59 protein-coding genes and 1 riboswitch are annotated in these 54,375 nt (G+C 73.0%); of the genes, 28 read left to right on the forward strand and 31 right to left on the reverse strand.

Annotation, left to right across the window (positions count from 1 at the left end; genetic code table 11):
- Window positions 1-1,401: 1,401 nt before the first annotated feature.
- Window positions 1,402-2,139, reverse strand: a complete 738-nt coding sequence (locus AB0K34_RS10515) for an SDR family NAD(P)-dependent oxidoreductase (protein ID WP_301177492.1) — start codon at window positions 2,137-2,139, stop codon at window positions 1,402-1,404.
- Window positions 2,140-2,269: 130 nt separating this feature from the next.
- Here AB0K34_RS10515 and AB0K34_RS10520 point away from each other — a divergent pair, with 130 nt between their 5' ends.
- The 3 genes from AB0K34_RS10520 to bluB all read left to right on the forward strand — a co-directional run bounded on the left by AB0K34_RS10520 (window position 2,270) and on the right by bluB (window position 4,223).
- Window positions 2,270-2,908, forward strand: coding sequence for a TetR family transcriptional regulator (locus tag AB0K34_RS10520; RefSeq protein WP_364547276.1), 639 nt, complete (start codon window positions 2,270-2,272; stop codon window positions 2,906-2,908).
- A complete protein-coding gene (locus tag AB0K34_RS10525; protein ID WP_364547278.1) occupies window positions 2,905-3,351 on the forward strand; it encodes an NUDIX domain-containing protein in 447 nt (148 codons plus the stop codon). Before AB0K34_RS10520 ends, AB0K34_RS10525 begins: the two co-directional genes overlap by 4 nt.
- Window positions 3,352-3,369: 18 nt before the next feature.
- Window positions 3,370-3,565: riboswitch (cobalamin riboswitch) on the forward strand.
- Between the two features lie 31 nt (window positions 3,566-3,596).
- Window positions 3,597-4,223: a 5,6-dimethylbenzimidazole synthase gene (bluB, locus tag AB0K34_RS10530; protein WP_364547280.1), complete on the forward strand. Its 627-nt coding sequence runs from the start codon at window positions 3,597-3,599 to the stop codon at window positions 4,221-4,223.
- Here bluB and AB0K34_RS10535 read toward each other — a convergent pair.
- On the reverse strand, window positions 4,120-5,298 hold the full coding sequence (locus AB0K34_RS10535) for a glycosyltransferase 87 family protein (RefSeq protein WP_364547282.1): 1,179 nt from the start codon (window positions 5,296-5,298) through the stop codon (window positions 4,120-4,122). The two genes, bluB and AB0K34_RS10535, sit on opposite strands and share 104 nt — an antisense overlap.
- 133 nt (window positions 5,299-5,431) lie before the next feature.
- Between AB0K34_RS10535 and AB0K34_RS10540 the strand changes: the two genes are divergently transcribed.
- From AB0K34_RS10540 to AB0K34_RS10555, 4 genes are read left to right on the forward strand one after another with little or no spacing between them, the layout of a single operon-like run.
- On the forward strand, window positions 5,432-6,544 hold the full coding sequence (locus AB0K34_RS10540; RefSeq protein WP_364547284.1) for a sensor histidine kinase: 1,113 nt from the start codon (window positions 5,432-5,434) through the stop codon (window positions 6,542-6,544).
- On the forward strand, window positions 6,541-7,215 hold the full coding sequence (locus tag AB0K34_RS10545; RefSeq protein WP_138638186.1) for a response regulator transcription factor: 675 nt from the start codon (window positions 6,541-6,543) through the stop codon (window positions 7,213-7,215). The genes AB0K34_RS10540 and AB0K34_RS10545 overlap by 4 nt, the downstream gene beginning before the upstream one ends.
- A gap of 38 nt (window positions 7,216-7,253) precedes the next feature.
- The gene (locus tag AB0K34_RS10550) at window positions 7,254-7,637 is read left to right on the forward strand and encodes a BlaI/MecI/CopY family transcriptional regulator (protein WP_089328606.1); all 384 of its coding nucleotides are present in this window, start codon (window positions 7,254-7,256) and stop codon (window positions 7,635-7,637) included.
- Window positions 7,634-8,539, forward strand: a complete 906-nt coding sequence (locus AB0K34_RS10555; protein ID WP_138638185.1) for a M56 family metallopeptidase — start codon at window positions 7,634-7,636, stop codon at window positions 8,537-8,539. The genes AB0K34_RS10550 and AB0K34_RS10555 overlap by 4 nt, the downstream gene beginning before the upstream one ends.
- Here AB0K34_RS10555 and AB0K34_RS10560 read toward each other — a convergent pair.
- Together AB0K34_RS10560 and AB0K34_RS10565 are read right to left on the reverse strand one after the other, a co-directional pair.
- Window positions 8,496-9,986: an MFS transporter gene (locus AB0K34_RS10560; RefSeq protein ID WP_301177487.1), complete on the reverse strand. Its 1,491-nt coding sequence runs from the start codon at window positions 9,984-9,986 to the stop codon at window positions 8,496-8,498. The two genes, AB0K34_RS10555 and AB0K34_RS10560, sit on opposite strands and share 44 nt — an antisense overlap.
- A 47-nt stretch (window positions 9,987-10,033) precedes the next feature.
- On the reverse strand, window positions 10,034-10,522 hold the full coding sequence (locus AB0K34_RS10565) for a MarR family winged helix-turn-helix transcriptional regulator (protein WP_364547289.1): 489 nt from the start codon (window positions 10,520-10,522) through the stop codon (window positions 10,034-10,036).
- Between the two features lie 228 nt (window positions 10,523-10,750).
- Between AB0K34_RS10565 and trpS the strand changes: the two genes are divergently transcribed.
- Complete coding sequence (trpS, locus tag AB0K34_RS10570) at window positions 10,751-11,812, forward strand: tryptophan--tRNA ligase (RefSeq protein ID WP_364547292.1); 1,062 nt, start codon at window positions 10,751-10,753, stop codon at window positions 11,810-11,812.
- On the opposite strand, the gene AB0K34_RS10575 is transcribed toward trpS, so the two are convergent.
- The 4 genes from AB0K34_RS10575 to AB0K34_RS10590 are packed head-to-tail and all read right to left on the reverse strand — an operon-like array spanning window position 11,809 to window position 15,078.
- Window positions 11,809-12,426 (reverse strand): helix-turn-helix domain-containing protein, encoded by a 618-nt coding sequence (locus AB0K34_RS10575; RefSeq protein WP_364547295.1) that lies wholly within the window; start codon window positions 12,424-12,426, stop codon window positions 11,809-11,811. The two genes, trpS and AB0K34_RS10575, sit on opposite strands and share 4 nt — an antisense overlap.
- Window positions 12,426-13,361: a saccharopine dehydrogenase NADP-binding domain-containing protein gene (locus tag AB0K34_RS10580; RefSeq protein WP_240807946.1), complete on the reverse strand. Its 936-nt coding sequence runs from the start codon at window positions 13,359-13,361 to the stop codon at window positions 12,426-12,428. Before AB0K34_RS10580 ends, AB0K34_RS10575 begins: the two co-directional genes overlap by 1 nt.
- A complete protein-coding gene (locus tag AB0K34_RS10585; RefSeq protein ID WP_138638180.1) occupies window positions 13,337-14,149 on the reverse strand; it encodes a class I SAM-dependent methyltransferase in 813 nt (270 codons plus the stop codon). The genes AB0K34_RS10580 and AB0K34_RS10585 overlap by 25 nt, the downstream gene beginning before the upstream one ends.
- Window positions 14,150-14,190: 41 nt before the next feature.
- Window positions 14,191-15,078 carry a LysR family transcriptional regulator gene (locus tag AB0K34_RS10590; protein ID WP_364547300.1) on the reverse strand — a complete coding sequence of 296 codons (888 nt, stop codon included), beginning with the start codon at window positions 15,076-15,078 and terminating at the stop codon, window positions 14,191-14,193.
- Between the two features lie 77 nt (window positions 15,079-15,155).
- On the opposite strand from AB0K34_RS10590, the gene AB0K34_RS10595 reads away from it, so the two are divergent.
- Window positions 15,156-15,857, forward strand: a complete 702-nt coding sequence (locus AB0K34_RS10595) for a hypothetical protein (protein WP_301177755.1) — start codon at window positions 15,156-15,158, stop codon at window positions 15,855-15,857.
- A gap of 115 nt (window positions 15,858-15,972) precedes the next feature.
- Window positions 15,973-17,058, forward strand: a complete 1,086-nt coding sequence (locus AB0K34_RS10600; RefSeq protein WP_301177754.1) for a winged helix DNA-binding domain-containing protein — start codon at window positions 15,973-15,975, stop codon at window positions 17,056-17,058.
- Between the two features lie 10 nt (window positions 17,059-17,068).
- Here the strand turns inward: AB0K34_RS10600 and AB0K34_RS10605 are convergent, their stop codons facing one another.
- Window positions 17,069-17,557: a MarR family transcriptional regulator gene (locus AB0K34_RS10605; protein ID WP_138638177.1), complete on the reverse strand. Its 489-nt coding sequence runs from the start codon at window positions 17,555-17,557 to the stop codon at window positions 17,069-17,071.
- 92 nt (window positions 17,558-17,649) lie between these two features.
- Between AB0K34_RS10605 and AB0K34_RS10610 the strand changes: the two genes are divergently transcribed.
- On the forward strand, window positions 17,650-18,411 hold the full coding sequence (locus tag AB0K34_RS10610; protein WP_138638176.1) for a class III extradiol ring-cleavage dioxygenase: 762 nt from the start codon (window positions 17,650-17,652) through the stop codon (window positions 18,409-18,411).
- 33 nt (window positions 18,412-18,444) lie between these two features.
- Here AB0K34_RS10610 and AB0K34_RS10615 read toward each other — a convergent pair whose 3' ends face one another.
- Window positions 18,445-19,293 (reverse strand): NAD(P)-dependent oxidoreductase, encoded by an 849-nt coding sequence (locus AB0K34_RS10615; protein WP_138638175.1) that lies wholly within the window; start codon window positions 19,291-19,293, stop codon window positions 18,445-18,447.
- A gap of 249 nt (window positions 19,294-19,542) precedes the next feature.
- Between AB0K34_RS10615 and AB0K34_RS10620 the strand changes: the two genes are divergently transcribed.
- Window positions 19,543-20,055 carry an O-acetyl-ADP-ribose deacetylase gene (locus tag AB0K34_RS10620; protein WP_138638174.1) on the forward strand — a complete coding sequence of 171 codons (513 nt, stop codon included), beginning with the start codon at window positions 19,543-19,545 and terminating at the stop codon, window positions 20,053-20,055.
- 17 nt (window positions 20,056-20,072) lie between these two features.
- On the opposite strand, the gene AB0K34_RS10625 is transcribed toward AB0K34_RS10620, so the two are convergent.
- From AB0K34_RS10625 to AB0K34_RS10635, 3 genes are all read right to left on the reverse strand, one after another.
- Window positions 20,073-20,537: a universal stress protein gene (locus AB0K34_RS10625; protein ID WP_138638173.1), complete on the reverse strand. Its 465-nt coding sequence runs from the start codon at window positions 20,535-20,537 to the stop codon at window positions 20,073-20,075.
- A gap of 63 nt (window positions 20,538-20,600) precedes the next feature.
- Window positions 20,601-21,389 (reverse strand): TIGR03084 family metal-binding protein, encoded by a 789-nt coding sequence (locus AB0K34_RS10630; RefSeq protein ID WP_364547305.1) that lies wholly within the window; start codon window positions 21,387-21,389, stop codon window positions 20,601-20,603.
- A gap of 119 nt (window positions 21,390-21,508) precedes the next feature.
- Window positions 21,509-23,110 carry an AMP-binding protein gene (locus AB0K34_RS10635; RefSeq protein ID WP_364547307.1) on the reverse strand — a complete coding sequence of 534 codons (1,602 nt, stop codon included), beginning with the start codon at window positions 23,108-23,110 and terminating at the stop codon, window positions 21,509-21,511.
- Between the two features lie 177 nt (window positions 23,111-23,287).
- Between AB0K34_RS10635 and AB0K34_RS10640 the strand changes: the two genes are divergently transcribed.
- Window positions 23,288-24,286, forward strand: a complete 999-nt coding sequence (locus AB0K34_RS10640) for a class I SAM-dependent methyltransferase (protein ID WP_301177749.1) — start codon at window positions 23,288-23,290, stop codon at window positions 24,284-24,286.
- Window positions 24,287-24,293: 7 nt separating this feature from the next.
- On the opposite strand, the gene AB0K34_RS10645 is transcribed toward AB0K34_RS10640, so the two are convergent.
- Entirely contained in the window at window positions 24,294-25,052 is a 759-nt protein-coding gene (locus tag AB0K34_RS10645; protein WP_138638450.1) for an SDR family NAD(P)-dependent oxidoreductase, read from the reverse strand.
- A 149-nt stretch (window positions 25,053-25,201) separates the two neighbouring features.
- Between AB0K34_RS10645 and mshA the strand changes: the two genes are divergently transcribed.
- The 3 genes from mshA to AB0K34_RS10660 are packed head-to-tail and all read left to right on the forward strand — an operon-like array spanning window position 25,202 to window position 27,925.
- Window positions 25,202-26,521 carry a D-inositol-3-phosphate glycosyltransferase gene (gene mshA / locus AB0K34_RS10650; protein WP_364547310.1) on the forward strand — a complete coding sequence of 440 codons (1,320 nt, stop codon included), beginning with the start codon at window positions 25,202-25,204 and terminating at the stop codon, window positions 26,519-26,521.
- 50 nt (window positions 26,522-26,571) lie between these two features.
- Window positions 26,572-27,063, forward strand: coding sequence for a YbjN domain-containing protein (locus AB0K34_RS10655; protein WP_301177747.1), 492 nt, complete (start codon window positions 26,572-26,574; stop codon window positions 27,061-27,063).
- A 28-nt stretch (window positions 27,064-27,091) separates the two neighbouring features.
- Entirely contained in the window at window positions 27,092-27,925 is an 834-nt protein-coding gene (locus AB0K34_RS10660) for a phosphoglyceromutase (protein ID WP_171069176.1), read from the forward strand.
- Window positions 27,926-27,952: 27 nt separating this feature from the next.
- On the opposite strand, the gene AB0K34_RS10665 is transcribed toward AB0K34_RS10660, so the two are convergent.
- The 6 genes from AB0K34_RS10665 to phoU form a co-directional block, all read right to left on the reverse strand.
- The gene (locus AB0K34_RS10665; RefSeq protein WP_301177746.1) at window positions 27,953-28,405 is read right to left on the reverse strand and encodes a hypothetical protein; all 453 of its coding nucleotides are present in this window, start codon (window positions 28,403-28,405) and stop codon (window positions 27,953-27,955) included.
- Between the two features lie 134 nt (window positions 28,406-28,539).
- Window positions 28,540-28,893 carry a hypothetical protein gene (locus AB0K34_RS10670; RefSeq protein ID WP_301177745.1) on the reverse strand — a complete coding sequence of 118 codons (354 nt, stop codon included), beginning with the start codon at window positions 28,891-28,893 and terminating at the stop codon, window positions 28,540-28,542.
- 179 nt (window positions 28,894-29,072) lie between these two features.
- Window positions 29,073-29,849, reverse strand: coding sequence for a hypothetical protein (locus tag AB0K34_RS10675; protein WP_364547313.1), 777 nt, complete (start codon window positions 29,847-29,849; stop codon window positions 29,073-29,075).
- A complete protein-coding gene (locus AB0K34_RS10680; RefSeq protein ID WP_364547316.1) occupies window positions 29,849-31,195 on the reverse strand; it encodes a serine/threonine-protein kinase in 1,347 nt (448 codons plus the stop codon). The genes AB0K34_RS10675 and AB0K34_RS10680 overlap by 1 nt, the downstream gene beginning before the upstream one ends.
- Window positions 31,182-33,227 carry a serine/threonine-protein kinase gene (locus AB0K34_RS10685; protein WP_301176159.1) on the reverse strand — a complete coding sequence of 682 codons (2,046 nt, stop codon included), beginning with the start codon at window positions 33,225-33,227 and terminating at the stop codon, window positions 31,182-31,184. Before AB0K34_RS10685 ends, AB0K34_RS10680 begins: the two co-directional genes overlap by 14 nt.
- Before the next feature lie 107 nt (window positions 33,228-33,334).
- Window positions 33,335-33,997 (reverse strand): phosphate signaling complex protein PhoU, encoded by a 663-nt coding sequence (gene phoU / locus AB0K34_RS10690; protein ID WP_301176158.1) that lies wholly within the window; start codon window positions 33,995-33,997, stop codon window positions 33,335-33,337.
- Window positions 33,998-34,163: 166 nt separating this feature from the next.
- Here phoU and AB0K34_RS10695 point away from each other — a divergent pair, with 166 nt between their 5' ends.
- Window positions 34,164-35,369, forward strand: a complete 1,206-nt coding sequence (locus AB0K34_RS10695; RefSeq protein WP_138638459.1) for an ATP-binding protein — start codon at window positions 34,164-34,166, stop codon at window positions 35,367-35,369.
- Window positions 35,366-36,046 (forward strand): response regulator transcription factor, encoded by a 681-nt coding sequence (locus AB0K34_RS10700; protein WP_138638460.1) that lies wholly within the window; start codon window positions 35,366-35,368, stop codon window positions 36,044-36,046. Before AB0K34_RS10695 ends, AB0K34_RS10700 begins: the two co-directional genes overlap by 4 nt.
- Before the next feature lie 86 nt (window positions 36,047-36,132).
- Here the strand turns inward: AB0K34_RS10700 and AB0K34_RS10705 are convergent, their stop codons facing one another.
- Both AB0K34_RS10705 and AB0K34_RS10710 read right to left on the reverse strand, forming a co-directional pair.
- Entirely contained in the window at window positions 36,133-37,029 is an 897-nt protein-coding gene (locus AB0K34_RS10705) for a hypothetical protein (RefSeq protein ID WP_364547321.1), read from the reverse strand.
- Window positions 37,030-37,228: 199 nt separating this feature from the next.
- The gene (locus AB0K34_RS10710; RefSeq protein WP_364547324.1) at window positions 37,229-37,999 is read right to left on the reverse strand and encodes a hypothetical protein; all 771 of its coding nucleotides are present in this window, start codon (window positions 37,997-37,999) and stop codon (window positions 37,229-37,231) included.
- Between the two features lie 350 nt (window positions 38,000-38,349).
- Here AB0K34_RS10710 and AB0K34_RS10715 point away from each other — a divergent pair, with 350 nt between their 5' ends.
- Together AB0K34_RS10715 and ispF are read left to right on the forward strand one after the other, a co-directional pair.
- On the forward strand, window positions 38,350-38,832 hold the full coding sequence (locus tag AB0K34_RS10715; RefSeq protein WP_089328581.1) for a CarD family transcriptional regulator: 483 nt from the start codon (window positions 38,350-38,352) through the stop codon (window positions 38,830-38,832).
- Window positions 38,833-38,866: 34 nt separating this feature from the next.
- A complete protein-coding gene (gene ispF, locus AB0K34_RS10720) occupies window positions 38,867-39,340 on the forward strand; it encodes a 2-C-methyl-D-erythritol 2,4-cyclodiphosphate synthase (protein WP_364547328.1) in 474 nt (157 codons plus the stop codon).
- Here the strand turns inward: ispF and fahA are convergent.
- From fahA to AB0K34_RS10735, 3 genes are read right to left on the reverse strand one after another with little or no spacing between them, the layout of a single operon-like run.
- Window positions 39,337-40,554 (reverse strand): fumarylacetoacetase, encoded by a 1,218-nt coding sequence (gene fahA, locus AB0K34_RS10725; RefSeq protein WP_364547331.1) that lies wholly within the window; start codon window positions 40,552-40,554, stop codon window positions 39,337-39,339. The genes ispF and fahA overlap by 4 nt on opposite strands.
- Window positions 40,551-41,333 (reverse strand): hypothetical protein, encoded by a 783-nt coding sequence (locus AB0K34_RS10730; RefSeq protein WP_364547334.1) that lies wholly within the window; start codon window positions 41,331-41,333, stop codon window positions 40,551-40,553. Before AB0K34_RS10730 ends, fahA begins: the two co-directional genes overlap by 4 nt.
- A 29-nt stretch (window positions 41,334-41,362) precedes the next feature.
- Window positions 41,363-42,490, reverse strand: coding sequence for a DUF2637 domain-containing protein (locus AB0K34_RS10735; RefSeq protein WP_364547337.1), 1,128 nt, complete (start codon window positions 42,488-42,490; stop codon window positions 41,363-41,365).
- A 216-nt stretch (window positions 42,491-42,706) separates the two neighbouring features.
- Between AB0K34_RS10735 and AB0K34_RS10740 the strand changes: the two genes are divergently transcribed.
- The 7 genes from AB0K34_RS10740 (at window position 42,707) to AB0K34_RS10770 (ending at window position 49,692) form a co-directional block, all read left to right on the forward strand.
- Window positions 42,707-43,435, forward strand: a complete 729-nt coding sequence (locus AB0K34_RS10740) for a DUF6585 family protein (protein WP_138638619.1) — start codon at window positions 42,707-42,709, stop codon at window positions 43,433-43,435.
- A gap of 130 nt (window positions 43,436-43,565) precedes the next feature.
- Window positions 43,566-43,922: a YciI family protein gene (locus tag AB0K34_RS10745; RefSeq protein WP_205719424.1), complete on the forward strand. Its 357-nt coding sequence runs from the start codon at window positions 43,566-43,568 to the stop codon at window positions 43,920-43,922.
- Window positions 43,919-45,196 (forward strand): sigma-70 family RNA polymerase sigma factor, encoded by a 1,278-nt coding sequence (locus AB0K34_RS10750; protein ID WP_138638621.1) that lies wholly within the window; start codon window positions 43,919-43,921, stop codon window positions 45,194-45,196. The genes AB0K34_RS10745 and AB0K34_RS10750 overlap by 4 nt, the downstream gene beginning before the upstream one ends.
- A complete protein-coding gene (locus AB0K34_RS10755) occupies window positions 45,183-46,049 on the forward strand; it encodes an alpha/beta hydrolase (RefSeq protein WP_240808068.1) in 867 nt (288 codons plus the stop codon). The genes AB0K34_RS10750 and AB0K34_RS10755 overlap by 14 nt, the downstream gene beginning before the upstream one ends.
- A 114-nt stretch (window positions 46,050-46,163) precedes the next feature.
- Window positions 46,164-47,558 (forward strand): cysteine--tRNA ligase, encoded by a 1,395-nt coding sequence (cysS, locus tag AB0K34_RS10760; protein ID WP_364547342.1) that lies wholly within the window; start codon window positions 46,164-46,166, stop codon window positions 47,556-47,558.
- 159 nt (window positions 47,559-47,717) lie between these two features.
- Complete coding sequence (gene rlmB / locus AB0K34_RS10765) at window positions 47,718-48,632, forward strand: 23S rRNA (guanosine(2251)-2'-O)-methyltransferase RlmB (RefSeq protein ID WP_138638624.1); 915 nt, start codon at window positions 47,718-47,720, stop codon at window positions 48,630-48,632.
- Window positions 48,633-48,738: 106 nt separating this feature from the next.
- The gene (locus AB0K34_RS10770; protein WP_364547346.1) at window positions 48,739-49,692 is read left to right on the forward strand and encodes an EamA family transporter; all 954 of its coding nucleotides are present in this window, start codon (window positions 48,739-48,741) and stop codon (window positions 49,690-49,692) included.
- Between the two features lie 2 nt (window positions 49,693-49,694).
- Here AB0K34_RS10770 and AB0K34_RS10775 read toward each other — a convergent pair whose 3' ends face one another.
- Window positions 49,695-50,843: a sigma-70 family RNA polymerase sigma factor gene (locus tag AB0K34_RS10775; RefSeq protein ID WP_364547348.1), complete on the reverse strand. Its 1,149-nt coding sequence runs from the start codon at window positions 50,841-50,843 to the stop codon at window positions 49,695-49,697.
- Entirely contained in the window at window positions 50,840-51,187 is a 348-nt protein-coding gene (locus AB0K34_RS10780) for a YciI family protein (protein WP_205719422.1), read from the reverse strand. The genes AB0K34_RS10775 and AB0K34_RS10780 overlap by 4 nt, the downstream gene beginning before the upstream one ends.
- A 160-nt stretch (window positions 51,188-51,347) precedes the next feature.
- Here AB0K34_RS10780 and AB0K34_RS10785 point away from each other — a divergent pair, with 160 nt between their 5' ends.
- Window positions 51,348-51,713, forward strand: coding sequence for a hypothetical protein (locus AB0K34_RS10785; protein WP_364547351.1), 366 nt, complete (start codon window positions 51,348-51,350; stop codon window positions 51,711-51,713).
- A 21-nt stretch (window positions 51,714-51,734) separates the two neighbouring features.
- Here AB0K34_RS10785 and AB0K34_RS10790 read toward each other — a convergent pair whose 3' ends face one another.
- The 4 genes from AB0K34_RS10790 to AB0K34_RS10805 all read right to left on the reverse strand — a co-directional run bounded on the left by AB0K34_RS10790 (window position 51,735) and on the right by AB0K34_RS10805 (window position 54,074).
- Window positions 51,735-52,403 (reverse strand): metallophosphatase domain-containing protein, encoded by a 669-nt coding sequence (locus AB0K34_RS10790; RefSeq protein ID WP_364547354.1) that lies wholly within the window; start codon window positions 52,401-52,403, stop codon window positions 51,735-51,737.
- 119 nt (window positions 52,404-52,522) lie between these two features.
- Window positions 52,523-52,870 carry a helix-turn-helix transcriptional regulator gene (locus AB0K34_RS10795; RefSeq protein ID WP_364547357.1) on the reverse strand — a complete coding sequence of 116 codons (348 nt, stop codon included), beginning with the start codon at window positions 52,868-52,870 and terminating at the stop codon, window positions 52,523-52,525.
- A gap of 140 nt (window positions 52,871-53,010) precedes the next feature.
- Complete coding sequence (locus AB0K34_RS10800) at window positions 53,011-53,331, reverse strand: SMR family transporter (protein ID WP_364547360.1); 321 nt, start codon at window positions 53,329-53,331, stop codon at window positions 53,011-53,013.
- Window positions 53,331-54,074 carry an SDR family oxidoreductase gene (locus tag AB0K34_RS10805; protein WP_364547363.1) on the reverse strand — a complete coding sequence of 248 codons (744 nt, stop codon included), beginning with the start codon at window positions 54,072-54,074 and terminating at the stop codon, window positions 53,331-53,333. Before AB0K34_RS10805 ends, AB0K34_RS10800 begins: the two co-directional genes overlap by 1 nt.
- Window positions 54,075-54,375 lie beyond the last annotated feature (301 nt).

Here is a 54,375-nt window from a genome sequence, read left to right on the forward strand (position 1 = left end):
GCCCAGTCCTCCACCTTGATCACCCTCCACAGTGACAGCAGAGGGGGTCAGAATTCGGCCGCCGCCTGGGGGTCAGTATTCACCCGCCGTCAACACAAGGCCTCGTGCTTGCGCGGCGTACGCCGCGATGCCCGGCCGCCTCCCCGCGCCCCAGAATCGTCCGCTAGCCGCGCTGGTCAAGGTCAAAGGCAGCGTGACTGCAGGCACACACCCTCACGCCCGCCTGCCGCGTGCGGCACGGACACGGAGCCGTTCCCTCCCGGCCCGCTCGACTGCCGCTCGGACGAAAGACCGCCTGATGGCGGCCCCACATCCACACCCGCACCCCCACCAACACGGGCCCGAAGTTGCCCCACGGCCTTCCGTCCACCGCGCTGGCTTTAGGCACAGCAGCACCCGCACCCGACTGTCCCACCGGCATGGGGCTGGAGTTGTTCCTAGCCTGGTCACTTGCCGTGCTGGGGCCATGCCGCGTGATCGCACGACGGGTGCCATACCCGACCGCCTCAGCCAAGACGGGGCCTGAGGACGCCTCGCCCACTTGTTTGCCGGGGCGGCGGCGATCGGCTGGCCCGGGCCCGAGTGCAATGACGCGAGTGGAACCGTCTCTCTCCCCGCATGGGCGCCCGCCGTGTTTCATTAAGGCCGGGTGACCGCACGCCGCGTCCACAGCCGACCGCCTCAGCAACAGCTCCCTGAAGACGTCGCGCACCAGACGCCGCCGTGGTGGGTTAAGGCCGTGTCCTCGACCGGCCCAAGCCCAGCCGTCGTTCCACTCGCAGGGGCCCAGAGTCGTCCCCTGGCCTGGTCGCCTGTCGTGCTGGGACAAGGCCGCGTGAGCGCCGCCCCGCGCCCGGCTGTATCACCTGCCCGGTCTGGGCCGTCAACGAGCCGGGTTGCCCGCCTGTTGGGGCAGGGCCACATGATGGGCTGGCGCACGCTTTCGTTCTAGTTGCTCGCTGCCTGGCCTCAGGCGTGTGATCGATAGCCTGCGCCGGGCCATCACACCGACACGGGCCTGGCTTCATCCCCCGATCCGGCCGACTGCCCTGGCGGGGTCGGGCCGTGTGAGTTCGCAGGGGCGCGCCCCTGCCTGAGTCACCGAGGGATCCGCCAGGGATTTGTAGACCCTCCACGGCAACGCGTCCGCACGCTCTCGGATCAGTGTCGTAGGCCGGAAGGGAGGCGACCGGCCAGCCGAACCGGCGCGTCCCGTGTCGCCCTCTGGGCTTGTAAAACCGCCAGTCACGGGCAGGTGGAGCGCTTGCGGCTGGGACGGTCGTGCCGTTTGCATGGCCTGGGGCGTCCGCAGCCTGGGCGGCTGCCGCCTTGGTCGACGGGGCGTGTTCGCAGGTGCTTGCCCGTTGCGCGGCGTGGAAGTGTACGAGGGAGGGGGCTTGGCTAGCGGGTTTGGTCGGTTGGGCGGATGAGGATTTCGTTGACCGCTACGTGTTCCGGCTGGGTGAGGGCGTACACAACGGCGTTGGCTATGTCTTCGGGCTGGAGGGTGCGCATGGACGCGGCCATCTGCTGTGCGGCTGCCCGGGTTGCCGGGTCGGAGATGTGGTCGGCCAGTTCGGTCGAGACGAAGCCCGGTTCCACGATCACCACCCGGACGCCTTGGGCGGTCACCTCTTGCCGGAGTGCTTCGGAGAATGCGTTGATGCCGAACTTTGTCGCGGCGTAGACGGCGCCGCCCGCTGATGCGATCCGTCCTGACGTCGAGGAGACCTGGAGGACGGTGCCCTTGCTCTTCAGCAGGTGCGGCAGGGCCGCGTGGACGGCGTACATCGAGCCGAGCAGGTTCGTTTCGACCATGCGGGTCCATTCGGTGGTGTCGGCGCCTGCGATCGGGCCGCTGAGCATTACCCCGGCGTTGTTCACCAGGACGTCCAGGCCGCCGAAGTGTTCAACGGTCGCCGCTACTGCGGCCTGCACTGACTGCTGGTCTGTCACGTCCAGGTTCAGGGGAAGTACCTCGCCTGGTGCCTTGTCCGCGAGGGTCGCCAGGCGGTCGGCTCGGCGGGCGCCGACGGCCAGGTCCGCGCCTGCGGCTGACAGGGCCAGTGCGGTTGCCTCGCCTATGCCTGAGGACGCGCCGGTGACCAGGACGGTCTTTCCGGCGAGCTTGTCGTTCATGACTTTCCCTTCGATGTGCGGTCTGCGCTCCGGCCGGTCCGTAAGCGGACCGGGCGGTCACCTTAGAGAGCTCATAAGCGGACCGATTGGTCACCTTAGGTAGAGTGGTCGCTGTAGGAAGGAGTGGCGCATGGCCAAAAGCGTCCCGTCGCGCAGTGATGCGGTGCGGAACCGTCGGCTGCTGCTGGACGCGGCGGCTCGGACGTTCGCCGAGCGCGGGGTCGAGGTGTCCATCGGCGAGATCGCGGAGTGCGCCGGGGTGGGCAAGGGCACGGTCTTCCGGCACTTCTCCTCCAAGGCCGACCTGCTGGCGGCGATCATGCTCGGCATGCTGGACGAGCTGGAGAGCACCGGGACCGCGCTGCTGGAGGCCGACGATCCGGGGCGGGCGCTGCGGGAGTTCATGGCCGCCGGGGTGGAGATCTTCGTCAGGGACCGGGCGTTCTGCGAGGTCGTCGGCCGGCCGTCCCTGCAGAGCGAGCAGGTGCGGGAGGCGATCCAGCGGCTCCGCGACGTCGCGGAGGAGATCACCGACCGTGCGCGGCGGCAGGGGGCCGTGCGGCCAGATGTCACCGGCACCGATGTGGTCCTGCTGCTGAGCGGCATCCAGCACACGGCGGCGCCGCTGTTGGATCATGAGCCGCAGGCTTGGCGGCGTTATCTCGAGTTGGCTCTTGATGGGCTTTCCGCTGAGTCGCGGCCGGAGTTGCCGTATCCGCCGCCGGGTCGGCTGTCGCTTGAGGGAGCGGAGGGCGGTCCTGGCGGTTGAGCCCGCCCAGGATTCGTGTCGCCGCTTATGTGATCAGGTATGACCCTGGTCCTGAGTTGCTCGTCTTCGATCATGTCGGGATGCCGGAAGCGGGGACTCAGGTGCCAGCGGGTGGTGTCAGGGGTGGTGAAGGCTTGGTGCGGGCGGTTTTGCGGGAGGTTTTTGAGGAGACGGGGCTGAGCGATGTCTCGGTTGTTCGGCGGGTTGCCGTAGAGGAGAAGCCGCATCCGTGTTCTGGGGAGCCTCGCCGGACGTCGTTCTTTCATCTTGTCGCGGGTGCCTCTGTGGCGGACGCCTGGGAGCACGTGGTGGATGGTGACGAGGGCGATGCGGGGTTGACGTTCGCCTGCCGGTTCGTGTCGTTGCCGTTGGCGCGGCCGCTCGCAGATGACCAGGGTGCTTGGCTGGGGCTCGTTGATGCGGCCTTCGTTCGTGAGCTTTGACGGCGGTAGAGTCGCCGGTGGCATGAACTGACGCGGGGTGCCCCTTCGTGGGGAGAATCGGGAAGCCGGTGTGAATCCGGCACGGGCCCGCCGCGGTGACCGGGGAGCTGCCGTCCATGCGCGTTTGCGCGGCCACTGGCCGGAAGGCTGGGAAGGCGGGCGGTCCGGCGTCGATCCGGGAGTCCGAAGACCGGCCCCGCTCCACGCGGCCGCCATGCGGCGGCCCGACGCAGCGGGAGCCTGCCATGGAGCTTTACGACGTCATCCACCGCCGCCGCGATGTGCGCGCCGAGTTCACCGGTGCGCCCATTCCGCGGGACGTCCTCGACCGGGTGCTCGCGGCGGCGCATGCCGCGCCGAGCGTGGGGCTGTCGCAGCCCTGGGATTTCATTCTGGTGAGGGACGTTCGGCTTCGGCGTGCCTTCTATGAGCATGTCCAGGGGGAGAGGGCTGTGTTCGCTCGTGGTTTGCGAGGGGATGCGGCTGAGCGGTTCGGGAAGATCAAGATCGATGGGGTTCTGGAGTCCACTCTTTCGGTTGTGGTCACGTATGACGCTGCTCGGGGTGGGCCTGCGGTTTTGGGGCGGCATGCGATCGCCGATGCTGGGCTGTACTCGGTCTGTCTGGCCATTCAGAACTTGTGGCTGGCCGCTATGGCGGAGGGCTTGGGGGTGGGGTGGGTTTCGTTCTACCGCGAGGCTTACCTGCGTGAGTTGCTCGGCATTCCGGGGGACGTTCGTCCGGTCGCCTGGCTGTGTCTGGGGCCGGTCAGCCGTCTGCAATCCGCTCCGGATCTCGAACGGCACGGGTGGCGGCAGCGGCGGGAGTTGGATGCCGCAGTTCACCTTGACCGGTGGGCGGGGCGGTCCTGAGGCGGATCGCCATGTGGGTCAGGAAGGCCACGCCGGCCAGCAGGTAGCAGTTGGCGATCGGGGTCAGGAAGATGTGGAAGCCGTATTGGAGTGGGTGGCCGTTGTGCGGCGTCCACCAGAGCGGGGAGAGCGCGAAGAGGACGTAGGCGGCCAGGGCGGTTTTCCGGTTGTTGTTCCTGAGGAGCACCGCCAGGGCGGGGACGATCCATACCCAGTGGTGCGCCCAGGAGATGGGGGAGACCAGTAGGCCGGTCGCGCCTGTGACGGCTGTGGCGGTCAGCCAGTCGCCTCTTCTTGCCCAGAGGACGGCGATCGTCAGGCCGATCGCGGCGATCGTCAGCGGGATGGCGGTGTACCAGTCGCCCACTTCGGCCGTGCCGCGCAATATGCGGTTCAGGGTGCCGTAGGGGGATTGGTTGCTGATGTACGGGACGCCCACCCGGGACGTGTCGTAGAAAGTGTCCAGCCAATAGACGCGGGACGCTTCCGGTGCGATGACGTAGGCGAGCAGGGTGCACGTGGCGAAGGTGGCCGTGGCGGTCACGGCGTCCTTCGTGCGCCTCGTCAGCAGGAGCAGGACGACGAAGATGGCCGGGGTCAGTTTGATCGCGGTCGCGATGCCGATGGCGATTCCGGCGGGGCGGCCTTGGGCGGCGCGGTGCATGTCGGCCAGGACGAGGGCCAGCAGGAAGAGGTTGACCTGGCCCAGGAAGAACGAGTGGTAGACCGGTTCCAGAAGGAGGCCGGCCGCTACGACGGCGATGAGGGGGACGTGGCGGCCGGTCAGTTTCATCGTGATTCGGCATGCCCATATGAAGGCGGCCAGTGCGGCGAATTGCCAGATCACGCGGGCCAGGGTGAGCGGCAGCAGGGAGAGGGGGGTGAAGAGGGTGGCGAAGAAGGGGGTGTTGGTGAACCAGTGGTCGGCCAGCTGTTCCGTGTAGAGGCGGGTCCCGTCGGTTATGGCGTCTCCGCCCAGCCAGTAGATGCGGAAATCCAGCGAGTCGTAGGTGATAGAGAATACGGCTATTGCTGTGACTTCGATGGCCAAGAGCAGTGGTATCCAGCGTTTCATGCGGATAACGGTGTCGATCGGCCCGGTTTTCGCGCATCGGGCCGTCGCACACATTTGCGGAACGCCCGTTAGCCCGTGGGATTACGCCCGCGGGCCAATGTGCGGGAGAACGGCCGGCGGTTACGATCGGCGCATGTCAGCCCGAGTGCGCCGTCTCAGCGGCGCGGTTCTCGCCTGGTCGGGAGCCGCGCTCTATCCCGGCGTCCTGTTCCTCGCCCTCTCCACCGGGCGGTTCCTCTCGCGGGAACTGGACATCCTGCTCTGCGTCGGCCTCACCGTGCTCGTCGCCGCGCTGCTGCGGCGCAACCCCCTCCCGGCCCACGCGATCCTGCTCTTCTCCTGGATCCTGGCCCTGTCGGAGACGCCGAACGGCGTCGTCGCGGGTGGGCAGATCCTGCTCACCGATCTCGCGGTCTGCTACATCGCGGCGACACGCCCGCGCTGGGTCTCGGGCTCCGTGGCGGTCGTCACCGGCGTCCTGCAACTCCTGTCCGTCGCCGCGTTCCTGATGGCGGACGAGGTGCTCCTCCTCACCATCGTCCTGGCGATGGTCGTCGTATGGATGACGGGGAACTCGCTGCGGGTGCGGCGCGCGCACGCGGAGGAGATGCGCGAGCGGGAGACCGCGCAGGCCGTCGCCGCCGAGCGGCTCCGGATCGCCCGCGAGCTGCACGACATGGTCGCGCACAGCATCGGGATCATCGCGATCCAGGCGGGCGTGGGCGGACGGGTGATCGAGACGCAGCCTGCGGAGGCCCGCAACGCGCTGGGCGCGATCGAGGCCACCAGCCGCGACACCCTGTCCGGGCTGCGGCGGATGCTGTCCGCGCTGCGCGCCGACGACCCCGCTCCGCTCGGCCCCGCCCCGGGCCTGGCCGACCTCGACCGGCTGGCGGCGGCGACCGCGGACGCCGGGGTCGCGGTCGACATCCGCCGGACGGGGGAGCCGCGGGCGCTTCCGCCGGACGTCGACCTCTCGGCGTACCGGATCGTCCAGGAGGCGGTCACGAACGTCGTCCGGCACGCGGGCACCGACCGCTGCCGGGTGACGATCGACTACCGCGACGGCGAGCTCGCGATCGAGGTGGCGGACGACGGGCGCGGCGGCGTGGTCGGCGCCGGGTACGGCCTGGTCGGGATGCGGGAGCGGGTCGCGCTGCTGCGCGGCGAGTTCGCCGCCGGGCCGTCCCCCGCGGGCGGGTTCCGGGTGGCGGCCCGCATCCCGGCGCCGGCGGCGGCCGCATGACGGTCCGCGTCGTGCTGGCCGACGACCAGCCGCTCATCCGCGCCGGGCTGCGCGTGCTGATCGCCGACACCCCGGACCTGGAGATCGTCGGCGAGGCCGGGACGGGCCGCGAGGCGGTCGACCTGGTCGAGGCCCTTCACCCCGACGTGGTCGTGATGGACATTCGCATGCCCGACATGGACGGCATCGAGGCCACCCGCCGCATCACCGGGGCGCACGTCATCATGCTGACGACGTTCGACGACGACGAGTACGTGTACGGCTCGCTGAAGGCGGGCGCGAGCGGCTTCCTGGTCAAGGACATGGCGCTGGAGGAGATCCTCGCGGCGATCCGCGTCGTGGCGGGCGGGGACGGGCTGATCGCGCCCAGCGTCACCAAGCGGCTGATCGAGGAGTTCGCCGCCCGTCCGGAGCCCGCCGCCGCGCCGCGGCGGGCCGAGCCGCGGGAGGTCGCCGGGATCACCGGCCGCGAGCGCGAGGTGCTGACCCTGGTCGGGCGCGGCCTGTCGAACCAGGAGATCGCCGACGAGCTCTACATCAGCGTCGCCACGGCGAAGGCGCACGTGGCCCGGCTGCTGGCGAAGCTGGCCGCCCGCGACCGGGTGCAGCTGGTCATCATCGCCTACGAGCTGGGCCTCGTGGCGCCCCCTACCGGCGGTAGTACTACCTGACGTGGTGACCTCGGTATCGGTCGGATAACCTTGAAGCCGTGAAGGGTCTGGGAGAGCTTGAACGCACGGTCATGGAGGTCCTGTGGGAGCGGGAGGACGCCGGCCACGAGGCGGCGACCGCCCGTGACGTGAGCCGTGCGCTCGCCGGCGACCGGGACCTCGCCCACACCACGGTCATGACGGTGCTGGACAGGCTCGCCAAGAAGGGCTTCCTGGAGCGCGAGCGCGACGGCCGGGCCTGGCGCTACCACCCGGTGGCGAGCCGGGAGATGTACGTGACCGAGCTGATGCTGGGCGCGCTGAACGAGACCGGTGACCGGGACGCGGCGCTCGCCCACTTCGTCCGGTCCGTGTCGCGGGACGAGATCGACGTGATCCGGGAGACCCTCGCGGGCCTCACGAGTAAGGAACCACCGGCATGACCGGCGCCGCCCTGCTCGCATTGATCTCTCTCGGGACCGTCGGCGGGGCGCACTTCCTGTCCCGCGCCCGGTGGACGTGGCGAGCGCCGCGCATCGGGATCGCGCTCTGGCAGGCCCTCGGGCTGTGCTGGGGCGTCGCCACGATCGGAGCCCTGCTCGGCCTGGCCCTCCTCCCGTACCGCAAGGGCGTCCTCGGCGGGCTGCCCGGCCTCTACGACGACCAGGCGGCACGCCTCGGCGCCGTGCAGGTCGCGGCGCTGCTCGGTGCGATCAGCCTGGCCGGCGTGCTGCTGGTCATGCTGATGTTCGCGGTGGTCCGGGTGTTCCGGGCCCGGCGGCGGCACCGGGCGCTGCTCGCGCTGGTGTCGCGCCGCGACTCGTCCGTGCCCGGCACCCTCGTCCTCGACCATCCGGGCGCCGCCGCGTACTGCGTGCCGGGCGTCCGCTCGCACAAGGTCGTCGTCAGCGCTGGCACGCTGGAGCTGCTCGACCGCGGCGAGCTGGCCGCGGTCCTCGCGCACGAGCGCGCGCACGCGCGCGAGCGGCACGACCTGGTGCTGCTGCCGTTCACGTCGCTGCGCCAGGTGTTCCCGCAGTTCCACCTGGTCGGGCGGTGCCTGGACGCGGTGGAGCTGCTGATCGAGATGGCCGCCGACGACCGGGCCCGGCACCACCATCCGGCGCGCGAGCTGGCGACGGCGCTGCTGCGGTTCGCCGCGGCGCGTCCGGCGGCCGCCCCGTCCGGGACGCTCGGCGTGGCGCACGGCGACATGCCGGTGATGGTGCGGGTGAACCGCCTGCTGGAGCCGGAGCCGGTGTCGCGCCGCATGCGCGTCGCCGCGTCGGTCGCCGTCCCGGTCATCGCCGGCCTTCCGCTGCTGCTTCTCGTCCTGCCTCACTAGTCCGCGCGGGCGTTTCCGGAGCGGCGGCCTGCGGCTTCGGGCGGCGCAGGACGAGGAGGGACACCGCGAGCGCGGCGACCAGGAGCCCGGCGGAGACGCCGAACGCCAGGTGGTAGCCGCCGGTGAGCGCGTGGGCGGCGTCCTCGCCGTCCGCGCGCAGGGTCTCGGTGCGGGCGGCGGCGAGCGTGGTCAGTACCGCGACGCCGAGGGCCATCCCGACCTGCTGGACGGTGTTGAACACTCCTGACGCGAGGCCCGCGTCCTCCGGGCGGGCGCTCGACATGCCGAGTCCGGTCAGCGACGGCAGGACGAGCCCCGCGCCCGCGACCAGGACGAACACCGGGAGCAGGTCGGTGATGTAGTCGGCGTCCACCGGGACGGTCGTCAGCCATGCCATCGCGCCGATCAGCAGCACCAGGCCCGCCATCAGCACGAACCGCTCACCGAGCCGGTTGGACAGCCGCGCCGACACCAGCAGCGAGACCGCGCCGATCGCGACGGCGGCCGGGAGCATCGCCAGGCCCGTGTCCAGTGCGCTGTAGCCGAGGACCTGCTGCATGTAGAGGGCGACGACCACCTGGAACGAGAACATCGCCGACAGGGTGAGCAGCTGCACGGCGTACGCGCCGGACACGTTCCGCGAGCGCAGGATCCGCAGCGGCATCAGCGGGGTCGCGGCCCGCGCCTGCCGGACGGCGAACCCGGCGAGCAGCAGCAGCGACACCGCGCCGAGGCCCAGCGTGTGGAGCGAGACCCAGCCGTGCCCCTCGACCTTCACGACCGTGTAGATGCCGAGCATCAGCCCGGAGGTGACGAGCAGCGCCCCGGCGATGTCCGCGCCGGCGGCGAGGCCGAGCCCGCGGTCGCGGGGCAGTGCGGGGAGCGCCAGCAGGATCGTGGCGAGGCCGATCGGCAGGTTGATCAGGAAGATCCAGTGCCAGCTCAGCGCGTCGGTGAGGACGCCGCCGAGGACCTGCCCGATGGACGCGCCCGCCGCGCCGGTGAAGCTGAAGATCCCGATCGCCTTCGCCCGTTCGCGCGGGTCGGTGAACAGCGTCACAAGGATGCCGAGGACGACGGCGGTGGCGAGCGCGCCGCCGACGCCCTGGAGGAGGCGGGCGGCGATCAGCACGCCGGACGTGGTGGCCGCCCCGGCGAGCGCGGAGGCCGCCGTGAACACCGCGTTCCCGGCGAGGAAGAGCGTCTTGCGGCCGATGAGGTCGCCGAGCCGTCCGGCGAGGAGCAGCAGGCCGCCGAGCGGGATCAGGTAGGCGTTCATGATCCAGCTGAGCCCGGCGGGGGAGAAGCCGAGGTCGGCCTGGATGGCGGGGGCGGCGACGGTCACGATGCTGCCGTCGAGGATCGCCATCAGCATGGTCGCCGACAGCACGCCGAGCGCGGCCCAGCGGGACCGCAGCAGGCGGGAAGGGGTCGTCTCCGTGGTCATGGAGCGACCGTAGCAGATGGTTTTGTTATAGACGATCCTTCATGGATCTATTTTTTGCCCTGCCGGACGCGCCGGGCCGACCGGGCGGTCTCGACGGGCGTCGCGAGATGCCCGGTGACCAGCGTGGTCAGGGCGCGGACGAGCACCTCCCGCTCGCCGTCCGGCAGCGACCCGAGGGCGGCCTCGTGCACGCCGTCCACGATCCGCTGGCTCTCCGCCGCGACCCGCGCGCCCTCCTCGGTCACCGCGATGATTCGGGCGCGGCGGTCGGTGGACGACGGCCGGCGCTCGGCGAGGCCCGCCTTCTCCAGCGCGTCCACGGTCACGACCATGGTCGTCTTGTCCATGTCGCCGATCTCGGCGAGCTGGATCTGGGTGCGCTCCTCCTCCAGGGCGTGGACGAGGACGCAGTGCATGCGCGGCGTCAGTCCGATCTCGGCGAGCGCGGCCGTCATCTGGGTGCGCAGGACGTGGCCGGTGCGGTCGAGCAGGAACGACAGGTCCGTCGTCGTCCGGCTGGGGGCCATCGAAGTCATGCCGCCAGCCTACCCAGGTTGTTCTGTTGCGGATTATCTGCTAGGAGCCGCATGCCATCGTCTATGCTGGGGGCATGAACCGCGTGTGTCTGGGCTGGTGGCCGTCCTAGGACGGCCGACGCTCGCGCATGCCACAGGGCCGTCCGCTGGACGGCCCTTCTGCTTCTCGGTGACCCGGGCCGGTCCGGCGGGACGGCCGCCCAGCCCGCTCCCGACCGAGGAGAGACCATGGAGACGACCGCCACCAGCACCGCCACCAGCACCGCCGCGGCCGAAGCGCGCAGCCGCGAGCTGGAGGAACGCATCGCCGCCGACCCCGGCGCGTTCCGCATCCTGACCGGCGACCGCCCCACCGGGCCGCTGCATCTCGGCCACTACTTCGGCACCCTTGCGAACCGCGTGCGGCTGCAGCGCGCCGGCGTTGAGCTGTTCGTGCTCGTCGCCGACTACCAGGTGCTCACCGACCGGGACGTCGCCGACCGGCTGTCGGAGTACGTCGAGGGCCTGGTCGCCGACTACCTGGCCGCCGGGATCGACCCGTCCGCCGCGACCGTCTTCCGGCACAGCGCCGTCCCCGCGCTGAACCAGCTCATGCTGCCGTTCCTGTCGCTGGTGTCGGTGCCGGAACTGAGCCGCAACCCGACCGTGAAGGACGAGATCGCCTCGTCCCGGCAGTCGTCGGTCAGCGGGCTGATGTTCACCTACCCCGTCCACCAGGCCGCCGACATCCTGTTCTGCAAGGCCAACCTCGTCCCCGTCGGCAAGGACCAGCTCCCGCACCAGGAGATCACCCGGACGATCGCCCGCCGCTTCAACGAGCGCTACGCGCCGGTCTTCCCCGTGCCGGACGCGCTGCTGTCCGCCGCCCCGAGCCTGCTCGGCATGGACGGCCAGAAGATGAGCAAGAGCCGCGGCAACGCCATCGCGCTGTCCGCCGGGCCGGACGAGACCGCCAGGCTGATCAGGCGGGCGGTGACCGACACCGACCGGCGCATCGCCTACGCGCCCGAGACCCGCCCGCAGGTGTCGAACCTGGTGCTGCTCGCCGCGCTCTGCCAGGGCCGCGACCCGCACGCCGTCGCCGCCGAGATCGGGGACGGCGGCGGCGCCGCGCTCAAGAAGGTCGTCACGGACTCGGTCAACGAGTTCCTCCGCCCGATCCGGGCCCGCCGCGCCGAGCTGGTCGCGGACCGGGCGTACCTGCGCGGCGTCCTGGACGAGGGCAACGAGCGCGCCAACGCCGTCGCCGACCGCACCCTGGCGGAGGTGAGGGCGGCGATGGAGTCCTAACGCGGGGCGATGCCGCGCAGCACGACGGCGACCAGCTCGTCGGCGGAGGCCGGCGGGACGCGGCGCGCGATGTCCTCGCCCTGGAAGAGCGCCGACAGCACCGGTTCGTGGCAGGCGCCGACGAGCATGGACGCGGCGGCGTCCAGCGGGGCGTCTGGGGCGAGGCGGCCGAGGTCGCGCTCGGCCCGCAGGTAGCGGGCGAGCCGGGACCGCCAGTCCTCCTCGCCGCCGCTCAGCGCCGAGAACCGGCTGAGCACCTCGGGCTGCGCGACCAGCCCGGCCAGGGCGGGCACGAGGGCGCCGTGCGTCGCCAGCCCGTGCGCGACGTACGCGCGCAGGTTCTCCTCGACGGTGGCGGTGCCGGGCTCGGGCAGCGGGTCGAGCGCCCGGCCCACCGACTCCGCCCGCGCCCGCAGCGCGTGCGCGAGGAGCTCCTCCTTGTCGGCGAAGTGGTTGTAGAGGACGCCGTCGGCGACGCCGGCCTCACGCGCGATCGCCCGGACGGTCAGCCCGGCCGTCCCGCGGTCGGCCATCATCCGCTCCGCCGTCGCGATCAGGTGCTCGCGCAGGGTCCGGTCGCCGGCGCGCAGCACGGCCGCTTTTCGAGGTGACATCACCGCGCATCGTATTCTCCGAGCGCGAACCCGCGGGCGGCGAGCTCGGGCAGGAAGTCGGGGCCGGCGACGTCCTCGATGTGCCGGACGCCGGGCGGCGCCCCGGCCAGCCGCCGGACGACCAGCGCGGCGGCCAGGCCCGTCGCCCGGCTCTGCCGCCGCCCGGCGAACGACCGGACCCGGCCACCCGACGCGACCGCCACCGCGAACCCGTCCCCGCCCACGTGGACGTGCCGGAACGCGGCCCGCAGCGGTGCGGCGTCGCGGAACCGCCGGAGCCGGGGCAGGACGGCGGTCAGGGCGCGCGAGTCCAGGCAGAGGCCCGTCCTGACCCGCCCGGGGAGGGTGTACTGGTCGGAGAACGGGAAGCGGTGCACGGTGCGCACTCCGTAGGGCGGCGGGAAGCGCATCCGCCACGATTCGCCCAGGTCGCCGAGGGAGTCGAGCGTCCAGTCCACGGCGGACGGGCCGTGCCGCTCGCCCGCGCCGAGCAGGACGCCGATCTCCGTGTCCGCCCCGCCGAACCCGGCGGCCAGCAGGTTGGTGACACCGGGCGCGAGGCCCACGCTGAGCACGGCCGTCGCGCCCGCGCCCGCCGCGAGCCCGTCGAGCTTCTCGATCCCGGAGAGCACCTCGTAGGACGCGGAGACGTCGACGTAGTGGACGCCGCGCCGCAGGCACTGCTCGGCGACGCGCACGTTCTCGGTCTCGGCGCACATGACGACCGCGTCGGCTTCGAGCCCTGCGACGCCGTCGCGCCGCAGGTCCACACGCATCGGAATCGCACCGTTCACGGTGCCGGCCTTGGCGAGGTCGCGGCCCGCGACGACGATCTCCGGGACGTGGCCGCGCAGGCCCGCGACGACCTCCCGTCCCACGGCTCCGTACCCGCCGAGGACGACGACCCGGTTCATCGGCGCGCCGTCACCAGCCACGACCGGCTCCGCAGCCGGACGGCGCCGTCGCGCTCGAAGCGCCGCATCGCCTCCGCGAGCGTGGCGACGAGGTCGTCTCCGGCGCCGTAGTTGTAGCGGATCGGGCCCCACTCGGCGAAGAACTGGGCCGCGTCCCGCGCGTCCCGTCCCCAGATCTGCTCGGCCTCGACCTGGCGGCAGTTCACGGAGCCGAACCCGGCCGCGCCGAGCACCTCCTGGACGCGGCCGGGATCCGACAGCGACAGGGGTCCGTCATGCCCGATCGGGGCCTCCTCGCGCGGCGGCAGCGCGGCGAAGACCGCCTGGAGGTCGGTGTCGCCGATCGGCGCCATCGAGAGGAACGCCAGCCGCCCGCCGTCCCGCAGCGCCCGCCGGATGTTCCCGAACGCGGCGACGGGATCGGCGAAGAACATGACCCCGACCCGGCTGATCGCCACGTCGTAGGCGCCGTCCTCGAAGGGGTGGACCTGGGCGTCGGCCTGCACGAACTCCACGTTCCCGACGCCCTCCGCCGCGGCGCGGTCGCGGGCGGTGCCGAGCATGGGCCCGGACAGGTCCACGCCCGTCGCCGCGCCGAGCCGGGCGCGCCGGGCCGCGAGCCGGGTGGTCTGCCCGTTCCCGCAGCCGATGTCGAGGACGCGGTCGTGCGGCCCGATGGCCGCCGCGTCCAGCAGGGCGTCGTTGAACCCGCCGTTGACCGCGTCGTACCGGTCGGGATGCGCGGCCCAGTGCTCACCCTCGTACCCGTTCCACGCCTCCGCCTGGTGCGTGTTGACGATCTCCGCCATGCCCCCTCCTCGGGTATGAACGTATGTTCATGAACATAGGTTCATATCGCGTCCGCCGTCAAGGCCGCGCTGAAGGCCGTACCCGCGGGGCCGGGCGAGCGGGGGCACAGCAGCTCGGTGCGATGGACGACCCGCGGCGCGCGGACGGGCACCTCGGCCAGGCCCGGATGCCCGGCGGCGCCCGCGGGCAGGACGGCCAGCCCGTGCCCGGCGGCGACCAGTGCGGCGACCAGCGCGAGGTCGCCGCCCGTGCAGGCGAGGGACGGGCGGAAGCCGTCCCGAACGCCCGCCGCCCGGCGCAGGTCCGGCAGCGGCGCGGCGACGTCCGGGGCGTCCAGCCACAGCGCGTCGACGAGATCGCGCAGGTCGAGGCCGGGCCGGGACGCCAGCGGATGCGCGGCGGGCAGCGCGACCGCGAGCGGCCGCTCGGCCACCGCGGCCGCCGTGACCGGGGCATCGGCGTCCGGGCGCAGCGGGTCGGTGGGCGCGGCGATGCCGTCCACCAGCCCGATGTCCAGTTCGCCGGTCGCCACGGCCGCGCCGATGCCGGCGCGGGGCAGCACGCGGACGGCGGCGTCCAGCCGCGGATGCGCCCGGCGGGCCGCGGCCAGCGCCCCCGCGGCGTGGGCGGCGGCGAGCGGCGCGGCGCCGACGCGCAGCCGCAGCCGGGGCGCCCCGCCCAGCCGGTCGAGCTCCGAGCGCGCCGCCCGCAGCCGCAGCAGGATCGGCTCGGCATGGTCGAGTAGCCGCGCCCCTGCCTCCGTCGGACGGACGGGACGGCGGTGCAGGAGCGTCACCTTGAGATCGCTCTCCAGCGACGCGATCTGCTGCGACACGGCGGCCTGCGTGTACCCCAGCTCGCGGGCGGCGGCCGAGAACGAGCCCGCCCGGACGACGGCGACGAACGTGCGCAGGAGATGCGAATCCATGAGGATAAGCATTGCTTATCGAGCCATCGGGAATCATCGTTGGCGCTTGAGCATGCGGGCGGGCCAGGATCGAGGGCATGACGTTCACCGCACGCATCGCCCTGGTGGGGGAGCGGTCCCCCCACGTCCAGTCGCACGTCCGGATCCCGGGGCTGCTGGAGTCCGTCCGGGAGCGCGACGGCCTCCTCGTCGAGGCGTACTGGATCCCGACCGGCGACGTGGGCGACGGGCTGGAGAAGTTCGACGGGGTGTGGCTGCTGCCGGGCAGCCCGTACGAGAGCGAGGCCGGCGCCGTCACCGCCGTGCGGTCCGCCAGGGAGCACCGGATTCCCATCCTCGGGACGTGCGGCGGCTTCCAGCACATGCTGCTGGAGTACGCGCGCAACGTCTGCGGCCTGGGCGACGCCAGGCACGCCGAGAACGACCCCGGCGAGGCCGGTGACGACGCGCTGATCACGCCGCTGGCCTGCTCGCTCGCCGGTCACGAGGCGGAGGTCGCCGTGACGCCCGGCTCGTTCGCCACGCGGCTCATGGGGACGACGCGCAGCACCGAGCGCTACGGCTGCGCCTTCGGCCCCAACCCCCGCTACGAGGACGCGCTGCGCGCGGGCGGCCTGCGGTTCACCGGGCACGACGACGCCGGGCAGGTGCGCATCGCGGAGCTGCCCGGGCACCCGTTCTACCTCGCCACGCTCTTCCAGCCGGAGCTTGCGGGCGACGGGACCCGTCCCCACCCGGTCATCGCGGCGTTCCTGGCCGCGGCGGCTGAGTCGCACTGATTATCCGATGTCGGACCCATCCGGGACGATGAACGGATGAACTGGTTCCGGCACCGCCGTCCCGCCCTGGCCCTGGCGGTCTCATGCCTCACGGACGAGGAGCAGCGGGGTCGCCATGAAGGCTGACAAGCGGGACCTGAACCGGGCCCTGCTCGCACGGCAGATGCTGCTGGAACGGCGTGACATGCCCGTTCTGGACGCCATCGAGCACCTCATCGGCATGCAGGCGCAGGCACCCAGCCCGCCGCACATCGGGCTGTGGAGCCGCCTCGCCGGCTTCGCGTTCGACACGGTGGGCCCGCTGATGACCGAGCGGCGGGTGCTCCGGATGGTGCTGATGCGCGGAACGCTCCACCTGGTCAGCGCCCGCGACGCCCGCGCGCTGCGGCCGCTCACCCAGCCGCTCCTGGACAACTACCTGCGGACCCGGGCCGCCGACCTGGCCGGCATCGACCTCGACGCGGTCACCGCGCACGCCCGCGCGCTGCTGGAGGACGAGCCGCGCACCGACAAGGAGTTGCGCGAGCTGCTGGCCGAGCGGTGGCCGGACGACGACCCCGCGCTGCTCGGCTGGGCCGTCCGGTGCAGGCTGCCGCTGGTCCAGGTGCCGCCGCGCGGCATCTGGGGCGCCTCGGGGGTCGCCCGGCACACGACCCTCGACACCTGGCTGGACGGGCATCCGCCCGCCGAGACGACGCTGGACGAGGTCGTGCTGCGCTATCTGGCCGCGTTCGGGCCGGCGAGCGTCCAGGACGTCCAGCAGTGGTCCGGCCTGACGCGGCTCGGCGAGGTCGTCGAGCGGCTGCGGCCGGAGCTGCTGGATTTCCGGGACGAGAACGGCCGCGCGCTCTACGACGTGCCGGACGCGCCGCGTCCCGGCGGCGACGCGCCCGCGCCGGTCCGGTTCGTCCCGGACTTCGACAACCTGCTGCTCTCCCACGCCGACCGCGCCCGGATCATCAGCGAGGAGCACCGCAAGCGCGTCTTCACCGTCAACGGCATCATCCGCGCGACGTTCCTGGTGGACGGCTTCGTCCACGGCATGTGGAAGATCGAGAAGAAGCGCGGGGAGGCGGTGCTGCGCGTCGACCCGTTCGCCCCGGTCCCGAAGCGGGAGCGCGCCGCGCTGGAGGAGGAGGGCCTGCGGCTGCTGGCCGCCGGGCACCCCGACGCCAAGTCGCACGCGGTCGAGTTCCGCTAGACCGCGCCGGTCAGCCTTCGCCGCGTGCGCACGGGGCCTCGTGGTCGGGGTCGAGGGACGACAGGAGCGCGTGCAGGGTCTCGCGGAAGGCGAGCATCTGCTCGCGGTCCAGCGGGTCGAACAGGTGGCGCCTGACCTCGGCGACGTGGCCGGGCGCCGCCTTGACCAGCACGGCGTAGCCCTCGTCGGTCAGCCGCGCGATCGTGGTGCGGCGGTCGCCGTCGTGCTTGCAGCGGCTCACCCACCCGGCCTCCTCCAGCCGGTTCACGGCGTGGGAGAGGCGGCTCGGGGACGAGTGGACGAGGTCGGCGAGCGCGGTCATCGTCAGCGCGCGGTCGGGCGCCTCCGACAGCATCGCCAGGATCATGTAGTAGGCGTGCGGCATCCCGGAGTCGCGCTGGAGCTGCCGGTCGAGGGCGGCGTTGAGCAGCCGCGACGTCCACAGGAAGGCCCGCCAGGTCTCCTGCTCCTCGTCGTCCAGCCACTGCGCCTCGGTCATGCGGACAGTCTACCCAAAAGTTGAACCCTCAAGCCTTGAAAGTTCAATCATTCTCCGGATATGGTTGAAGTCTCAAGTAAAAGGGGGACGACATGACCCGGATGCCGGTGCTCTACCTGAGCCACGGGGCTCCGCCGCTGGCGGACGACGCCCTGTGGACCGACCAGCTCGCCCGCTGGTCGGCCGACCTGCCGAAGCCCGCGGCGATCCTCATGGTGTCCGCGCACTGGGAGGCCGCGCCGCTCAGCGTCGGCGCCACCCGGCCGGTGCCGCTGGTGTACGACTTCTGGGGATTCCCAGAGCACTACTACCGCGTCCGCTATGACGCGCCCGGCGCCCCCGAGCTGGCCGCCGACGTGCGCAAGCTGATCCCCGGCGTCCACCAGGACGAGGAGCGGGGCCTGGACCACGGCGCGTACGTGCCGCTGGTGGAGATGTACCCGGACGCCGACGTCCCTGTGCTGCAGATGTCGATGCCGACGCTGGAGCCGGAGCGGCTCTTCGAGGTGGGGCGGAGCCTCGCGCCGCTGCGCGACCGCGGCGTGCTGATCATCGGGAGCGGGTTCACCACGCACAACCTGCGGGAGCTGCGCCCGGACCCGGACGCCCCGCCGCCCGCCTGGTCGGCGGAGTTCGACGAGTGGACGGACCGCGCGGTGCGGGGCGGCGACGTCGACGCCCTGCTGGACTTCCGCGCGAAGGCGCCCGCGGCGCGCATCGCCCACCCGCGGACCGAGCATTTCGCGCCGCTGTTCATGGCGCTGGGAGCGGACGCGGACCAGGCGTCGGAGCGCCGGTCCGTGATCGACGGCTACTGGCTCGGGCTGGCGAAGCGCTCGTTCCAGTTCGGGTGAATTGTCACGTTCCGCCCGATTAGCCGGACGGGGTCAGTCGGTCGCCGTCTCCATCTGGGCGAAACCGGTGCGCCACGAGGTCACCTGCGGCTTCCAGCCGAGGTCCAGCGCCTTGGCGTTGGACACCGGGCGGCCGGTCGTCGCGGCGTGCTTGCCGGCGCTGCCCGGGTGCGGGGCGCCGATCGCCGCGCTGTAGACGGGCAGCCAGTCCGCCGTGGTGGCGGGCTCGTCGTCCACGATGTTGACGGCGCCGGCCGGCCAGTCGAGCGCGGCGAGCGCCGCCGACGCCGCGTCGTCGGCGTGCACGAAGGACGTCCACGACGGCGCCAGCCGCAGCGTGCCCGCGCGGGCCCGCTCGGCGATCGCGCCGTCGGGGGCGTACCAGGTGCCCGGGCCGTAGAGCGCGCCGTACCGCAGCACCACGCCGCGCGGCATCTCGCCGACCGCGTCCTCCAGCGCCGCGACGCCCGCGTACGGCGGCAGCGAGGAGTCGAGCGGGTCGGACTCGACGGCCGCCGTGTCGCCCGGGACGTACAGCCAGGCGATGCTCTGCGCGACCATCGTCTCGACGCCCGCGGCCTTCGCCGCGTCCACCAGGTGGCGGGTGCCGGCGATGCGCAGCCGCGAGTTGGCCTGGAAGTCCTCCGCGCTGAGGTCGGTGAGCTGGTGGATCACGGCGTCCGGGCGCTCGGCCGCGACGGCGTCGCGGACCGCCGGGCCGTCGAGCATGTCCACGACGACGGGCGCGGCGCCGAGGTCGCGCAGCAGCCCGGCGCGGTCGGACCGGCGCGTCGTCCCTGCGACCTCGTGGCCCGCCTGGACGAGCAGCGGGATCAGCCGGCGGCCGACGACTCCGGTCGCTCCGGCGAGGAGAATCTTCAAGGGGGTACCTCCGCGACTGTCACGCCTTTGTGAGATCGTCTTTTGTAGGATCGTCCAGGTGCACTCGCCCGGCGTTCGGCATGGTAGCCCCCCTGCGTCCGGTCGGACGACGTCGGACGAGCCGCACCGCCCCCGGGGTCCCGTCCGCCCATGAGCGTACCGCCGGGAACCGCCCGAACGCGTTTCGCATCCGGCGCGGACGAGAATTCCCGTGTGCGAAACGGAACCGGCGACGGCGGAGGAACGCGCATGGAGATCACTCTCGTCCAGGGCGACATCACCGAGCAGGACGCCGACGCGATCGTGAACGCGGCCAACTCCTCGCTGCTCGGGGGCGGCGGCGTGGACGGCGCGATCCACCGCCGGGGCGGGCCCGAGATCCTCGACGCGTGCCGTGACCTGCGCGCTTCGCGGTACGGCGGCGGGCTGCCGACCGGCCGGGCGGTCGCGACCACGGCCGGGCGGCTGACCGCCCGCTGGGTGATCCACACGGTCGGCCCGGTGTACTCGGCGTCCGACGACCGCTCCGGCCTGCTGGCCTCCTGCTACCGCGAGTCCCTCCGCGTCGCCGACGAGCTGGGCGCCGCCTCGGTCGCCTTCCCGGCGGTGTCGGCGGGCATCTTCGGCTGGCCGCTGGACGATGCCGCCCGGATCGCCGTCGGCACCGTCCGCTCCACCCCCACCCAGGTCGCCGACGCCCGCTTCGTCCTCTTCAGCGGCGACGTCTACGCCGCCTTCGAGCGCGCGCTGGAATCCCTCTAGCCGCTTCCGGCCCGCCGTCAGTCCTCCTTGGGGGGCGGCACCACGAGGACGGGCCGGTGCGCGTGGTGCAGCACGCGGGTCGACACGCTGCCCAAGATGACGGAACGGGCGCCCGCGAGACCGCGCGAACCCGTGACGATCAACGAGGCGTTCAGCTCGTCCGCGACGTCCACGATGGCGGCCCAGACGGGGCCGCCGCCGCGCTCCGCCCGCGTCGTCACCTGGGTCAATCCGGCGGAGAGGGCGAGGTCGGCGCCCGCCTGGGCGAGCTGCTCGGCCTGCTTCTCCTCCTCCCAGGTGTCGCCGTCCTGCGGCCCGGCGGGGACCGGGGCCACGGCGGCGATCGGCGCCCAGGTGATCTGAGTCAGCAGCGGCTCCCACACCGTCATCACCACGGTCGGCTCGGCCTTCAGGTGGCGTGCGGCGAACTCGATGGCGGTGCGCGAGTCGTCAGAACCGTCGAATGCAATGAGAACTGTCATATGAAAGACATTTCCAAGATCAGAGGCGGGGGAACCCGAACGGCCCGCACAGTGGCCGATCTCTCAGCCGGCCTGGGGCGCGCGGCCGGTGCCGGGCGGGCCGGCGAACGCCTGCGCGATGTCGAGCCAGCGGTCGGCGTCCGGACCGGTGGCGGTGAGCGCGAGATCGGCGCGGTGCCGGCGCTGGGCGACGGCGTGGCAGAAGTCGAGCGCGGGACCGGTCACGGACTGGCGCGCGTCCGCCGGACCCCACGTCCACTCCTCGCCGCCGGGGCCCGCCAGGACGACGCGGAACTCCTCGGCCGGCGGCTCCAGGCCGCGGTTGCGGTACGCGAAGTCGCGGGTCCGGACGCCGATGTGCGCGACATGCCGGAGCCGGTGCGTCGGCTCGCGCCGGACGCCGAGCGCGTCGGCGACGTCCTCGCCGTGCGCCCACGTCTCCATCAGCCGGGCGGTCGCGAGCGTCGCGGCGCCCATCGGCGGGCCGAACCAGGGCAGCCGCGTGCCGGGCGGGACGGCGGCGAGGGCGGCCACCATGCGGCGGCGCCCGTCGCGCCAGCGGGCGAGGAGCGCCGCCGGGTCCTCCTTCGCGCCCTCCCGCGCGCCCGTCTCCACGTGGCCGTCGGGGTCGGCGAGCGCCTCCTCGACGAGCTTGCCGAACGCGTCGGCGTCGGTGGCCGCGACCACGGCCTGGTCGTCGGTCCAGGCGAGGTGGGCGATCTGGTGCGCGATCGTCCAGCCCTCGGCCGGGGTCGGGTCCGCCCAGCGGGCGGCGGGCAGCGGCGCGACGAGGGCGTCGACGGAGTCGCCCTCGGCGGCGAGGTCGGCGAGCAGAGAGTGCAGATCCGGCATTCCGCCAGCATCGTCCAACCGGCCGCCCCCGGTACAGGGGGCGGACTACAAAACCGAACGCGGTTCTTTAGCCGGGCCCGTCAGTCGCCGCCGGCCGCCGCCGGCCGCCGCCGGCCGCGTCAGCCGAGGAGGGCGCGGGCGGCGGCGTAGTCGGCCTTGCCGTTGGGCAGCCGGAGGCCCGCGTCCGTCCGGACGAACGCCTTCGGGATCTTGTAGCGGGCCAGGTGGGCGGCGCAGCCCGCGCGCAGCTCGTCGTCGGACGGGCCGCCGGCGGGGCTCACCACCGCGACGATCTCGGTGCCCCAGCGCTCGCTCGGCCGGCCGACGACCAGCGCGTCCGCGACGCCCGGCAGCCCGCGCAGCACGGACTCGACCTCCTCCGCGAACACCTTCTCCCCGCCGGTGTTGATCGTGGTCGCCTCCCGGCCGTGGACCTCGACGGTGCCGTCCGCGAGCAGCCGCGCCCGGTCGCCCGCCACCACGAGGCGCTCGCCGTCCAGCGTCAGGAACGTGGAGGCGGTCTTCGCCGGGTCGCCGAGGTAGCCGAGCGGGATCGCGTCGCCGCCCTTGGCCAGCCAGCCCAGCTCGTCCTCGCCGGGCGCGAGGCGCCGCGACCGGTCGGCGGACAGCACCGCCGTCCCGGGCGCCGCCGCGAACGTCCTCGCCGCCGAGCCGTTCCGGGTCACCTGGAACCCCGACTCCGACGAGCCGAGGACGTCCACGATCCGGGTGTGCGGCAGGAGTTCCAGCATCCGCGCCTTCACGCCGGGGCTGATCGCGGCGGCCGAGTTCACGAACGTGCGGAGCGCGCCGAGGTCGTGCGGGCGGGCCTCCAGCGCCGCCGTGATCGGACGGGCGAACGCGTCCCCGACCAGCGGCATCCGGGTGACCCGCTCGCGCTCGGCGGTCGCCATCAGGTCGGCCGCGTCCAGGCCGTCCACCCGGTCGGGGAACACCACGCACCCGCCGCCGCACCAGGCGCCGAGCGCCGACCACGTGCCGGCGCCGTGCATCAGCGGCGGGCCGACCAGCACCCGCGCGTCGCTGCGGACGGCCCGCGCGACGGCGTCGTCCAGATCGGTGACGGGGACGCCGTCGCGGCGCCGCAGGCCGAGCGGGCCGATCATCAGGTCGCCGATCCGCCACAGCACGCCCTTCGGCATGCCGGTCGTGCCGCCGGTATAGAGGACGTGCAGGTCACCGGCCTCGGGCCGCACCGTCAGCGGGTCGGCGGGCGCCTTGGCGAGGGCGTCCTCGTAGTCGAGCGCGCCGGGCAGCAGCGGGGCGCCGGACTCGTCCGCGACCTGGAGGAGCAGCGGGCGCCCGTCCAGCCGCTCGACGACCCGGCCGATGGCGTCCGCGAACCGCGCGTGGAAGAGCACGGCGGCCGGGCGGGCGTCGCCGAACAGGTGCGCCAGCTCGTCGTCCACGTACCGGTAGTTGACGTTGAACGGGGCGACGCGGGCCTTGTGCGCGCCGACCAGGCCCTCCAGGTATTCGGGGCCGTTGTGCAGGTAGAGCGCGAGATGGTCGTGCGGCGAGTCCCAGGGCTCGGCCGCCGTGCCGCGCAGGCCGAGGCCGTGCGCGTGCAGGACGTTCGCCAGCCGCCGGGTGCGGTCGGCCGTCTCCCGCCAGGTCGTCCGGCGGTCGCGCCACACCAGGCACTCGCGGTCGGGGATCGCGGCGGCGATGGCCTCGTGCAGGGTCGCCAGGTCGAGCATCGGCACTCCTCGGGGGACGGCGTCGGCAGCACCGTAACCGATAACTTACCGAACCTCGTTCGGTGGTGGCGGGAGTGGGCGGGGGGGGGCGTTTCCCGGCGCCCTCGGACGTACAGGGCATAGGCCGCGAGAAGGAACAATTACCGGGTGCCCCCAGCAAGCCGGCCGCGAGGAGAGGTGACTCGCGGCACCACCGCCCCCAACCGGCTCCGCCGCGTCGACCGCTGGATCGCCGCCACCCAGGCGGGCCCGCTGCACGCGGACCCGCGCCCGCTGGCCGTCGACCTCGGCTACGGCGCCTCGCCGGTCACCACGTTCGAGATCTACGCGCGGCTGCGCGCCGTCGCACCGCGCCTGGAGGTCGTCGGCATCGAGATAGAGCCGGACCGCGTCGCCGCCGGCCGCACCCTCCTCGCCGCCCTCCGCGAACCCCCCGAACCCCCGGACCCGCCCCCGCCGAAAGCCTCCGAACCCCGCAAAGGAGTCGGAGACCGCAAAGGAGCAGGTGACCCCGCGCGTGCCACGGCCCCCAAAGGAGCCGTGGGCTTCAAAGGAGCCGCTGCTTCCAAAGAGGGCTTGAGGCTGAACGGTGCCGGTGCCCTCAAAGGAGTCGTCGGTGCCAAAGGAGCCGCTGCGGCTTTTGAAGGGCTGTCGTTTCGGCGCGGCGGGTTCGAGTTGCCGGTGCCGCGGCCGCCCGTGCTGGTCAGGGCGTTCAACGTGCTGCGCCAATACGACGAGTCGGCCGCCTGGCGCGCATGGGACGATCTGCGCGCGCGCCTGGCGCCCTCAGGGGTCCTCGTGGAGGGGACGTGTGACGAGATCGGACGCCGTGCGGTCTGGGTCACCCTCACCGAGGACGGGCCCCAGACCATCACGTTCGCCGCGCATCTGGGCTCGCTGGAACGTCCGTCCGTGCTGGCCGAGCGGCTGCCTAAGACGCTGATCCACCGGAACGTGCCGGGCGAGCCCGTCCACGCGCTGCTGGCGGACTTCGACCGCTGCTGGGCGACGGCCGCGCCGCACTCGGCGTTCGGCCCCCGCGCGCGCTGGGTCGAGGCGGTGTCGCTTCTGGCGCGGAACCATCCCGTCTTCACGCATCTTCCGTACGGCGGGCGGCACCGGTGGCGCCTCGGCGAGGTCACCCTCCCCTGGACGGCGGTCGCCCCGCGAGGCTGAGCCCGCGCTACTCGCGGTGCAGCTTGTAGGGGGCGGCCTGCACGCGGGGCTGCACGTCGATGCGGTCGATGTTGACGTGCGCCGGGCGGGTGACGGCCCAGGCCACGCAGTCGGCGACGTCCTCGGCGACGAGCGGCTCCGGGACGCCCTCGTACGGCTTGGCGGCCCGCTCGGCGTCCCCGCGGAACCGGACCAGGGAGAATTCCTCCGTCTTCACCAGCCCCGGCGCGATCTCGGTGACGCGCACCGGCTCGGCGACCAGTTCCAGCCGGAGCACGTCGTTGACCGCGTAGGCGGCGTGCTTGGCCGCGTTGTACCCGCCGCCGCCCTCGTACGGGACGTGGGCGGCCAGCGAGGTGATGTTCACCACGTGCCCGGCGCCGCTCTCGATCAGCTTCGGCAGGATCGCCTTGGTCACCCGGACCAGGCCCAGCACGTTGGTGTCGTACATCGTCTGCCAGTCGGCGAGGTCGGCGGACGCGACGCTCTCCAGGCCGACGGCGCCGCCCGCGTTGTTGACCAGCACGTGGCAGGCGCCGACCGCCGCCGCCAGCGCGTCCACCGACTCCTGGGACGTCACGTCCAGGGTGACCGGGGCGATCTTCGCGGCGCCCGGCACGGTCTCGGCGATCTCCTTGGCGAGGGCGTCGAGGCGGTCGCGGCGCCGCGCGGCGAGCACCACGTTGAACCCCTCGGCCGCCAGGCGCCGCGCGGTGGCGGCCCCGATCCCGCTGCTTGCTCCGGTCACTATCGCGGTCTTACGCATGCGACCAGGGTCCCAGACGCGGTGCGCGGCGCCGCCGGGGGAGTGGGAGCCGGTGAGACCGGTCACTGTGGCGAGAAGTCACGAATGTCCCCCTTCCCGAGGGAACACCCGACCCGGTCGATAGGTTGCACTACCGGAGGTGATGTTCAGTGTCGCGTCGTATCAACCGGGTTGCGACGGTCAGTGTTCATACTTCCCCCCTTGACCAACCTGGTACCGGCGACGCGGGCGGCATGAACGTCTACATCGTCGAGGTGGCCAAGAGGCTGGCCGCGAGGGGCGTGGAAGTCGACATCTTCACCCGCGCGACGTCGCGGGCCCTGCCCCCGGTGGTCGAACTCGCTCCGGGCGTGCTCGTCCGCAACGTCGTCGCCGGGCCGTTCGAGGAGCTGGACAAGACCGAGCTCCCCCGCCACCTGTGCGGATTCACGTCCGGGGTGCTGCGGGTCGAGGCGGCCCACGACCCCGGCCACTACGACCTCCTGCACACGCACTACTGGCTGTCCGGCCAGGCCGGGTGGGCGGTCAAGCAGCGGTGGGGCGTGCCGCTCGTCCACTCGATGCACACGATGGCGAAGGTCAAGAACGCGGCGCTCGCCGACGACGACAAGCCCGAGCCCGCCGAGCGCGTCCTCGGCGAGGAGCAGGTCGCGGCGTCCTCCGACCAGCTCGTCGCCAACACCGCCAAGGAGGCCCGCGAGCTCGTGGACCTCTACGGCGCCGACCCCGCGCGGGTCGCGACCGTCAGCCCCGGCGTCGACCTGTCGATGTTCCGGCCCGAGTCGCCGATCCTCGCCCGCAGCACCGGCCTCCTCCCGCACCGCACCGGCCCGGCCCGCCGCCGGCTCGGGCTGCCCCGCGACGCGTACGTGCTGCTGTTCGTCGGCCGGATCCAGCCGCTGAAGGCGCCGGACGTCCTGCTGCGCGCCGTGGCCCGCATGCTCGCCGACGACCCGGCGCTGCGCGCCAAGCTCGTCGTCGCCGTCGTCGGCGGCCCGTCCGGTTCCGGCCGCTGCCGCCCCGAGGGGCTCCAGTCCCTCGCCGCCCAGCTGGGCATCACCGACGTCATGCGCTTCGAGCCGCCGAGCCCCCAGCGCGAGCTGGCCGACTGGTACCGGGCCGCGGACGTCACCGTCGTCCCGTCCCACAGCGAGTCGTTCGGGCTCGTCGCCGTCGAGTCGCAGGCGTGCGGGACGCCCGTCGTCGCGTCCCGCGTCGGCGGCCTGTGCACCGCCGTCGCGGACGGCGAGTCCGGCGTGCTGATCTCCGGGCACGACCCGGCCGACTACGCCGCCGTCCTGCGCCGGCTGCAGGCCGAACCCGGCCTGCACGCGCGCCTCGCCCGCGGCGCCGTCCGACACGCGGACGGCTTCGGCTGGGACGCCACCGTCGACCGCCTCCTCGACGTGTATACCGGTGCCATGTCGATCCCGGCCGTCAACGTCGCCCCCGCAGAGGTCACCGCATGAGCGGAGCGAACCGGGGGGCGCGGGGGGTCGTCCCCCCGCAGGAGGTGCGCATGAACCACGTCGAGACCATCAGGGAGGCGCTCAAGGCGGCGGAGCTGGAGTTCGACGAGCCGCGCGAGAACGCGTTCTTCGTCAAGCTCCCCGGCCAGCACAAGCTCGCCACGATGACGTGGCTGATCGTCGGCGACCACTCCCTGCACGTCGAGGCGTTCTTCTGCCGCCGCCCGGACGAGAACCACGCCGAGTTCTACCGGTTCCTGCTGGAGAAGAACGGCCGCATGTACGGGGTCGCGTTCGCCCTGGACGACGTCGGCGACGTCCACCTCGTCGGGAAGCTGCCCCTCGACTCGATCTCCCCGGACGAGATCGACCGCGTGCTCGGCTGCGTCCTCACCTACTCCGACGAGAACTTCGACAAGGCGCTGGAGCGCGGGTTCAAGACGTCCATCCAGCGCGAGTGGGACTGGCGGGTCAAGCGCGGCGAGAGCCTCGCCAACCTGCGGGCGTTCGCCTCCTTCGCGGACCCGGCCAACCGCGAGTGACCTCCGGCGGGCCGATAGGCTCTGCGGCATGGCGACCCTGGTATTGCTCCGGCATGGCGAAAGCGTTTGGAACGCGGAAGGGCTGTTCACCGGCTGGGTGGACGTCGACCTGTCCGCGAAGGGCGAGAGCGAGGCGACCCGCGGCGGCGACCTGCTGCTCGACGCCGACATCACCCCCGACGTGGTGCACACCTCCCTGCTGAAGCGGGCCATCCGCACCGCCAACATCGCCCTGGACGTCGCGGACCTCCTCTGGATCCCGGTGAAGCGCTCCTGGCGGCTGAACGAGCGCCACTACGGCGCCCTCCAGGGCAAGAACAAGGCGCAGACGCGCGAGGAGTTCGGCGAAGAGCAGTTCATGACCTGGCGCCGCTCCTACGACACCCCGCCGCCGCCCATCAAGGACGACGACCCGCTGTCCCAGGTCAACGACCTCCGCTACGCCGAGCTGCCGTCCGAGCTGATCCCGCGCACGGAATGCCTCGCCGACGTCGTCGACCGGCTGCTGCCCTACTGGTACGACTCGATCGTGCCCGACCTGGCCGCCGGCAAGACCGTGATGGTCGCGGCGCACGGCAACTCGCTGCGCGCCATGGTCAAGCACCTGGACGACATCTCCGACGAGCAGATCGTCGGCCTGAACATCCCGACCGGCATCCCGCTCGTCTACGAGCTCGACGACGACTTCAGCCCGCTCAAGCGCGGCGGCGAGTACCTCGACCCGGCCGCCGCGAAGGCCGCGATCGAGGCCGTCAAGAACCAGGGCGCCGCGAAGTCGGACGGCCCCAAGCCGCCGACGCCGCCCGCGAAGGACGCCAAGGACGCGAAGAAGGACAAGCCCCGGCGCGGCCGCAAGAAGTGACGCCCGAGGGGCCGCCGCGGCGGCCCCTCACCCCGCGAACGCGGAGGCGATCCCCGCGCCGACGGCCGCGAGCCCGGCGAACGCCAGCGGTCCGGCCGCCCACGCGCAGGCCCGCGCCTGCCGCTCCGACGCCCCCGCGCGCACGAGGGTGCGCCGGACGTCCCCGTAGGGCGAACCGCTCCGATCGGGCATCGGCATGAACGCCACCGGCGCGTACAGCAGGCTCAGCACGAGCGCCGCCGCCCGCGCGAACAGCCCGTCCAGCGCCGCGTGCACCGCGAGCAGGACCAGCCCGAACGCGATCATGCCGACGATGTACAGGATGACCGACATCACGGCTGCCCGCAGGACGTCGTCCCCGGCGGACCGCACGACCGGTGCCCAGAGCTTGCAGATCATGTCGGTCCGCAGGACGGACACCCAGATCACGAACGCCAGGATGCCGATCACGACGGCCACGGCCCCCGGCCATGACGACATGCCGTCCTCCCCGGGTCGGATCACATCCTCGAGTGAATGATCTCAAACCCGGGCGCCGCGGGACAGCCGCGGCAAAAGCTCCGGCGCGGCCGCGGGAAGGAACCGCCGGGGGCCGCCTCCTCGGCGGCCCCCGGCTAAGGCGTGATCTTCACGACGGCTTCGTCTCCCTTGATTCCGAGGGCTTCGATGGAGATGCTCTGCAGCCGGCTGCGGACCTTGGCGCTCCCGGAGACGGAGAAGGACGAGCCGCCGCCGTCCGTGGACTTGCAGGTGATCTCGTCCCCGCTGATGGTGATCTGGACCGGGGTCATGCCGAACTCGTCGTCAAGGGGAATCTCGGCCCCGTTGCCGACGCGGACGGTGCAGTCGGCGTCGGCGCAGGCTTTGAGGTCGGTCCCGTCCGCGGCTTCCGGGAGGGACGCCTGCCCGCAGCCGGCGAGCACGAGCCCGAGGGCCGCGGCGATGGGCAGCGCCCTACTGATCTGCATGGTCTTGGTCTGGATGGTCGTCCGCCTGCTCGTGCTCGATCGAGATGACCGCTTTGCGTCCCTCGGCCCCGACCCGGCCAGCGCCGCCCGTGTGCCCGTTACCGTCGGCATCGGCTTCCTTTCTCGACGTGGTCGGTGGAAGTATGGCCGAACGGCTCCGGGACCGGTCCCGGGACGGCTCACTCCAGGAACGCCAGGTCGGACTGGACGATCGTGGCGCTGACGAGCAGTTCGGTGATCAGGTTGTGGTTGAGCTGGTTGCCCAGCGGCGGCGAAAGCTCGCTCTCCCGCAGGCCCGGGACGTGCGGGTTGAGGCGCTTGCGCACCTCGGCGACGATGTGGGCGGCGCGCTTGGCGGTCCATCGTTCGTCCGGACGCAGGCGGCCCAGTTCGTCGGCGACCTGGACCCAGGTGAGGGGCTGCGGGGCGGGCTCTTGGGCGAGGTAGCGGCGGCTCAGGCAGACCAGGACGAGGTGTTCGACGGGTGTGAGCGGCCAGCCGTCCGGGTCGGAGGTGCCGACCTCGTGCCGGTCTTCGGCCTCCCAGCGGGTTCGGGGGGCGATGCTCACTTCGAGCAGGTGCTCCTGGTTCGGGGCGACGATGATCAGGGGAGTGTAGGACGGGGGGAGCGCGGCGTGATGTCCGCCGAGGACGAGGCGGTCGGGGAACCGGATCGCCAGCCTGCCGATGTTGTGCAGCACCCAGTGCGAGCCGTCATGGCGGATGTATCCGGCTTGGCGGCTGACGTACGGGTCGTGGCCTCCCACAGAGACGTGCACGTCCGGCTCGCCCCGCCCGAAGATGAGGGAGAACCGGGCTTCCGGCGCCACGCGCATCCCGCCGCTCGGCCCCCGGGCGAACAGCGTCCCCGGGGCGGCGGGCGGCAGGCCGTGGGCGAGGCTGCCGCCTCCGGCGGGCAGGATGTCGACCTTTGGCCGAGGTCTGGTCCCGTCCATCAGTAGATGCCCTCCGCGTGGCCCGTGCCCCCGCCGACGTTGACCCCGCGGGTGAGGAGCCGCCCGTCCACGTCGACGTTGTAGCGGACCTCGCCGCCGCTGCTCCGCAGGTCGAGCTCGTACGCCGTCCTGGGCACCGAGGACGGGATCGGCACCGTGATCTCCCACGGCAGTTCGACGTTCTCCACCGTCTTGGACTCGCCGTTCACCGTGTACGTCAGCGACTCGACCTCGCCGTCCCCGGAGAGGGAGAACCGGATCACGCCGACCGGCGTGGGCGACGCGGCCGGCGCCGACCGGGACGCCGGCGCCGCCGGGGTCGCCTGGGCGGGTGCGCCCGCGGCGTCCGTCCCGGGGTCTCGGCCCTGGTACCAGAGGGCGGCGGAGACCCCCGCGGCCAGGAGCACGATCGCGGCGACGGCCGCGATGACGACCGGGGTCCGGTCCCGGCGCGGGGCGGGCGGGTTCGCGGCCTCGCGCCGCCGCCGGTCGATCGCGGCCGCGATCGGGGCGGGCCAGGCGGCCTCGGGGGCGGCTTCCGCGAGCCGCTCGGCCAGCTCCCCGGCGGTGGGCCGCAGCGACGGGTCGCGCTCCATGCAGCCGGCGATGACCGCACGCAGCGACTCGTCCGGGACCCGGTCGAACCGCGGCCGTTCGGAGCGCAGCCGGGCGAGCCGCTCGTGCCACAGGCCGGTACCGAACGGCTCCGTGCCGGTGGACGCGTACAGCAGCGTCGCCCCGAGCGTGAAGACGTCGCTCGCCGGGCCGATCCGGTCGCCGGCGGCCTGCTCGGGGGACATGAACCCCGGCGAACCGAGGGAGGTCTCGGGGTGCGTGATCGTGGCGGCGTCCAGCGCGCGGGCGATCCCGAAGTCGATCACGCGCGGGCCGTCCGCGGTCAGCAGGACGTTCGCGGGCGTCAGGTCCCGGTGGACGATCCCGGCCCGGTGCAGGTCGAGCAGCGCCTCCGCGACGCCCGCCGCCAGGTACCGGACAACGTCCGGCGGCAGCGGGCCCCAGTTCTGGACGGCGTCCCGCAGCGGCACCGACGGCAGGTACTCGGTCGCCAGCCATGGGCGCGGGGCGTCCGGATCGGCGTCGACGACGGGTGCGGTGAACCCGCCGCCGACCGTCGCCGACAGCTCCGCCTCGCGCCGGAACCGCTCCCGGAACCGCAGGTCGGCACCGAACTCGGGGTGCACGAGCTTGACGGCCACGACCCGCCCGGCGGCGGAACGCCCCAGGTAGACCGTCCCCATGCCGCCGGAGCCGAGCCGCGCGAGCAGCCGGTAGCCGCCCCGCGGCGCCTCGACCGTGCGCGGGTCGCCGGGCTCAAGAGCCTCCACGTGATCCTCCGGGGGTCTCGGGCGGAGCGAGCGCTCGGACATGCCCGTCCACCGTTACGGCGAACACCCGTCCGGCGGCGCTCACGGGGACGCTGACCCGGATCGCCTCCGCCGCATACGTCCAGCGGACGCGGCCGTCTGCCGCGTTCAACGCGTACAGTGTGCCGTCGGTGCACGCTGCGTACAAGATCGTGCCCGACATCTGCAGCGCGGTCGCCTGGCTCCTGGGGTCGTTCTCCACCCGCGCGAGGCGGCGTGACCAGGCCGTCCGCCCGGTGGACGCCTCCAGGGCGAGGATCTCGGCGTCCGACCCCTCCAGGTAGAGGAGGCCGTCGCCGAGCCGTCCCGACCGGGCGGCCACGTTCCGGCGCCGCCACCGGACGCCTCCGTCGGCGGCCCGCAGCGCGTGCAGCGTTCCGACGCGGTCGCAGGCGAAGACCAGCTCCCGGCCGATGATCAGGTAGTCGCCGTGGTCCATCGGCCGCGTCCACCGGGCCCGTCCGGTGCCGGCGTCCAGCGCGGCCAGCCCGTCGGACGACGCGGCGACCACGAGGTCTCCGCGGGCGGCGATGGCGTCCGGGTCGTCGCCGAGCCGGCTCGTCCAGAGCCGCCGCCCGTCCGCACGGTTCAGCGCGCCGACGCCCGCCCGCCCGTCCCGGCCGGCCTGCGAGACGGCGAAGCAGACCACCCGGTCGGACGCCGCGAGACGGCTCGGGCCCTCGCCGAACGCGAAGTCGTACGTCCATCGAGTGCCGCCGGAGGATGCCCGGACGGCGCGCAGCCGCTTGCCCTCGTTCTCCGCCAGGTACACGTCGTCGCCGGAGACGGTGGCGGACGCGTCGTCGCGCTTCCACAACTGCTCACCGCCGCTCGGGCCCAGTGCCCGTACGCTCTCCTCGGCGCTCACCAGGACCACGCCTCCGGCGGTCTCCAAGCCCGCGTTCTCGTGGCCGAGCGGCCGTTTCCACAGCGGGACGCCTTTGGGCGGCGGCTTCGAGGGTCCCCGAGAGCCGCCGGACGCGGGCCCGCCGGCCGTCCCGTCGCGCAGGAGCACGCCCGTCCCCGCGACGGCCAGCACGCCCGCGCCGATCCCGGCGAGCACCGTCCGGCGTCCCGGACGCCACGGTCCCGCAGGCGGCGGCGCCTCCGGGACGACCTCGGCCGTGCGGCGCTCCACCTCCGCGGCGACCGGTGCGGGCAGCCAGCCGACGCCCAGCAGGGGCGGGCCGTCCAGCGCCCCGAGCCGGTCCAGCACCTCGGCGGCCGACGGGCGCGTGGACGCCTCGGCCCGCAGGCACGCCGTCACCAGGTCCCGCAGCCACGGTTCCGTGATCGCACCGAGGTCCGCCTGGACGTTCATCACCCGCAGGTGGCGGGTGTGCACCGGGCCGGTACCGAACGGCTCCACCCCGGACGCCGCGTAGGCCAGCGTCGCACCGAGGGTGAAGACGTCGGAGGCCGGGCCGATCTCCCGTCCCCGCACCTGCTCGGGGGACATGAACCCGGGCGAGCCGATCGGGTGGCCGGCGCGGGTGAGGGGGGCGGCGTCGTCCGGCCGCGCGATGCCGAAGTCGATCACCCGGGGGCCGCCCGCGGTCAGCAGCACGTTCGCCGGTTTCAGATCGCGGTGCACGAGGCCGCAGCGGTGGATCGCCGCGAGCGCCTCGGCGAGCCCGGCGGCCAGCGCCCGTGCGGCGTCCGCGGGCAGCGGCCCGAACTCCGCGACCGCCTCCCGCAGCGACGGCCCCGGCAGGTAGGCGGTGGCGAGCCACGGCGTCGGCGCGTCCGCGTCCGCGTCCAGGACGGGCGCGGTGAAGGCGCCGACGACCCGGCGGGCGGCGTCCACCTCGCGGCGGAACCGGGCACGGTACCTGGCCTGCCCGGCGTACCGGCTGTGGACGACCTTCACCGCCACCGGCCGTCCGCTGCGGGACCGGGCGAGGTACACCCTGCCCATGCCGCCGGCGCCGAGCCGGGCCACCACCCGGTAGGGGCCGATCCTGTCCGGATCGCCCGGCTGAAGGGGCTCCACCGCTGTGCCCTCCGTGAACGCCGTCTCGGTGGGCAGCAGGCTAGCGCGGTCCGCCGAGTGAAGGCGTGTCACCTTCCGGGGGCGTCGCGTCCACGCGGGTGCCGGGCCTACTGAACCTCGGTGATCTCCTCGGGGCGCTGGCCGGTGACCAGGTAGACGACGTTCTCGGCGACGTGGACGGCGTGGTCGGCGAAGCGCTCGAAGTAGCGCCCGGCCAGGGTGATGTCGACGGCCGGCTCGACGCCGTGCTTCCACTTCGGGGACAGCAGGATGTCGAACAGCCGCCGGTGGAGGCGGTCCATCTGGTCGTCGTCGGCGTCGAGTTCGAGGCCCATCTCGACGTCCTGGGACGCGATGACGCTGCCCGTCTTGGCGATCATGCGCTCGGCGATCTGCCCCATCTCCAGGACGGTCGCCTGCAGCTCCGGCGGGACGGCCGTCTCGGGGTGCCTGCGGCGGGCGGTCTTGGCGATGTGCACGGCGAGGTCGCCCATGCGCTCCAGGTCGCCGCTCATCCGCAGCGCCGTGATCAGCGTGCGCAGGTCGCCGGCGACCGGCTGCTGGCGCGCCATCAGGTCGAAGACGGTCGCCTCGATGTCGGCGTCGATCTTGTTGACGTGCTCGTCACCGCTGATGACCTCCTCCGAGAGCCGCAGGTCGGCGTCCAGCAGGGCGGTCACCGCGCGGGCCATCGCGGACCGGACGAGGCGGGTCATCTCCACCAGGCTGTCGGTGAGGGAGTCGAGTTCCTCGTGGTAGGCGTCGCGCAATTGAAGTCCTTCGCTGTGAACCGGGGGAGGGCGGACTCGCCCACGCAACAGCCTGCCCGGCCGTCATGAACGACCCCGGAGGAGAAGGTGAACTTTAAGGGAACGAGACGTACCTGACCTGCATCTCGGGGAAGGGTAGCTCGTTTCGCCGCTTACGATCCGTGGTGTGGAGGTCGAGATTGTCGCGAGCCTCGCCGGGCTCGCCGGGCTCGCCATCGGGCTCACGACTGGATTGGCGGTGCGCGTGAGCGAGCGAGCCCAGCGGACGGTGCCCCAGACCGCCCCGGTGGGAACACTGCCCCCGGGCGTGGCGTCGGTGCTGAGCGTCCTGCGGTCGTCGGCCGTGGTCGTGGACGGGGAGGACCGGGTGCTGCGCGCCAGTTCCGCCGCGCGCGCCTACGGCCTCGTCAGCGGCGACCGGCTGGTGGTGGACGAGGTCCTCGCCATGGCCCGGCTCGTCCGCCGGGACGGGGAGATCCGGGAGACCGAGATCCAGGTCGGGCCGACGAGTGCGCGGAGCCGGGCGGACGGGCGCTGGTTCGCGGTCCGGGTCGCGCCGCTCGGCTCGCACGGGCTCGTCCTCGTGCTCGCCGAGGACCTCACCGACATGCACCGCACCGAGGCGATCCGGCGCGACTTCGTGGCGAACGTCAGCCATGAGCTGAAGACCCCGGTGGGCGCCCTGTCGCTGCTCGCCGAGACCGTCGAGAACGCCGCCGACGACCCCGAGGCCGTCCGGCGGTTCGCCGGGCGGATGCAGTACGAGTCGGTGCGGCTGACCAACCTCGTCCAGGACCTGATGACGCTGTCGCGGGTCCAGGGGGACGAGCCGCTCCCCGACCTCAAGCCCGTCGACCTGGACGAGGTCGTCGCGGAGGCCCTGGAGCGCTGCCAGTTCCGGGCGGGCGAGAAGGACATAGAGCTGGCGTCCGGCGGCGAGGCCGACCTGCAGGTCCGCGCCGACCAGGAGCTGCTCGTCACCGCGCTGCGCAACCTCGTCGACAACGCCGTGGCCTACAGCCCCGAGCGCACCCGGGTGGTGGTGTCGGCCCGGCGCTGCGACGACCGGCAGGTCGAGATCAACGTGACCGACCAGGGCATCGGCATCCCGGACGCCGAGATCGGCCGGATCTTCGAGCGGTTCTACCGGGTCGACCCGGCCCGCTCGCGGCGCACCGGCGGCACCGGGCTCGGCCTCGCCATCGTCAAGCACGTCACCGGCAAGCACGGCGGCGACGTGACGGTGTGGAGCAAGGAGGGCCACGGGTCGACGTTCACGATCCGGCTCCCGCTGCTCGACGCCCCCCTTCGTCCCGCCTCAGGGACCGCAACGCAAGCCCCAGAGAACACCGCCCGGGAGGCATCACCGTGACCCGCGTGCTCGTCGTGGAAGACGAGGAGTCGTTCAGCGACGCACTGTCGTACAACCTGCGCAAGGAGGGCTTCGAGGTGGCGGTCGCCGCCACCGGCCCCGACGCGCTGGACATCTTCGAGCGCAACGGTGCCGACCTCGTGCTGCTCGACCTGATGCTGCCCGGCCTGCCGGGCACCGAGGTGTGCCGGGAGCTGCGCGCCAGGTCCAGCGTCCCGGTGATCATGCTGACCGCGAAGGACAGCGAGGTCGACAAGGTCGTCGGGCTGGAGCTCGGCGCCGACGACTACGTCACCAAGCCGTTCTCCACCCGGGAGCTGATCGCCCGGATGCGGGCCGTGCTGCGCCGCCAGGGCGAGGTGGACGAGCCGGCGCCCGCGACGCTGGAGGCCGGGCCGGTCCGGATGGACGTCGAACGGCACGTCGTCAGCGTCGGCGGTGAGCCGGTCCAGCTGCCGCTGAAGGAGTTCGAGCTGCTGGAGGTGCTGCTCCGCAACGCCGGCCGCGTCCTCACCCGGATGCAGCTGATCGACCGCGTCTGGGGCGCCGACTACGTGGGCGACACCAAGACGCTGGACGTCCACATCAAGCGCCTCCGCGCCAAGATCGAGGAGGCGCCGTCCACGCCGCGGTACATCGTGACCGTCCGCGGCCTGGGCTACAAGTTCGAGCCCTGATCATGAGTGCCCCACCGGCATGAGGAACGGCCCGCTCCCGGCTGGGAGCGGGCCGTTCTCGCGTTCTCGCGTGCGCGGGAGGGGGGTCAGTGGCCCCCGGAGGCACCCGGCGTCTCGGAGGCGCCGGGCGACGGCGACCCTGTCGCGCCGGGCGTCTCGGACGTGCCGGGCGACGGCGACCCGGTCGCGCCCGGCGACGGGCTGCCGGTCGCCCCGGGCGTGCCGGACGGCTGCGTCGTGGGCGTGGCGAGCGGGTAGGTGGCGAAGTCCTCCTGGCGCGGCGCCACGGGCACCTGGAACTCGATGGCGCCGGCGTGCTCGAACTGCATCCGCACCGGGACGGTCGACCCGGCGACCAGGTCCTGGGTGAGCCCGCTCAGCACCACGAGCGGCTGGTCGCCCGGGCCGGGGGTCACCGGGAGGCCGCTCTCCTGCGGGCTGGTGGTGTTCTCCGACGTCGGGGTGCTGGTGGTGTTCGGCGTGGCGCCGGTGCCGGCGGTGGTCCGCGGGCTCGCGGTGCCGGACGGCTGCCCGGTCTGCCCGCCGGACGGCGTGGCGGAGGCGCTCGCCTTCGGCTGCGGCTTGCCGAGCAGGGAGACCATGCCGCCCATCCCGTCCACCGAGGCGGGCGGCAGCGTGACCGAGCCGCCCGCGATCTTCGCCTGGCCGAAGGCGGGCGAGCTGACCGCGACCAGCCGGTCCGGGCGGCCCTTGACCTGGTTGATCAGCACGCCGTAGAGCGGGACGTCCGCGCCCGCCTTGAGCAGCTGCCCGTCCTGCGCGCCCAGCAGGAACATGTTGCGCAGGTCGATCTGGGTGGCGGCCTTCTTGTCCATGGGGATCGCCACGTTGACGCCCTCGGTCAGCCGCGTCGGGGCGGCGGACTGGGGCGACATGCCGGCGCCGCAACCGGAGATCACCGGCGCGATCGCGACGGCGCCCGCCACGGCGAGCACGACCACTCGACGGCTGTTTCGGATCACGGCGTCGGTCTCCTCGCGAGATGTCATGGTGATGGCGGCGTGAGATACGCCAGGGGAAGCGTAGCGAGACCCTGGCGCGGACCCCTCCCCGGGGTCGCCGACACGCCCGCGCACGTCCGGATCATGCTCGCGCACGCGCGGAACATGCGCACGCGCGCACGGAGATCAGATCGGGCCGGAGGGCCGTGCCCGCCGGGGCTCAGTAACCGGTGCCGAGCGCCTCGACCCGGCCGGTGAGCTCCGGGCCCGGCCTGGGGCCGCGGACGATCTCGGTGACGATGCCGTCCGGCTGGACGAACACGGCGGTGAGGCCGGTGCCGGTGGGGCCGGGCGTGCCGGGCGCGGGGGAGTAGGCCGCGGCGAGGACGCCCGCCCGGTCCTCCAGGATCAGCGGCGTGCCGCCGTGGGCGGTGCCCGCGCACGCCTTCAGGTCCTTCATCGGGGTCGCCTTCTTCCCGGGGGCCGGGCGCGGGTCGGCGACGAGCCAGAAGTTGAGCTTGTACTGCCAGGTCTTGGCGGCGAGGTCGGCCACCACGCTCTCGCACTCGTACGCGGGCGGGACGATGCCGATGACGCCGGGGCGCAGGTCGCGCAGCGAGGTGGGCACGTCGCCGTCCGCGCCGGTGCCGACCTCCCGGTCCGGCAGCAGCCCGCCGATCTCGCCGGGGCTCGCGGACGGGCGGGGGGCGAGCTGCGCGCCGGTCGGCCGCGGCACCGGGCGCGGGCCGAACGCCGTCATGAGCACCCCGCTGAGCAGCGCGACCAGCAGCGCGCCCGCGATGATCGGGATCGCGACGCCGAACCGGGTGACCGGGCGGGTGAGCCGCCGGACCCGGGCGCGGCGCCGCCGGCGCCGCTCCTCGCGGTGGTAGGCGGCCATGTCGCGCTCGAGCTCGCGCGCGTCATCGGGCACCACGACGTCAACGCGGGGAAGCCCGTAGTCGTCGGGGTCGCCGCCGTCCGGCCTCACGCCGCACCTCCCTCAACGGGTCGCGTCACCCGGGCCGCCGTCCAGTTCGAACCCTTCCGGGCGCTTCGTACCCGCACCGCGCGGAAGGCTCACCTCCCAGTATGGAACGCGTGCGCGGGTCCGGCGGGACGGATGCTTGTCACGGCGACCCCTTACCGGTAATGGCGTTTCGATGGGATCACGGTGATCTCCCGGCTACACTGAGTACGGGGAACTGGACGCCGATGCACCATTAAAGGGCTTTGTCAATACCCCAATATGCGGTTTGACCTGCGCATATGCCTGGATGGCCGGTTCAGCCATGCTCGTTTCCGTGCTACCCTGGTTCTAGCGGAAGGGGTACTTGTCACATGACTTTCCAGGTCGGCGACACCGTCGTCTACCCCCACCATGGGGCTGCTCGGATCGAGGCCATCGAGACTCGCACCATCAAGGGTGAGGACAGGACCTATCTGGTCCTGAAGGTTGACAAGGGTGACCTGACAGTGCGGGTCCCGGTTGAGAACGTCGAGGACGTGGGCGTCCGGGACGTCGTCGGCCAAGAAGGACTTGAGAAGGTGTTCGAGGTGCTTCGCGCACCCTACACCGAAGAGCCCACCAACTGGTCGCGCCGGTACAAGGCGAACCTTGAGAAGCTCGCCTCCGGTGATGTCAACAAGGTCGCCGAGGTCGTCCGCGACCTCTGGCGGCGCGACAAGGAGCGCGGCCTGTCCGCGGGTGAGAAGCGGATGCTCGCCAAGGCGCGCCAGATCCTGGTCAGCGAGCTCGCGCTCGCCGAGAAGACCAACGAGGACAAGGCAGAGGCCCTGCTGGACGAGGTCCTGGCCAGCTGAGCGGTCGACCGAATTGAGCACGAGGCTGCCACGGGTGGGCGTCGGTACCGACGTCCACCCGTTCTCGTCCACCCCGCGCCCGCTCCAGGTCGCGGGGCTCGAATGGCCGGGTGAGGGCCACGGCCTCGCCGGGCACTCCGACGGCGACGTCGCCGCGCACGCGGCGTGCGACGCCCTCCTGTCGGCCTGCGGGCTCGGCGACCTCGGCGCCGTCTTCGGCACCGCCGACCCGCGCTGGTCCGGCGCGTCCGGCACCGACCTCCTCGGCGAGGTCGCCCGCCGCGTCACCGAGGCGGGCTTCACCATCGGCAACGTGGCCGTTCAGATCATCGGCAACCGTCCGAAGATCGGCAAGCGCCGCGCGGAGGCCGAGAAGACCCTCACCGAGGCCCTCGGCGGCGCCCCGGTGACGATCTCCGCCACCACCACCGACGGCCTCGGCCTCACCGGCCGGGGCGAGGGCCTCGCCGCCGTGGCGACCGCCCTGGTCCTGCCTCCCGGCCCCTAGCCCTGCGCCGGGTGGACGGTGCCGGTCACCTCGCCCAGAGTGATGCGCGAGCCGGACGCCCCCGGCGCCTGCGCGCGGATCGTGACCGTGTCGCCGTCCTCCAGGAACGTGCGCTTCGTGCCGTCGGGCAGTTCGAGGGGCTCCTGGCCGTTCCAGCTCAGCTCCAGCATGCAGCCGCGCTGGTCGCGCTCCGGGCCCGAGACCGTCCCGGAGGCGAACAGGTCGCCGGTGCGCAGCGGCGCGCCGTTCACCGTGGCGTGCGCGAGCTGCTGCGGCGACGTCCAGTACATCGACGCGAACCGCGGGCGCGCCGCCACCTGCCCGTTGATCAGCACCTCCAGGCGCAGCTCCAGGCCCCACGGCTCGTCGCAGCGCAGGTAGTCCAGCGGCGCCGGGTCCTGGACGGGCGGGTCGGTGCGCGCCGCCTCCAGCGCCGCGACCGGCACCACCCACGAGGAGACCGACGTCGCGAACGACTTGCCGAGGAACGGCCCGAGCGGCTGCGACTCCCATGCCTGCAGGTCGCGCGCGCTCCAGTCGTTCACCAGCACGTACCCGAACACGTGGTCGCGGAACGCGCCCGTCGCGACGCCCCGGCCGGCCGAGGACGGGACGCCCGCGACGAACCCGACCTCCGCCTCGAAGTCCAGCCGCAGCGACGGGCCGTAGGACGGCTCGTCGTCGCCGGGCGCGCGGCGCTGCCCGCACGGCCGGATGATCGGCGTCCCCGACGGGTACACGGTGCCCGCGCGGCCGTGGTAGCCGACCGGCAGCCGCTTCCAATTGGGCGGCAGCGGGTCGCCGGACGGCCGGAAGATCCGCCCGGCGTTCACGGCGTGGTGCTCGTTCGAATAGAAGTCGACGTAGTCGGCGACCTCGAACGGCCGCAGCAGCTCCACGTCCGCGACCGGCAGCAGGTGCGGCTCGACCCGGTCCCGGTACGACGGGTCGGTGAGCAGCTCCGTCACCCGCTCCCGGTTCGCCCGCCACGCGCGGCGCCCCGCGACCATGAACGCGTTCAGCGAGCCCGAGGCGAAGTAGCGGCGGTCCTCCACCAGCCCGGCCGCGGACATCGCGGCCAGGTCGAGGACGCGGTCGCCGATGGCGACGCCGACGCGCGGCAGCTCCCCGGGCCGCGCGAACACCCCGTACGGCAGGTTCTCGATGCCGAACCCGGCGTCCTCGTCCACCTCAACCCACGACTCGGTCGTCATGGAGACATATCTTCCCCCGTGTCCGGCGATTCGATCAGGCCCAGCCGGTGCAGTTCCGCGCGCGCCGCGCCGAGGCGCCGGACGCCGACCGCGGCCAGCAGCCGGCGGGCGGCCCGCGCGGCCTCGTCCGGGAGCTCGCGAGCTTCGGCGGCCAGGCCCGCGGCGTCGGTGCGGTCGAGGATCCGCGCGATGTCGCGTTCACCGGCGTCGCCGGCGGCGTGCGCCGCGCCCAGCAGGACGGTCAGGGCCTCGCGGGCCGTCCCGGCCGGGCAGGTGAAGTCGAGTTCGCGATCGGCGCAGGCCGCGATGAACGCCGCCGGCGCCGTCCGGGTCGCGGCGCCGAGGGGGACGCCGTGGTCGCGGGCGGCGGCGATGCGGTCCAGCGCGTCCCGCCAGCCGGGCGAGGGGCGCACCTCGACGCGCGCGGGGACCCCGGCGGGCAGCCGCGCCACCGCCACGGCCACGGCCCGCGCCTGGTCGGCGTCCTCCGACACGGCGATCTCCACGGCCGGGAGCCGGACCCGCGGCTCCGCCTCGACCGCGTCCAGCGCCTTCGGCAGCTCCTCGAGGCCGGTGTCCGCGACGAGGACGAGGTCGAGGAGGTCCTCCGGGACGAGATGCGTCCGCAGTTCGGCGAACCGGGACGCGGGGCAGCGCAGCCGCCCGGTGACCGGCGCGCGGGCGGCGGCCCGGTAGGCGGGCAGGGCCTCGGCCGGCGGGGCGGAGGCCGGCGGGACGAGCGCGGCGTCGTCGAGGAGCCGAGCGAGGAGGGCGCTCATGCCGGGCCCCCTACCCCGGACCCGTCCCGCTAGTCGGCGGGCGGGGTGGGGCCGCTGCGGAAGTTGCCGGACGGCGGCGGGTTCCACTCCTTGGCCGGGCGGTCGCCGGCGTCGGGGTCCTCGGCGCGGTCGGCGGGCGGCGCGTCGTGGAGGTCCTCGTCCGCGCCGGGCGGGCCGGACGGGACGGGCACCACGATGTCGGGCCGGGTCGTCGCCGCCACCGGCCGCTTCGGCGCCTCCTCGCGGTCATGGCTCCGGACGAGTTCGACGTCCGTCGGCAGCAGCGCCGGGACGGGGTCGAGCGACGGCCTCGGCTCGGGCAGCGCGTCCAGCGGCGGCGCCGGCTCGGACGACAGGCTCCCGGCGTACGGGGCGTCCTCGAACCCGCCGGGCTCCGGGGCGGCGGGCTGCTGCTCGGCGGGGTCGTGCGCGTCCGCCGCGGGGCGCTCCGGCTCCTGAGCCTCCGGCTCGTGGTGTTCCGGCTCGTGGATCTCCGGCTCGTGGATCTCCGGTTCGGGGGCGGCGGTCTCCGGGAGGAACGGGATCAGCTCGTCCTGTTCCTCGGGCAACTGTTCCCCGGGGAAGGGGGCGTGCGGCTCCGGCGCGGTCTCGGCGGGGGCCTCCAGGGCGAGCGGGGGCGCGGCCGGCTCCAGCACCTTCACATGGCCGCGCTGCTGCGTCTCCGCGGGTGCGCCCGGGTCCTCGGCGGCGGGCCGGGCCACCCGGATCTGTTTGAACATCGTCAGCCACAGCCAGAGCGCGATCACCAGCATGACGTGCGGCGCCACGGCGATCCCGGCCTTCACCGCGTCGTCCGGCAGGGACGCGTAGCCCCACACCGAGTGCTGGACGTGCAGCGCGGCGCCCCCGGCGACGAGGGCGAGCAGCAGCGCCCAGCGCAGCAGCCGCGTCCACCAGCGGGCGCCCCGGGTGACGACCAGCGACAGGATCGTCATCGCGACGAGCGTGTCGGCCATCACCGGGTACAGCGGCGCCCAGCGCCGGCTCACCCCGCCGGCGAGCGCGAGTTCGCGGAGCACGGCGTAGGTGAGAACGTACGCGCCGGCCGCGAGCGCGGCGACGACGAGGCCGGCGAGGGCGGTCAGCAGCCGCCGCTGCCCGCGGCTGTAGGCGGGCCGGGTCCGATCAGTTGGCATCGAGTCTCGTTCCGGGGGAGAGGGCGCCTGAGGTCCTGAGCCGAGATTAACCAGCCCGGACCGCGCCGAACCGCAACTTCTTGGTGATCACTTTGTCGCTGTGCACCATAAGTGGGGAGACGTACGGTATGGACGACGACACCCCGAGGGGAGGCTGCGATGCCGTACGGCCGTTTCGTGGACGGAACGCGGGCCGGGCAGGCCCGGTAGCGCGGCGTGGCGCCGCCTCATGATCGGCTGGGCGAGCCGATCCGGACGTTCGACGGCAGGGCCGCGGGCCGCCGCACGTGGCTGTGGCTGGGCCTGCTGAGCCTGGCGTCGCTGGCGCTGATCCCCGGCGCCGTCTCCTACCTGCGCGACCGCGTCTGGTGGGTGGGGATCCCCGCGCTGCTGCTCGCGATGGGCTACGCGGCCGCCGCCGGCTGGATCGCGGGCCGCGACCGCCCGCGCCTCCGCCACCGGGTCGCGCGCCTCTACTCGGGCGGCCTCTCGGTCACCGGGCCGGACGGCGAGGCCGCCTACGCCTGGGACGAGCTGGCGTCGGTGACGGTCTCCGGCCGGAGCGGCGGGCCGCGGACCCGCTGGCGCTTCACGATCGTGGCGGAGGACGGCCGCGTGCTGCGCCTCGAAGACGACATCCCGGACGTCCGGGCGCTCGGCGTCGCCGTCGCGGAGGAGGTGACGGCCCGGCTCGTCCCGCGCCGCCTGGCGGCGGTGCGGGCCCGGGAGCCGGTGCGGCTGGGCCCGTTCACCGTGGACCTCGACGGGGTCGAGAAGGACGGCGAGCGGCTGCCGTGGAAGGACGTCCGCGACGTGGTGATCGAGAACGGGATGGTGGCCGTCCGGTCGCACTCCGGCCGGACGGACCTGATGGCGGTCGCCTCCCAGGTGCCGGACGCGCCCGCGCTGGCGGCCCTGTGCCACCGGCTCGGCGACGAGATCTGATCCCGCCGAAGAATTTTTCGCGGATCGCGGCGGGGGATGTCGAGAACGTGTCCGCGGCTCCGATCGTTCTGTGACGAGCGGCCGCCGCGGCCGCCCGGAACCGCGAACAAGAGGAGCACCCGTGAAGTACATGCTGCTGATCTACAACCGTCCCGGCTTCGTGGAGGAGCTGACGGAGGCCGAGCGCGAGGCGCTGTTCGGCGAGGTCGACGCGATCATGGCGGAGCTCACCGAGTCGGGGGAGATGGTGCAGGGCAACGCCCTCGCCGACGCGACCACGGCGAAGACCGTCCGGGCGAGGGACGGGCAGCCGGCCGTGACCGACGGGCCGTTCCTGGAGGCCAAGGAGCACTTCGCCGGCTACATCATGGTCGACTGCGAGTCGCAGGAACGGGCCGTGGAGATCGCCTCGCGCTGGCCGGACGTCCGGTACGGCGGGTACATGGAGGTCCGGGCGGTCATGACCGAGGCCGGGACGGAGATGTGAGGACGCCCCCGGCCGTCGAGGACCTGCTGCGCGCGCTCGCGCCGCAGGTGCTCGGCACGCTCGTGCGGCGGCACGGCGCCTTCGACGCCTGCGAGGACGCCGTGCAGGAGGCGCTGCTCGCCGCCGCCGTGCAGTGGCCGGGGGAGGGCGTCCCGGAGAACCCGCGCGGCTGGCTGCTCACCGTGGCGACGCGGCGGCTCACCGACCAGTGGCGCAGCGAGCGGGCCCGGCGCGACCGCGAGGCGGCCGTCTTCGCGGAGGAGACCGCACTGGCGGGCGAGGCGGCCGCGCCGGGGCCGGGGGAGGACCGGGCGGCCGACCGGGACGACACGCTGACGCTGCTGTTCCTGTGCTGCCACCCGGCGCTGTCGCCGCCCTCACAGGTCGCGCTGACGCTGCGCGCGGTCGGCGGCCTGACCACGGCGCAGATCGCGCGCGCGTTCCTCGTCCCGGAGGCGACGATGGCGCAGCGGGTCAGCCGCGCCAAGCAGAAGATCAAGGCGGCGGGGGCGCGGTTCGCGATGCCGCCGGCCGGGGAGCGCGACGCGCGGCTGCGGGCCGTCCTGCACGTGCTGTACCTCGTGTTCAACGAGGGGTACACGGCGTCCAGCGGGCCGGACCTGCAGCGCACCGACCTGACGGCGGAGGCGATCCGGCTGGCGCGGGGGGTGCGCGCGCTGCTGCCGGGGGACGGGGAGGTCGCGGGGCTGCTCGCGCTGATGCTGCTCACCGACGCCCGGCGCCCGGCCCGGACGGGGCGCGGCGGCCTGCTGATCCCGCTCACCGAGCAGGACAGGACGCTGTGGCGGCGGGACGCGATCGAGGAGGGCACGGCGCTGATCACCGAGGCCCTCACCTGGTCGCCGCCCGGCCCGTACCAGCTGCAGGCCGCGATCGCCGCCGTCCACGCGGAGGCGCCGCGCGCCGAGGACACCGACTGGCGGCAGATCCTCGGGCTGTACCGGCTGCTGTCGCATTTGTCCCCGAACCCTATGGTCACCTTGAACGAGGCAGTGGCGCTCGCCATGGTGGACGGCCCGTCCGCCGGGCTGGAGCTGCTGCGCACCCTGGACGGCGACGCCCGGATGGCCGGACACCACCGGCTCGCCGCCGTCCGGGCCCACCTGCTGGAGATGGCCGGCGACCCGGCCGCGGCGCGGGAGGCGTACCGGGAGGCGGCGCGGCGCACGACGAGCCTGCCCGAACGCCGCTACCTCGACTCCCGCGCCTCACTACTCAACGGATCCGATGGAGAAGACGATGACGACGCTTGACGTTCCCGGTGCGACCCTCTACTACGAGGTGCGCGGGTCGGGGCCCGTCCTGCTGCTGATCTGCGGCGGGATCTACGACGCGGCGGGCTACGCCGGGCTCGCCGGGCTGCTCGCGGACCGGTACACGGTCGTGACGTACGACCGGCGCGGCAACTCGCGCAGCCCGCTGTCCGGCCCGCCGGAGCCGCAGAGCGTCGCGGTGCACGCCGACGACGCGTCCCGGCTGCTCGCCGAGGTGGCGGACGGGCCCGCGTTCGTGTTCGGCAACAGCTCGGGGGCGCAGATCGCGCTGGAGCTGGCGGCGCGGCACCCCGAGCAGGTGCGCGCGCTGGTCGCCCACGAGCCGCCGCTGTTCGGCCTGCTGCCGGACGCGGCGCGCTGGGAGACGGTCGTCGCGGACGTGGAGCGCGCCTACCGGGACGGCGGCGTCGGCCCGGCGATGGGGGTCTTCGGCGCCGCGATGGGCATGAGCGACGATTCGGACGGCGGCTCGGACGGCGGCTCGGACGGCGGCTCCGGCGAGGAGCAGCAGGCGGAGCAGCAGGGCGAGCCGGACCCCGAGATGCTGGAGATGTTCGCGCGCTTCGAGAAGAACACCGGGTTCTTCGTCGGCTACGAGGTGCCGGGGTTCGGGCGGCAGGTGCCCGATGTCGAGGCGCTGCGCTGGTCGTCCGTCCGGATCGTGGTGGCGGCGGGGGAGCAGTCCGCAGGCGAGCCGCCGCACCGGGCCGCCCTCGCGCTGGCGGACCGTCTCGGCACGTCCGCCGAGGTCTACCCGGGCGACCACGGCGGTTTCGGCGCCGAGGCGGAGGCGTTCGCGGACCGGCTGGACGCCGTGTTCGCCAAGGCGTGACCCGGTCGCATGACGCGATCGGCACCGGCATGACGCGAACCGCATAGGCCGATGGCGTGCCGCGCGTCGCGCGATGCACGACGCGCGGCACGCCTGATCCAATAACCTGAACCTGTGAGCCTGCGCTTCTACGACACCGGCACCCGTACCGTCCGCACGTTCGAGCCCCTGGAAGAGGGCCGCGTGGGGATGTACGTGTGCGGTGCGACCCCGCAGGCGTCACCCCACATCGGCCACCTCCGCTCGGGCGTCATCTACGACGTGCTGCTGCGCTGGCTGCGCGCGTCCGGCTACGAGGTGACGTTCGCGCGCAACGTCACCGACGTCGACGACAAGATCATCGCGGTGGCGGCGGAGCAGGGCGTGCCGTGGTTCGCGATCGCCGAGGGCAACCAGCGCGTCTTCAACCAGGGCTACGACCTGCTCGGCTGCCTGCCGCCGACGGTCGAGCCGCGCGCCACCGGGCACGTCCCGGAGATGATCGTGCTGATCCGCCGGCTGATCGAGAAGGGGCACGCGTACCCCGCGGGCGGCGACGTGTACTTCGACGTCAAGTCCTGGGCGGACGAGTACGGCGCGCTGTCCAACCAGCGGCTCGACAACATGCGGTCGGCGGGCGACACCCCCAACGAGGACGCCAAGCGCGACCCGCGCGACTTCGCCCTGTGGAAGGGCGCCAAGCCGGGCGAGCCGTCCTGGGAGACGCCCTGGGGCGACGGCCGCCCCGGCTGGCACCTCGAATGCTCGGCCATGGCGACGAAGTACCTCGGCCCGGCTTTTGACATCCACGGCGGCGGCGTCGACCTGATCTTCCCGCACCACGAGAACGAGATCGCGCAGTCGCGCGCGGCCGGTGACGGCTTCGCCCGCTACTGGCTGCACAACGGGCTCCTCACCGTGGACGGCGAGAAGATGAGCAAGTCGGTGGGCAACGTGGTCCTGCTGCCCGACCTGCTGGGCAAGGCCCGTCCGGTGGAGGTGCGCTACTACCTGCTCTCGGCGCATTACCGCTCCCTGATGGACTACACGGACGCCGCCCTGGCCGAGGCCGTCTCCGCCTACCAGCGGATAGAGGGCTTCGTGACGCGCGCCGGCGAAGTGTTGGGCGACGTGCCGGTGTCCTCTGTGCCGTCCGCGTTCAAGGAGGCGCTGGACGACGATCTGGGCGTCCCGCAGGCGCTGGCCGTGCTGCACGAGACCGTCCGGGACGGCAACAGCGCCCTGGCGTCCGGCGACCGGGACGCGGCGCGCGAGGCCCTCGCCTCCGTGCGGGCGATGGCGGACGTCCTCGGCATCGACCCGCTGTCGCCGCAGTGGAACCGCGCCGGCGAGGCTGACCTGCGTCCCGTCGTGGACGCGCTCGTCGCCGTCGCGCTGGAGCAGCGGCAGGCGGCGCGCAAGCGCAAGGACTACGCGTCCGCCGACGCCATCCGCGACGGCCTGGCGGAGGCCGGGATCCTCGTCGAGGACACCCCGCAGGGCCCGCGCTGGGAACTGAAACGGGACTGAGCCGGGCGATCGACGGGACTGAGGGGCGCCGCGCACCGGATAAAATCGGATGTTCGCGGGGGTTCGCCAGTGCGCCGCAGGCGCCGTCCCGCTGAGATCTTGAGCCGCCCGGCAGCCGCGAGGGCGAGCACGCAACCGTCGCGAGGGGCGTAACCGACAATGGCCAAGCGCAAGGGCAAGGGACCCACCCCCAAGGCCGAGGACCGGCACTGGCACGCCAAGCGCCAGAAGGCCCGCGCCGTGAAGAGCTCCAAGCGCACCGGCACGCCGACGCTGGGCCCGGGCGCCCGCGCGAAGGGCGCCGCCGCGCCGTCCGCCGGGGGCCGCCCCGCCGGTGCGCGCCGCGCCAACGGCGAGGTCCCCGAGCTGGTCACCGGGCGCAACCCGGTGGTCGAGGCGCTGCGCGCGGGCGTCCCCGGCACGGCGCTGTACGTGATGTCCAGCACCGACGAGCGGGTCCGCGAGTCGATCCAGCTGGCCGCCGACCGGCGCGTCCCGCTGCTGGAGACCGGCAAGAACGAGCTCGACCGGCTGACCGACGGCGCCGTCCACCAGGGCATCGCGCTGCAGGTCAAGCCGTACCGGTACGCGCACCCCGACGACCTGCTCACCGGGTCGTCCCCGCTGGTCGTCGCGGTCGACGGGATCACCGACCCGCGCAACCTCGGCGCGATCGTCCGGTCCGCCGCGGCGTTCGGCGCGAACGGCGTCGTGGTGCCGGAGCGGCGCGCGGCCGGGGTCACCGCCGGGGCGTGGAAGTCGTCCGCCGGCACGCTCGCGACCTGCCCGGTCGCGCAGGCCACCAACCTGACCCGGCAGCTCAAGGCGTACCAGAAGGCGGGCTGCTTCGTCGCCGGGCTGGACGCCGCCGGCGGCGTGACCGTCGGCGACCTGGAGGTCGCGTCCGGGCCGTTCGTCCTGGTCGTGGGCTCGGAGGGCAAGGGGCTCAGCCGCCTGGTCGCCGAGACGTGCGACATGCTGGTGACGATCCCGATGCCGGGCAGGGCCGAGTCGCTGAACGCGGGCGTCGCGGCCGGCATCGCCCTCTACGAGGTCAGCCGCCTGCGCGCCTGATCTCCGCCGCGCCCCGAGCCGACTTTTCTCAACGGGAATAATCTCAACGTTCAGATAATTGACGTTCGCGTACCTGTTGGGATCGTCCGGTTCGAGGTGATCGTCCGTGACCGCCACCGCGGCATCCGCGACGCGGCGCAGCCGCTACGCGTCCGACCTGGCCCTGGCCGCCTTCGCGCCGGCGAGCTGGGGCACCACCTACGTCGTCACCACCACCCTGCTGCCCGCCGACCGCCCGCTGCTCGCCGCGACCCTGCGCGCCCTCCCCGCCGGGCTGGTCCTGCTCGCCGCCGGCCGCCGCCTCCCGCGCGGCGACTGGTGGTGGAAGTCGATCATCCTCGGCATGCTGAACTTCGGCGCCTTCTTCCCGCTGATCTTCTTCGCCGCCTACCGGCTGCCCGGCGGGGTCGCCGCGACCATCGGATCCGTCCAGCCGCTGGTCGTGGCGCTGCTGTCGCTCGGCATCCTGCGCGTCGCCCCGGCCCGCGCCGTGCTGTACTCGGCGCTCGCCGGCACCGGCGGCGTCGCGCTGCTGACGCTGACCGCCGACGCCCGCCTCGACCCGCTCGGCATCGTTGCCATGCTCACCGCGACGTCCCTGATGGCCGTCGCGATCGTCCTCGCCAAGAAGTGGGGACGCCCCGAATCACCGCTGGTCATGACGGGCTGGCAGCTCACGGTCGGCGGCCTGGCCCTGCTGCCGCTCACTCTCCTCACCGAGGGCGTCCCCGCGTCCGTCACCGGCGAGAACGTGCTCGGCTTCGCCTACCTCGGCATCGTCGGCACCGCGATCGCGTACGCGCTGTGGTTCCGCGGCATCGACCGGCTGCCCCCGACCTCGGTGTCCCTGCTCGGCCTGACCAACCCGATGGTCGCGACCCTCGCGGGCCTGCTGATCCTCGGCCAGACGCTCACGTTCTGGCAGGTCGTCGGGTTCACCATCGCGCTCGGCGCGCTGATCGCCGGCCAGTCCCTCAGCCGGAGGCCCGCACCGCCCGCCGCGGACCCGTCCCCAGCGGACGCGGCTCCGCCCGTCCCGCAGCCGGCGGGACGAGCCTGACCTCAGCGCCGCTTCTGCAGGAACGCGATCTCCACCGGATTCTCCGCCCGCTCGATGGCCGCGTCGTACGCCGCCGCGGCCTCCGCGTCCCGCCCGAGCCGCCGCAGCAGATCGGCGCGGACGGCGTGGAACAGGTAGTACCGGCCGAGGTCGAGCCCGTCCACCAGCGCCAGACCGGCCTCCGGACCCTCGACCTCGGCCACCGCCACGGCCCGGTTCAACGCCGCCACAGGGGTCGGCGCCACGGCCATCAACTGGTCGTACAACCGCAGGATCTGCACCCACCGCGTGCCCTCGGCCGCCGCGTCACTGTGGACCGCGTTGATGGCCGCCTGGATCTGGTACGGCCCCGGCCGGTCGATCTCCAGGCACCGCCGGACGAGCGCCTGCCCCTCCTCGACGAGCCGGCGATCCCACAACCGGCGGTCCTGGTCGTCCAGCAGGACGAGTTCACCGCCCCGCAGACGGGCCGCCTTCCGCGACTCGACGAGCAGCATCAACGCCAGCAGACCCAGCACCTCGGGCTCGTCCGGCATCAACTCCCGGAGCACCCGCCCCAGCCGGATCGCCTCGGCGCCCAACTCCTCCCGGCCGCCATAGCCCTGGTTGAACACGAGATAGATGACGGCCAGCACACCGGACAGCCGCTCGGGCAACTCCCGCTCCTCCGGCACCCGATAGGGGATCCGGGCATCGCGTATCTTCGCCTTCGCCCTGACCAGCCGCTGCGCCATCGTCTTCTCCGGCACCAGGAAGGCCCGCGCGATCTCCGCCGTCGTCAGGCCGCCGAGCAGCCGCAGCGTCAGCGCCACCCGCGCCTCCTGCCCGAGCGCCGGATGGCAGCACGTGAAGATCAGCCGGAGCCGGTCGTCCGGCACGGCGCCCACCTCGACCGGCTCCCGCACTGTCATCGCCTCCGCCTGCTTGCCGGCCCGCAGCGCCTCCCGGCGCAGCCGGTCGATGGCCTTGTTCCGCGCCGTCGTGATGATCCATCCGGCCGGGCTCGGCGGCGTCCCGTCCGCCGGCCACCTCCGGACCGCCTCCGCGAACGCGTCCTGCACGGCGTCCTCGGCGACGTCGACATCGCCGAAGACCCGGACCAGGACGGCCACCGCCCGGCCGTGCTCCTCCCGGAAGACCCGGTCGATCACACCTCGCCCTGGAACGGCCGCACCTCCATCGGCAGCCCCGTCACCTTGACGAACCTGGCCGCCACCCGCAGCGCCGCGTCCAGATCCTCCACCTGGATGATCGTGATGCCGCCGATGTGCTCCTTGCCCTCCGTCCAGGGCCCGTCCGTCGCGACGCAGTCGTCCCCGCGAGGCCGCACCATGGTGCTCGCCTCGGGACCGTGGAAGCCCCGTCCGAACACCCACGACTCCTCCAGCTCCAGATCCCGCCGGATCTCCGCGATGTCCGCCATGATCTTGTCCAGCACCTCCGGCGGCGGCGGATCGCCCACCGGCTGGATCATGTTCAGCGCGTAGAGCTTCATGCTTCCTCCTCATCGCGTCCCCTACCCCGGTGACCCCGTCGTTCCCGTCGACGGCCCGCGAGCACCTCCGGACGCTCTCACCCCCTACACGAACGCCACCCCCCGAAATCGACACCCGACGCGAGAAAATCCTCCACACGCGCTCGCTAGAGTTCGGCGAGTGATCGTTTTCCGGCGGAAGCCGCTGACCGCTTTAGCGCTGGCCCTCCTGACCGTCGGCCCGGTGGCCGCCTGCGGCGCCGACACCGAGAACGCCAAGGTCGAGTGCGCGCGGACCGCCATCGGCCGCGCCAAGAGCCCCTGCACGGTGACCTTCGACCGCGAAGGCCCCTCCACCGCCTCCGTCCTGGGCCGCGACGTCGAACTCCTGAACACCGAACCCGCCCGGGTCACCCTCAACGTCGCCTCCACCGGGATCACCGTCTCGCTGGACGACCGCGAGGCCCAGGAGGCCAACCTGAACATCACCATCGAATCGATCGGCAAGGAGAACGTCGTCATCCGCTTCTCCGAAGTAGCCGTCTGACATCAGCGCCCCGCAGCGATCTCAGCCGGGGTTTCGCGCCGGAGGCACGACCTCGCCCACGGCACCCGAGGTCTCCAGCCGGACGACGGTGGGGCCGCGCTCGCACTCCCACGTGGTGACGTTGGCGAACGTCGTGTCCGCGTGGCGCCAGAGGCCCCCGTCCTGGTGGATGTGACCGAACAGGTGGAGTTTGGGACGCACCTGCCGCACCCGGGCCAGCAGGTCCGCGCAACCGTGCCGTCCGGGGTAGGCGTTCGCGTCACCGATTCCCAGCGGAGGCCCGTGCGTGACGAGCACGTCGACGCCGTCCGGAATCAAGGCCCATTTCTCCGCCAGGGGACGTCCTCGGGGCAGATTGAACGCCCACTCGTTGAACTCCGGCTGCCAGGGGCTTCCCCAGAACGTGACGCCGTCGATCTCCGTCCCGCCGTCCTCCAGGTAGCGGATGCCGCGATCGGCCAGGACGGCGCGGGCACGTGCGGGCGCGTCCAGGAACATCCAGTCGTGGTTGCCGGCGACGACCACCTTCGTCCGATGTGGAAGGCCGTGCATCCAGTCAGCGGCGTCCTCGAGTTCCCGAAGGTCCTTGCCACGCCGGCACAGGTCACCCGCATGCACGAAGACATCCCCGTCGGGAACGGTGAGCTCGCGATGAAAGGTGTGCGTATCGGCAACCGCCACAATCCGCATAACCCAAGCGTACTGAGCCCACCTCTGCCGCACCCGTGAGCAAATGATCCCGGACGTCCACCGACCACAAGTGGCAGCGCCCCCAATTCAACGGCCCGCTGAGAGATCTCGCCGGGCAACTAGTGCGCGTCGAGGCGGCTGAGCGGGACGCTGTCGAGCTGCTTGCGCGAGCTCATGTTGAGCTTGGCGAAGACCTTTCTCAGGTGGCACTCCACCGTCCGGGGGCTGATGAGCAGCTGGGCGGCGATCTCGAGATTGGACTGGCCTTCGCGGGCCAGCCGGCCGATCCGCGTCTCCTGAGAAGCGAGACCGCCATAGGCGCCGGCGTTGGGCCGCTCCGGCGGCTTGCAACTCGCGGCCGGCGCGGGCGGCGAATCGGACGAGCCGATGACCACCCTGGTGGACGAATCCGAACTGAACGCCTCCGCGACAAGACGGAAGGCGTGCCGCAGACTGCTCGACGTCAAAGGCCCCTCGTAACGATCGCGAGGAGCCTTTGACGCAGGAGCCGGCGAGGGAATGTGCCGCCGACCTCCCGCTTACAGCCACCCGTGTGCACGTGATCGGGCCGGCCTCGCCGGCCAGCCTGTCAGCCGCACCACCAGGGCTAGGAGCTCTCGGCGAGCTGCAGGCCGACCACGCCGACCACGATCAACGCGAGGAACAGCAGCCTGGCAGGCGACGTGCTCTCGCCGAACGCGATCATCCCCGCGACCGCGACGCCGACCGCGCCCAGCCCGACGAACACCGCGTACGCGGTGCCGACCGGCAGCGTCCGCAGCGACAGCGACAGCACCACAACGCTGAGCACCGCCACCGCCAGCCCGATCACGGTCGGTCCAAGCCTGGTCAGGCCGTCGGACGACTTCAACGCCGTCGCCCACACCAACTCCATGAGCGAGGCGACCAGCAGCAGCACCCATGCCATCAGGCCGCGTACCCCCCGTCCACAGCGATCGACGCGCCGGTCACGTAGTCGCCGCCCGGGCCGGCCAGGTGCGCGACCATCGCGGCGACCTCCTCGGCGCGCGCGTACCGGCCGAGTGCCGTGAAGCCGCGCTCGAACTCGGCGTCCGGCGAGTCGGCCGGGTTCATCTCGGTGTCGGTCGAGCCGGGCTGGACCACGTTCGCGGTGATCCCGCGCGGTCCGAGGTCGCGTGCGAGGCCCCGGGTGAGGCCGGTGAGCGCGGACTTGGTCATCGCGTACAGCGTCCACCCCGGGTAGGGGACGCGTTCGGCCATGCTGCTGCCGATGTTGATGATTCGTCCACCCGGGCCGAGATGGCGGACCGCCGCCTGCGCCGTCACGAACGCGGCCCGGACGTGGAGGTCGATCGTCTGGTTCAGCTCCTCGGCCGAGACGTCCTCCACGGGCCCGAACGGCGCGATCCCGGCGTTGTTGACCAGGATGTCGAGGCGTCCGAACTCGGCTGCGGCCCGATCCACGGCGCCCGCCGCCGCGGCGGGGTCGGCCGCGTCCGCCGCGATCGCCAGACCGCGCTGACCCGCCGCCTGGATCCCGCGGACCACGTCCGCGGCCCGCTCCGCAGCTCGCACATAGGTCACCGCGACGTCCGCGCCGTCCCGCGCGAGACGCAGCGCGATCGCGGCGCCGATACCGCGTCCGCCACCAGTGACCAGGGCCGTCCGACCCTCCAGAGCAGTAGCCATCCCAACCTCCAAGGAACTAACAGGAAAAGTCTCCGCTTAGGAAGCGTAACCGGAGCAGTCTCCGGATACAACTCCGTCAGGCTGCCGTCTACGCCGAGAGGGGACACGAGGCGGGACCGCCAGGTCGTCGGAAACCCACCCGCCGAACGCGTCGACGCCGCACTCAACCGTTGCGACCCATCAACCCTCGCCCGTCCCGGGCCGGGATCGTGACCGCCCGTAGGGCGAGACGGTGCGAGGGCCAGGTCCGCGCGGGAGCGCTCACCGACTCCCTGGACCGGGGGTCGCGAGACCCAGGCAG

The organism is Actinomadura sp. NPDC049382 (genome assembly GCF_040677125.1).
GTDB lineage: Bacteria > Actinomycetota > Actinomycetes > Streptosporangiales > Streptosporangiaceae > Spirillospora > Spirillospora geliboluensis.

Coding starts and splice junctions, on each gene's coding strand:
- AB0K34_RS10515 (WP_301177492.1), bottom strand. CDS start 2,139: ATGAACGACAAGCTCGCCGGAAAGACCGTCCTGGTCACCGGCGCGTCC.
- AB0K34_RS10520 (WP_364547276.1), top strand. CDS start 2,270: ATGGCCAAAAGCGTCCCGTCGCGCAGTGATGCGGTGCGGAACCGTCGG.
- bluB (WP_364547280.1), top strand. CDS start 3,597: ATGGAGCTTTACGACGTCATCCACCGCCGCCGCGATGTGCGCGCCGAG.
- AB0K34_RS10535 (WP_364547282.1), bottom strand. CDS start 5,298: ATGAAACGCTGGATACCACTGCTCTTGGCCATCGAAGTCACAGCAATA.
- AB0K34_RS10540 (WP_364547284.1), top strand. CDS start 5,432: ATGTCAGCCCGAGTGCGCCGTCTCAGCGGCGCGGTTCTCGCCTGGTCG.
- AB0K34_RS10545 (WP_138638186.1), top strand. CDS start 6,541: ATGACGGTCCGCGTCGTGCTGGCCGACGACCAGCCGCTCATCCGCGCC.
- AB0K34_RS10555 (WP_138638185.1), top strand. CDS start 7,634: ATGACCGGCGCCGCCCTGCTCGCATTGATCTCTCTCGGGACCGTCGGC.
- AB0K34_RS10560 (WP_301177487.1), bottom strand. CDS start 9,986: ATGACCACGGAGACGACCCCTTCCCGCCTGCTGCGGTCCCGCTGGGCC.
- AB0K34_RS10565 (WP_364547289.1), bottom strand. CDS start 10,522: ATGACTTCGATGGCCCCCAGCCGGACGACGACGGACCTGTCGTTCCTG.
- trpS (WP_364547292.1), top strand. CDS start 10,751: ATGGAGACGACCGCCACCAGCACCGCCACCAGCACCGCCGCGGCCGAA.
- AB0K34_RS10575 (WP_364547295.1), bottom strand. CDS start 12,426: ATGTCACCTCGAAAAGCGGCCGTGCTGCGCGCCGGCGACCGGACCCTG.
- AB0K34_RS10585 (WP_138638180.1), bottom strand. CDS start 14,149: ATGGCGGAGATCGTCAACACGCACCAGGCGGAGGCGTGGAACGGGTAC.
- AB0K34_RS10590 (WP_364547300.1), bottom strand. CDS start 15,078: ATGGATTCGCATCTCCTGCGCACGTTCGTCGCCGTCGTCCGGGCGGGC.
- AB0K34_RS10595 (WP_301177755.1), top strand. CDS start 15,156: ATGACGTTCACCGCACGCATCGCCCTGGTGGGGGAGCGGTCCCCCCAC.
- AB0K34_RS10600 (WP_301177754.1), top strand. CDS start 15,973: ATGAAGGCTGACAAGCGGGACCTGAACCGGGCCCTGCTCGCACGGCAG.
- AB0K34_RS10605 (WP_138638177.1), bottom strand. CDS start 17,557: ATGACCGAGGCGCAGTGGCTGGACGACGAGGAGCAGGAGACCTGGCGG.
- AB0K34_RS10610 (WP_138638176.1), top strand. CDS start 17,650: ATGACCCGGATGCCGGTGCTCTACCTGAGCCACGGGGCTCCGCCGCTG.
- AB0K34_RS10620 (WP_138638174.1), top strand. CDS start 19,543: ATGGAGATCACTCTCGTCCAGGGCGACATCACCGAGCAGGACGCCGAC.
- AB0K34_RS10625 (WP_138638173.1), bottom strand. CDS start 20,537: ATGACAGTTCTCATTGCATTCGACGGTTCTGACGACTCGCGCACCGCC.
- AB0K34_RS10630 (WP_364547305.1), bottom strand. CDS start 21,389: ATGCCGGATCTGCACTCTCTGCTCGCCGACCTCGCCGCCGAGGGCGAC.
- AB0K34_RS10635 (WP_364547307.1), bottom strand. CDS start 23,110: ATGCTCGACCTGGCGACCCTGCACGAGGCCATCGCCGCCGCGATCCCC.
- AB0K34_RS10645 (WP_138638450.1), bottom strand. CDS start 25,052: ATGCGTAAGACCGCGATAGTGACCGGAGCAAGCAGCGGGATCGGGGCC.
- AB0K34_RS10655 (WP_301177747.1), top strand. CDS start 26,572: ATGAACCACGTCGAGACCATCAGGGAGGCGCTCAAGGCGGCGGAGCTG.
- AB0K34_RS10660 (WP_171069176.1), top strand. CDS start 27,092: ATGGCGACCCTGGTATTGCTCCGGCATGGCGAAAGCGTTTGGAACGCG.
- AB0K34_RS10665 (WP_301177746.1), bottom strand. CDS start 28,405: ATGTCGTCATGGCCGGGGGCCGTGGCCGTCGTGATCGGCATCCTGGCG.
- AB0K34_RS10670 (WP_301177745.1), bottom strand. CDS start 28,893: ATGCAGATCAGTAGGGCGCTGCCCATCGCCGCGGCCCTCGGGCTCGTG.
- AB0K34_RS10675 (WP_364547313.1), bottom strand. CDS start 29,849: ATGGACGGGACCAGACCTCGGCCAAAGGTCGACATCCTGCCCGCCGGA.
- AB0K34_RS10715 (WP_089328581.1), top strand. CDS start 38,350: ATGACTTTCCAGGTCGGCGACACCGTCGTCTACCCCCACCATGGGGCT.
- fahA (WP_364547331.1), bottom strand. CDS start 40,554: ATGACGACCGAGTCGTGGGTTGAGGTGGACGAGGACGCCGGGTTCGGC.
- AB0K34_RS10730 (WP_364547334.1), bottom strand. CDS start 41,333: ATGAGCGCCCTCCTCGCTCGGCTCCTCGACGACGCCGCGCTCGTCCCG.
- AB0K34_RS10735 (WP_364547337.1), bottom strand. CDS start 42,490: ATGCCAACTGATCGGACCCGGCCCGCCTACAGCCGCGGGCAGCGGCGG.
- AB0K34_RS10745 (WP_205719424.1), top strand. CDS start 43,566: ATGCTGCTGATCTACAACCGTCCCGGCTTCGTGGAGGAGCTGACGGAG.
- AB0K34_RS10755 (WP_240808068.1), top strand. CDS start 45,183: ATGACGACGCTTGACGTTCCCGGTGCGACCCTCTACTACGAGGTGCGC.
- rlmB (WP_138638624.1), top strand. CDS start 47,718: ATGGCCAAGCGCAAGGGCAAGGGACCCACCCCCAAGGCCGAGGACCGG.
- AB0K34_RS10780 (WP_205719422.1), bottom strand. CDS start 51,187: ATGAAGCTCTACGCGCTGAACATGATCCAGCCGGTGGGCGATCCGCCG.
- AB0K34_RS10790 (WP_364547354.1), bottom strand. CDS start 52,403: ATGCGGATTGTGGCGGTTGCCGATACGCACACCTTTCATCGCGAGCTC.
- AB0K34_RS10800 (WP_364547360.1), bottom strand. CDS start 53,331: ATGGCATGGGTGCTGCTGCTGGTCGCCTCGCTCATGGAGTTGGTGTGG.
- AB0K34_RS10805 (WP_364547363.1), bottom strand. CDS start 54,074: ATGGCTACTGCTCTGGAGGGTCGGACGGCCCTGGTCACTGGTGGCGGA.